The sequence below is a fragment of the Vibrio sp. NH-7 genome, assembly GCF_053643215.1.
The window spans coordinates 1-57,671 of record NZ_CM132188.1 but is presented as its reverse complement, the minus strand read 5'-3'; the positions used below and the strand labels follow the sequence as shown (position 1 = coordinate 57,671).

The 57,671-nt window shown below is 47.6% G+C and carries 54 protein-coding genes and 1 pseudogene; 15 read left to right on the top strand and 40 right to left on the bottom strand.

Features of this window, described 5'->3' with window-relative positions; all coding sequences use genetic code 11:
• Window positions 1–6: 6 nt before the first annotated feature.
• Together ACUALS_RS14625 and ACUALS_RS14620 are read right to left on the bottom strand one after the other, a co-directional pair.
• Window positions 7–504 (bottom strand): GNAT family N-acetyltransferase, encoded by a 498-nt coding sequence (locus ACUALS_RS14625; RefSeq protein WP_454449689.1) that lies wholly within the window; start codon window positions 502–504, stop codon window positions 7–9.
• Between the two features lie 5 nt (window positions 505–509).
• Window positions 510–1,277, bottom strand: a complete 768-nt coding sequence (locus ACUALS_RS14620; protein ID WP_454449688.1) for a GNAT family N-acetyltransferase — start codon at window positions 1,275–1,277, stop codon at window positions 510–512.
• Between the two features lie 177 nt (window positions 1,278–1,454).
• On the opposite strand from ACUALS_RS14620, the gene yegD reads away from it, so the two are divergent.
• A complete protein-coding gene (gene yegD / locus ACUALS_RS14615; protein WP_454449687.1) occupies window positions 1,455–2,807 on the top strand; it encodes a molecular chaperone in 1,353 nt (450 codons plus the stop codon).
• Between the two features lie 105 nt (window positions 2,808–2,912).
• On the opposite strand, the gene ACUALS_RS14610 is transcribed toward yegD, so the two are convergent.
• Window positions 2,913–5,063: a TonB-dependent siderophore receptor gene (locus tag ACUALS_RS14610; RefSeq protein WP_454450026.1), complete on the bottom strand. Its 2,151-nt coding sequence runs from the start codon at window positions 5,061–5,063 to the stop codon at window positions 2,913–2,915.
• Window positions 5,064–5,189: 126 nt separating this feature from the next.
• Window positions 5,190–6,110 carry a helix-turn-helix domain-containing protein gene (locus tag ACUALS_RS14605; protein ID WP_454449686.1) on the bottom strand — a complete coding sequence of 307 codons (921 nt, stop codon included), beginning with the start codon at window positions 6,108–6,110 and terminating at the stop codon, window positions 5,190–5,192.
• Between the two features lie 222 nt (window positions 6,111–6,332).
• Between ACUALS_RS14605 and ACUALS_RS14600 the strand changes: the two genes are divergently transcribed.
• A complete protein-coding gene (locus tag ACUALS_RS14600; RefSeq protein WP_454449685.1) occupies window positions 6,333–6,506 on the top strand; it encodes a hypothetical protein in 174 nt (57 codons plus the stop codon).
• Between the two features lie 129 nt (window positions 6,507–6,635).
• Here ACUALS_RS14600 and ACUALS_RS14595 read toward each other — a convergent pair whose 3' ends face one another.
• Both ACUALS_RS14595 and ACUALS_RS14590 read right to left on the bottom strand, forming a co-directional pair.
• Window positions 6,636–6,806: a hypothetical protein gene (locus ACUALS_RS14595; protein ID WP_454449684.1), complete on the bottom strand. Its 171-nt coding sequence runs from the start codon at window positions 6,804–6,806 to the stop codon at window positions 6,636–6,638.
• Window positions 6,807–6,904: 98 nt separating this feature from the next.
• A complete protein-coding gene (locus ACUALS_RS14590; protein ID WP_454449683.1) occupies window positions 6,905–8,101 on the bottom strand; it encodes an MFS transporter in 1,197 nt (398 codons plus the stop codon).
• 167 nt (window positions 8,102–8,268) lie between these two features.
• Between ACUALS_RS14590 and ACUALS_RS14585 the strand changes: the two genes are divergently transcribed.
• Window positions 8,269–9,150: a LysR family transcriptional regulator gene (locus ACUALS_RS14585; protein WP_038135505.1), complete on the top strand. Its 882-nt coding sequence runs from the start codon at window positions 8,269–8,271 to the stop codon at window positions 9,148–9,150.
• A gap of 75 nt (window positions 9,151–9,225) precedes the next feature.
• Here the strand turns inward: ACUALS_RS14585 and ACUALS_RS14580 are convergent, their stop codons facing one another.
• Window positions 9,226–9,471, bottom strand: coding sequence for a hypothetical protein (locus tag ACUALS_RS14580; protein ID WP_005469318.1), 246 nt, complete (start codon window positions 9,469–9,471; stop codon window positions 9,226–9,228).
• 237 nt (window positions 9,472–9,708) lie between these two features.
• Between ACUALS_RS14580 and ACUALS_RS14575 the strand changes: the two genes are divergently transcribed.
• On the top strand, window positions 9,709–11,238 hold the full coding sequence (locus tag ACUALS_RS14575; RefSeq protein ID WP_454449682.1) for a phospholipase D family protein: 1,530 nt from the start codon (window positions 9,709–9,711) through the stop codon (window positions 11,236–11,238).
• Window positions 11,239–11,335: 97 nt separating this feature from the next.
• Here the strand turns inward: ACUALS_RS14575 and ACUALS_RS14570 are convergent, their stop codons facing one another.
• Both ACUALS_RS14570 and ACUALS_RS14565 read right to left on the bottom strand, forming a co-directional pair.
• Window positions 11,336–12,547, bottom strand: coding sequence for a glycerophosphodiester phosphodiesterase family protein (locus ACUALS_RS14570; protein WP_334474435.1), 1,212 nt, complete (start codon window positions 12,545–12,547; stop codon window positions 11,336–11,338).
• Between the two features lie 161 nt (window positions 12,548–12,708).
• Window positions 12,709–13,971, bottom strand: coding sequence for an MFS transporter (locus tag ACUALS_RS14565; RefSeq protein WP_454449681.1), 1,263 nt, complete (start codon window positions 13,969–13,971; stop codon window positions 12,709–12,711).
• A gap of 120 nt (window positions 13,972–14,091) precedes the next feature.
• On the opposite strand from ACUALS_RS14565, the gene ACUALS_RS14560 reads away from it, so the two are divergent.
• Window positions 14,092–14,865, top strand: a complete 774-nt coding sequence (locus ACUALS_RS14560) for a helix-turn-helix domain-containing protein (protein WP_454449680.1) — start codon at window positions 14,092–14,094, stop codon at window positions 14,863–14,865.
• 7 nt (window positions 14,866–14,872) lie between these two features.
• On the opposite strand, the gene ACUALS_RS14555 is transcribed toward ACUALS_RS14560, so the two are convergent.
• From ACUALS_RS14555 to ACUALS_RS14525, 7 genes and pseudogenes are all read right to left on the bottom strand, one after another.
• A complete protein-coding gene (locus tag ACUALS_RS14555; protein ID WP_454450025.1) occupies window positions 14,873–15,901 on the bottom strand; it encodes a lactonase family protein in 1,029 nt (342 codons plus the stop codon).
• A gap of 72 nt (window positions 15,902–15,973) precedes the next feature.
• Window positions 15,974–18,424 (bottom strand): annotated as a pseudogene (locus ACUALS_RS14550) (beta-N-acetylhexosaminidase).
• 35 nt (window positions 18,425–18,459) lie between these two features.
• Window positions 18,460–19,089, bottom strand: a complete 630-nt coding sequence (locus ACUALS_RS14545; RefSeq protein WP_454449679.1) for a bifunctional 4-hydroxy-2-oxoglutarate aldolase/2-dehydro-3-deoxy-phosphogluconate aldolase — start codon at window positions 19,087–19,089, stop codon at window positions 18,460–18,462.
• Window positions 19,090–19,108: 19 nt separating this feature from the next.
• Window positions 19,109–20,050 (bottom strand): sugar kinase, encoded by a 942-nt coding sequence (locus ACUALS_RS14540; protein ID WP_454449678.1) that lies wholly within the window; start codon window positions 20,048–20,050, stop codon window positions 19,109–19,111.
• Window positions 20,051–20,113: 63 nt separating this feature from the next.
• Entirely contained in the window at window positions 20,114–21,634 is a 1,521-nt protein-coding gene (locus ACUALS_RS14535; protein ID WP_039475417.1) for a sodium:solute symporter family protein, read from the bottom strand.
• Window positions 21,635–21,845: 211 nt separating this feature from the next.
• Entirely contained in the window at window positions 21,846–22,238 is a 393-nt protein-coding gene (locus ACUALS_RS14530) for a RidA family protein (protein WP_038187972.1), read from the bottom strand.
• A gap of 59 nt (window positions 22,239–22,297) precedes the next feature.
• On the bottom strand, window positions 22,298–23,740 hold the full coding sequence (locus tag ACUALS_RS14525) for an N-acyl-D-amino-acid deacylase family protein (protein WP_454449677.1): 1,443 nt from the start codon (window positions 23,738–23,740) through the stop codon (window positions 22,298–22,300).
• 179 nt (window positions 23,741–23,919) lie between these two features.
• Between ACUALS_RS14525 and ACUALS_RS14520 the strand changes: the two genes are divergently transcribed.
• The 3 genes from ACUALS_RS14520 (at window position 23,920) to ACUALS_RS14510 (ending at window position 26,762) form a co-directional block, all read left to right on the top strand.
• The gene (locus ACUALS_RS14520; RefSeq protein WP_454449676.1) at window positions 23,920–25,191 is read left to right on the top strand and encodes an amino acid deaminase; all 1,272 of its coding nucleotides are present in this window, start codon (window positions 23,920–23,922) and stop codon (window positions 25,189–25,191) included.
• A 95-nt stretch (window positions 25,192–25,286) separates the two neighbouring features.
• Window positions 25,287–26,150 (top strand): MurR/RpiR family transcriptional regulator, encoded by an 864-nt coding sequence (locus ACUALS_RS14515; protein ID WP_005469232.1) that lies wholly within the window; start codon window positions 25,287–25,289, stop codon window positions 26,148–26,150.
• A gap of 117 nt (window positions 26,151–26,267) precedes the next feature.
• A complete protein-coding gene (locus ACUALS_RS14510; protein ID WP_005469010.1) occupies window positions 26,268–26,762 on the top strand; it encodes a peptidylprolyl isomerase in 495 nt (164 codons plus the stop codon).
• Window positions 26,763–26,896: 134 nt separating this feature from the next.
• Here ACUALS_RS14510 and ACUALS_RS14505 read toward each other — a convergent pair whose 3' ends face one another.
• Complete coding sequence (locus ACUALS_RS14505; RefSeq protein ID WP_331399997.1) at window positions 26,897–27,904, bottom strand: porin; 1,008 nt, start codon at window positions 27,902–27,904, stop codon at window positions 26,897–26,899.
• Between the two features lie 1,108 nt (window positions 27,905–29,012).
• Here ACUALS_RS14505 and ACUALS_RS14500 point away from each other — a divergent pair.
• The 3 genes from ACUALS_RS14500 to ACUALS_RS14490 are packed head-to-tail and all read left to right on the top strand — an operon-like array spanning window position 29,013 to window position 29,912.
• A complete protein-coding gene (locus tag ACUALS_RS14500; protein WP_454449675.1) occupies window positions 29,013–29,237 on the top strand; it encodes a prepilin-type N-terminal cleavage/methylation domain-containing protein in 225 nt (74 codons plus the stop codon).
• Window positions 29,238–29,248: 11 nt separating this feature from the next.
• Complete coding sequence (locus ACUALS_RS14495) at window positions 29,249–29,677, top strand: hypothetical protein (protein WP_454449674.1); 429 nt, start codon at window positions 29,249–29,251, stop codon at window positions 29,675–29,677.
• Window positions 29,678–29,717: 40 nt separating this feature from the next.
• A complete protein-coding gene (locus ACUALS_RS14490; RefSeq protein WP_005469148.1) occupies window positions 29,718–29,912 on the top strand; it encodes a hypothetical protein in 195 nt (64 codons plus the stop codon).
• 14 nt (window positions 29,913–29,926) lie between these two features.
• Here the strand turns inward: ACUALS_RS14490 and ACUALS_RS14485 are convergent, their stop codons facing one another.
• From ACUALS_RS14485 to ACUALS_RS14455, 7 genes are all read right to left on the bottom strand, one after another.
• Complete coding sequence (locus ACUALS_RS14485; RefSeq protein WP_454449673.1) at window positions 29,927–30,769, bottom strand: DMT family transporter; 843 nt, start codon at window positions 30,767–30,769, stop codon at window positions 29,927–29,929.
• Between the two features lie 147 nt (window positions 30,770–30,916).
• Window positions 30,917–32,680 carry a lysophospholipid acyltransferase family protein gene (locus tag ACUALS_RS14480; RefSeq protein ID WP_454450024.1) on the bottom strand — a complete coding sequence of 588 codons (1,764 nt, stop codon included), beginning with the start codon at window positions 32,678–32,680 and terminating at the stop codon, window positions 30,917–30,919.
• A gap of 42 nt (window positions 32,681–32,722) precedes the next feature.
• Window positions 32,723–33,160 (bottom strand): YHS domain-containing (seleno)protein, encoded by a 438-nt coding sequence (locus ACUALS_RS14475; protein ID WP_005469226.1) that lies wholly within the window; start codon window positions 33,158–33,160, stop codon window positions 32,723–32,725.
• Window positions 33,157–33,903, bottom strand: coding sequence for an NRDE family protein (locus tag ACUALS_RS14470; RefSeq protein ID WP_454449672.1), 747 nt, complete (start codon window positions 33,901–33,903; stop codon window positions 33,157–33,159). Before ACUALS_RS14470 ends, ACUALS_RS14475 begins: the two co-directional genes overlap by 4 nt.
• A gap of 3 nt (window positions 33,904–33,906) precedes the next feature.
• Window positions 33,907–34,455, bottom strand: coding sequence for a hypothetical protein (locus tag ACUALS_RS14465; RefSeq protein ID WP_038135559.1), 549 nt, complete (start codon window positions 34,453–34,455; stop codon window positions 33,907–33,909).
• A gap of 20 nt (window positions 34,456–34,475) precedes the next feature.
• Window positions 34,476–35,606: a D-alanine--D-alanine ligase gene (locus tag ACUALS_RS14460; protein ID WP_454449671.1), complete on the bottom strand. Its 1,131-nt coding sequence runs from the start codon at window positions 35,604–35,606 to the stop codon at window positions 34,476–34,478.
• Window positions 35,590–36,192, bottom strand: a complete 603-nt coding sequence (locus tag ACUALS_RS14455; protein WP_454449670.1) for a DedA family protein — start codon at window positions 36,190–36,192, stop codon at window positions 35,590–35,592. Before ACUALS_RS14455 ends, ACUALS_RS14460 begins: the two co-directional genes overlap by 17 nt.
• A 258-nt stretch (window positions 36,193–36,450) precedes the next feature.
• On the opposite strand from ACUALS_RS14455, the gene ACUALS_RS14450 reads away from it, so the two are divergent.
• From ACUALS_RS14450 to ACUALS_RS14435, 4 genes are all read left to right on the top strand, one after another.
• On the top strand, window positions 36,451–37,608 hold the full coding sequence (locus tag ACUALS_RS14450; RefSeq protein WP_454449669.1) for a winged helix-turn-helix domain-containing protein: 1,158 nt from the start codon (window positions 36,451–36,453) through the stop codon (window positions 37,606–37,608).
• 100 nt (window positions 37,609–37,708) lie between these two features.
• Entirely contained in the window at window positions 37,709–38,323 is a 615-nt protein-coding gene (locus tag ACUALS_RS14445) for a 3'-5' exonuclease (RefSeq protein WP_334474421.1), read from the top strand.
• Between the two features lies 1 nt (window position 38,324).
• Window positions 38,325–38,771, top strand: coding sequence for a GNAT family N-acetyltransferase (locus ACUALS_RS14440; protein WP_454449668.1), 447 nt, complete (start codon window positions 38,325–38,327; stop codon window positions 38,769–38,771).
• The gene (locus tag ACUALS_RS14435) at window positions 38,768–39,043 is read left to right on the top strand and encodes a nitrogenase-stabilizing/protective protein NifW (protein WP_038212230.1); all 276 of its coding nucleotides are present in this window, start codon (window positions 38,768–38,770) and stop codon (window positions 39,041–39,043) included. The genes ACUALS_RS14440 and ACUALS_RS14435 overlap by 4 nt, the downstream gene beginning before the upstream one ends.
• A 67-nt stretch (window positions 39,044–39,110) precedes the next feature.
• On the opposite strand, the gene ACUALS_RS14430 is transcribed toward ACUALS_RS14435, so the two are convergent.
• The 16 genes from ACUALS_RS14430 to ACUALS_RS14355 form a co-directional block, all read right to left on the bottom strand.
• On the bottom strand, window positions 39,111–40,787 hold the full coding sequence (locus tag ACUALS_RS14430; protein WP_005469220.1) for a DUF342 domain-containing protein: 1,677 nt from the start codon (window positions 40,785–40,787) through the stop codon (window positions 39,111–39,113).
• Window positions 40,788–40,915: 128 nt separating this feature from the next.
• Complete coding sequence (locus ACUALS_RS14425) at window positions 40,916–42,607, bottom strand: ATP-binding SpoIIE family protein phosphatase (RefSeq protein ID WP_454449667.1); 1,692 nt, start codon at window positions 42,605–42,607, stop codon at window positions 40,916–40,918.
• 15 nt (window positions 42,608–42,622) lie between these two features.
• On the bottom strand, window positions 42,623–42,922 hold the full coding sequence (locus ACUALS_RS14420; RefSeq protein WP_005469115.1) for an STAS domain-containing protein: 300 nt from the start codon (window positions 42,920–42,922) through the stop codon (window positions 42,623–42,625).
• A gap of 38 nt (window positions 42,923–42,960) precedes the next feature.
• The gene (locus ACUALS_RS14415; RefSeq protein ID WP_331399191.1) at window positions 42,961–44,121 is read right to left on the bottom strand and encodes a methyl-accepting chemotaxis protein; all 1,161 of its coding nucleotides are present in this window, start codon (window positions 44,119–44,121) and stop codon (window positions 42,961–42,963) included.
• A gap of 13 nt (window positions 44,122–44,134) precedes the next feature.
• Entirely contained in the window at window positions 44,135–45,184 is a 1,050-nt protein-coding gene (locus tag ACUALS_RS14410; RefSeq protein ID WP_038187936.1) for a protein-glutamate methylesterase/protein-glutamine glutaminase, read from the bottom strand.
• Window positions 45,184–45,831 (bottom strand): chemotaxis protein CheD, encoded by a 648-nt coding sequence (locus tag ACUALS_RS14405; RefSeq protein ID WP_038135580.1) that lies wholly within the window; start codon window positions 45,829–45,831, stop codon window positions 45,184–45,186. Before ACUALS_RS14405 ends, ACUALS_RS14410 begins: the two co-directional genes overlap by 1 nt.
• 9 nt (window positions 45,832–45,840) lie before the next feature.
• On the bottom strand, window positions 45,841–46,698 hold the full coding sequence (locus ACUALS_RS14400) for a CheR family methyltransferase (RefSeq protein WP_334474417.1): 858 nt from the start codon (window positions 46,696–46,698) through the stop codon (window positions 45,841–45,843).
• A complete protein-coding gene (locus ACUALS_RS14395) occupies window positions 46,683–48,695 on the bottom strand; it encodes a methyl-accepting chemotaxis protein (protein ID WP_334474416.1) in 2,013 nt (670 codons plus the stop codon). Before ACUALS_RS14395 ends, ACUALS_RS14400 begins: the two co-directional genes overlap by 16 nt.
• Before the next feature lie 61 nt (window positions 48,696–48,756).
• Window positions 48,757–49,227, bottom strand: coding sequence for a chemotaxis protein CheW (locus ACUALS_RS14390; RefSeq protein WP_038135587.1), 471 nt, complete (start codon window positions 49,225–49,227; stop codon window positions 48,757–48,759).
• Entirely contained in the window at window positions 49,224–49,724 is a 501-nt protein-coding gene (locus ACUALS_RS14385) for a chemotaxis protein CheW (protein WP_454450023.1), read from the bottom strand. The genes ACUALS_RS14390 and ACUALS_RS14385 overlap by 4 nt, the downstream gene beginning before the upstream one ends.
• A gap of 65 nt (window positions 49,725–49,789) precedes the next feature.
• Window positions 49,790–51,847 carry a chemotaxis protein CheA gene (locus ACUALS_RS14380; protein ID WP_454449666.1) on the bottom strand — a complete coding sequence of 686 codons (2,058 nt, stop codon included), beginning with the start codon at window positions 51,845–51,847 and terminating at the stop codon, window positions 49,790–49,792.
• A gap of 107 nt (window positions 51,848–51,954) precedes the next feature.
• Complete coding sequence (locus ACUALS_RS14375) at window positions 51,955–52,314, bottom strand: response regulator (RefSeq protein ID WP_038135593.1); 360 nt, start codon at window positions 52,312–52,314, stop codon at window positions 51,955–51,957.
• Window positions 52,289–52,600 (bottom strand): STAS domain-containing protein, encoded by a 312-nt coding sequence (locus ACUALS_RS14370; protein ID WP_005469178.1) that lies wholly within the window; start codon window positions 52,598–52,600, stop codon window positions 52,289–52,291. Before ACUALS_RS14370 ends, ACUALS_RS14375 begins: the two co-directional genes overlap by 26 nt.
• 336 nt (window positions 52,601–52,936) lie before the next feature.
• Window positions 52,937–54,958: a GNAT family N-acetyltransferase gene (locus tag ACUALS_RS14365; RefSeq protein ID WP_454449665.1), complete on the bottom strand. Its 2,022-nt coding sequence runs from the start codon at window positions 54,956–54,958 to the stop codon at window positions 52,937–52,939.
• 88 nt (window positions 54,959–55,046) lie between these two features.
• Window positions 55,047–56,018: a ParB/RepB/Spo0J family partition protein gene (locus tag ACUALS_RS14360; protein WP_038187921.1), complete on the bottom strand. Its 972-nt coding sequence runs from the start codon at window positions 56,016–56,018 to the stop codon at window positions 55,047–55,049.
• 6 nt (window positions 56,019–56,024) lie between these two features.
• Window positions 56,025–57,242, bottom strand: coding sequence for a ParA family protein (locus ACUALS_RS14355; protein WP_005469364.1), 1,218 nt, complete (start codon window positions 57,240–57,242; stop codon window positions 56,025–56,027).
• Window positions 57,243–57,671: the final 429 nt, after the last annotated feature.

Below are 57,671 nucleotides of genomic sequence, written 5' to 3'. Positions count from 1 at the left end.
ACTGTCTCAGTTTCGATAAAACGCATAACGACGCACGTGTCCTTCACTGCCGCCATCAAACTCCCCCAAGAACTCTCCACCACAAGATTCAATCACGCGGCGAGAAGCAAGATTCGCCACGTTACAAGTCACGATGGCTCGGCTTTCAATCGCATTTTTCACCACCCAAGCGAGAAGAAATCTTGCTACCCCTATCCCACGTGCGGATGGCCGTGTTTCATAGCCGATATGGCCAATAACATTTTCGACCCAGTCATTCGTACCGGCGCGTACACGAATGGCTCCCAATACTCGACCATGTTCAACGCAATAATAAGTGGTGCTAGGGAGCCAACCCTCTGGGAGTTCGGCGCAATCTGCACTTTTTCGCGCGATAAGACTGGCTAAATACCCCTTTGGATCAGCGATTGCCCGTTGGTACATCTCAATGCCGGAATCACAACATTCGGTCGCATAATCAAGGAGCGCCGCTTCCAGTCCGACATTGGCTTCAATAACGTCCATACCCACTACTCCACATTAAACTCGTAGCCTATTGTGCTCGTCACAAATTGAAAACCATATTTTTCGACAATCGGTTTGCTCATATCTGACGCATCAATGGTGAGGTACTGTTTGCCACGTGATTTGGCTTCGGCAATGCGCTTATTGAGCAAAAGCGAGTAAAACCCTTTGCCACGTTCAGATTCAATGGTGCTCCCGCCCCAAATTCCCGCGAATGGGCTTTCTCCATTAAAGGTTAGCCATGCAGAAGTGACAGGTTGACCTTGGTGGTAGACCACATAAATGGAAATCGCGTCGGGCGTTTGTTGCTTCAAGCTGAGTAGATGTTGAAATTGCCAATCGAAATTGCCACCCCAGACTTGCTCTTGGACACGAATCGCATCGCGTATGCCTTGCTCATCGTGCACTTCGGTCAGCAGCGACTCGTCAACGGGTTTTACGGTGATGGTGCTCAGATCAAGCACCATAAACGATTCTTGCTCGGCTTTTTCGAAACCACTATTAAGCAGTCTTTGTGCAATATCATCGGGCTTATCAGTCTGGTAGGTTTTCCACTCGAAGCATTTTCCCTGCCGCTGAAAAAACGCTTTTTCACGGTCGATCACCGCTTGCGCGTTCTCTGCCGTCAAACAAAAATAAGCGATGTAGCTGCCATATCGCTCGGGAGAGACAAAACGGACCAGCTCCGGTGTATCTATCTTCTCTCCACCTAGGGCATTAAATTGCTGCCTTTCGTACTGGTTGTATGCCAGCATGACGTTTTCGGTATCCATACCACCTCTTGCGAAACTATGGTTATTAGTTCAATACAATCAATAAATTAGAAATTCACATATTCACTTAGACTACTATAAGTTGTTCGTAATAGACATGCTTAACAAATCACCAGTGGCATTCATTTTCGCATTGAGGTAGCATTGCCGACCTTTTTTCATTGGTAGGAGGTTCGAATGTTTATTGGCTTTGACTACGGGACGGCAAATTGCTCAGTTGCAAAAATGGAGCAAGGGGAGCCAAAGCTGCTCAAACTAGAAGGCGACAGCGTATACATTCCTTCTACCCTATCCGCACCGAGCCGCGAAGCCGTGGCTGAGTATCTGTTTAAGCACCGTGATATTAAACCCATCGACAGCGTGGGCGAGCAGGTACTTCGACGCGCGATCAACATCAATCGCGAAAAAGGCATCGAGTTTATTGCCGAAGAGGTCGCGTTTGGCCAAGCAGCATTGGATCATTACCTACAAGATCCCAGCGAAAGCTATTACGTTAAGTCGCCAAAGTCGTTCTTAGGCGCTTCTGGACTGCGCGATGTTCAGGTCTGCTTCTTTGAGGATCTCGTTTGCGCCATGATGGATAACATCAAACGCAACGCCGAAGCGGATGCACAGCAAACCATCACCGAAACCGTGATTGGGCGACCTGTAAACTTCCATGGCCGCGACAGCGAAGCCGCAAACCGACAAGCCGAAAGCATCCTGCTTAAGGCAGCAACACGCGCAGGCTTCAAACATGTCGAGTTTCAATTTGAGCCTGTCGCGGCTGGCCTTGAGTACGAAGCCTCGTTAAACGAGAACAAAACTGTACTGGTGGTGGATATTGGCGGCGGTACCACAGACTGCTCACTGATCGAAATGGGACCAAGCTGGCGTGGTAAAGCAGACAGAACACAAAGTTTGTTAGCGCACAGTGGCCAGCGTGTTGGGGGCAACGATCTCGATATCGCCCTCGCCTTTAAACAACTGATGACGCCATTTGGTCTTGGCAGTAAAACCACCGCAAACATCGTGATGCCAACCATCCAGTTTTGGAATCCGATTGCGATCAACAGTGTCGATGCCCAAGCGGATTTCTACTCTCGTTCAAACTTGGCGACGCTAAAGCAGCTCAAGAAAGAAGCACAAGAGCCAGAAAAACTCGCCCGTCTACTGGAAGTATTCCATGAAACACTGGGCTACCGCCTTGTGCGCCAAGCGGAAGAAGCAAAAATTGCGCTTTCCGATCACGCCCACTATCACGGTGTGATTCAACTGCTCTCTGAACAGCTCGAGGTGGACATCCGCTTTGAGGACATGATCGAAGCGATCGAGACGCCAAAACAGAAAATGGCAGAGTTGGTCAAAGAGGCGGTAGAGCAAGGCGGCGTGAAACCCGATGCGATCTTCATGACTGGCGGGTCAGCACGCTCCCCCATCTTACGCGGTGCAGTGCAAGAAACCCTGCCGAGCATTGATGTTGTCAGCGGCAACTACTTTGGCTCGGTCACGGCTGGATTAGCCCGCTGGGCAGACGTGTGTTTTAAATAGTCGACAAACCAGATTGAATCGCCCCAGTTTAATGCTGGGGCGATTTACATTGTAAACCTAGCCTAGCCACGCAAAATGAGCGGCTATGTTAAGTAAGGTTGTCGGTTAAAAATTGTAGTTAACGTTGAGTTCAATGGACTGCTCCGCACCAAACCAGCAGTTGGTTTTGTCGTAGCACGAGTAATACTCTTGGTCAAAAAGGTTGTTGACGACAAGATTTGCTTGCGCGCCAGACAACATTTCACTGACACCACCTAGCTCGTAGCCTAGAGACATGTCCACTACAGTGTAAGCGGGCACCTTGCCTTGTGTATTGGACGCGTCCATCTCCATTTCTCCCACATAGCGGGCGCCAGCGCCAATGCGTGCTCCCTCAAATGCGCCGCTGTAGACGTAGTAATTGGTCCAAGCCATCGCACTGTGTTTTGGCACATAAATAGGCGTCGTGCCTTCTAAGTTCGGGTCGTACGCTTTCTTGATTTCCATATCGATGTAAGCGTAAGAAGCTTGAACATCCCAATTGTCTGTCAGGAAAATCTGACCTTCTAGCTCAACACCTTGCGAGGTCACTTCACCCACTTGAATTTTCGCGCGATAGCTAGGGTCAGAGGGGTCCGCGACAATCGTATCGTTCTTGGTGATATGGAAGTACGAAGCGGTCAGTGACTGGGACATGTCAGCAGACATATACTTCATGCCGATTTCGACCTGCTCACCAATTTGAGGTTTAAACGACTGACCGTTGACATCCGTGCCTGCCGCCGGCTCAAAGCTGGTCGCGTAACTCAAGAAGGGGGAAATACCATTGTCGAGTTCATACAAAGCACCAACACGATACGAAAACTGCTTGTGATCAGAGCTATCTTTGCCGTCATAAGTCGGGCTGGTACTGACTTTGTCATCACTCGAGGTAAACAAATCATAGCGACCACCCGCCAATAGCACTAAGCGCCCTGTTCTGACTTGGTCTTGGAGATAAAAGCCCAGTTGTTTGTAGTTAATGTCGTGAGACTCTCGATAAACTTCGTTGATTTCGCTGCGATCGAGCAGGCTATTGTCGGGGTTGTAAGCATTGAAGCCATAGAACTCAGCATTCGCCGTATACTCTTTGTATAACGAATCTCCTGTGAGATTTTGGTAGTCCGCGCCAAGTAGCAAGTTGTGCTGCCAATCGCCCGCGGTCATTTGGCCGGAGACTTGGTTATCAATTACAAAACTCTTCGAGCTTTCATCGGTCGTATAGATATTTCTCGCCAGGCTACCTGTCACGGGATTGAAGCTGGTTCCTCTGTGATAGGTATTTTCTTGGTACAGCGATGCATCCATATAACGCGCATTTTGCAGCAGCGACCAGGTATCATTGAACTCATGGTTGATTTTGTAACCGATCATCAACACATCACGTTCAAACTTACTCCAGTTTTCATCCCCCAGCGACGTCGATGGTGATTGGTTCTTGATCACTTCAAGTGGTGCCGATGAGTTGATCCCCATCGCAGGATCTTTCTGATAATAGAGGTTAACGTTGATAAGCGTACGATCGCTCGCTTGCCAATCTAAAGAGGGCGCTATGACATATCGCTCCTCTTGTGCGCCATCCACTTGGCTATCTTGTTTACGTGCCAAAGCAATCAAACGATACGAAAAGTCACTCTGAGCGATTTGCCCCGTTGTATCGATAGAGACTTCCATTAGGTTTCTTGAGCCCGTCGCTAAGCCCACTGATGTCTGCTCTTTTTGTTGAGGGCTCTTGGCGATAATGTTCACCATCCCGCCCGGAGGCATTGAGCCATACAGGACAGACGTTGGCCCCTTGAACACTTCGATTTGTTGAATCGCAATAGGATCAATCTGAGGCTGCAAGTTCCAACCTACGAGGAAAGGCAGCACCAAACCATCGTAATAGTTAACGTTGTTGGTATCGAAACCTCGAATAGAGAAGTTGTCGTACATGGTGACCGCCGCGCCTTTCTGCTCTGTCACGACACCCGGCGCATAACGAAGCGCTTGCGACACCGATTGAACGGCGCGTTGCTCCAACAACTCACCCTCAATCACCGTAATACCTTGCGGCGTTTCCTCTGGCTCGAGTGCGGTTTTGGTCGCTGTATTGCGATAGGCCTTGCCCAGCACCGTCACCTCTTCCAATTGAGTCGATTCGGAGCTGTGGTGTTCGGAGGCGATAGTGGGAAGCGAGAAGGTCGCAAGCAATGCAAGCGCTAAAGTTGAGCGCGGAAATGTCGTCGAGTTGTCCATGATGTCCTTAATACCCATGCGTTTCTTTTTTTGAGAATAAATATCATTTGCATTTTATTATTCAACAAAAAAGAAAGTTAACAATTTGGTGCAACATGGGAAAAAGAAGCTGGCTATTTGGGACTGTTAAACTCGGACGATCGGCACCCAATACTCCATTTCGGCGTGCGCAGCGTCCGCTTGATAGTTGTCTGGATACACCTCCAGTTCATAGCCATCAACACCACGATATCCAGACGTCGGAAGCCAATGCAAAATGAACCATTCAAGCGTTTGAGGCAGGCGATCAATGGGCCCTTTGTGCTTAACGGCAGCGTAGGTTTGTTTTGGTACATTGAGGATTGCTAGCTGCTCAGAGACCACACTAGGCAATGCGGGCATGGCGATATCTGAGCGCAATTCAATACCCGCCCAATAGAAGAGGTTACTGCCATCGAACGCCGCTTTGGTCACATCAACCACACCTAGGCAGTGACCAAAAGAGAGTGACGTGCTGTTAGCTTCAGCATCGAGGCGCTGCCAAAGCTTTGGTACCACATCAGCAAAATTAGGAGCAAGAGAAAACAGCCCTGTTATCTCACCACGCATGCCTTTAAGAATGAAGGCTGGTTTGGTTTCTACACGAACCTCAACAAACGACTGCGCACGCTCACCGTTGACTTGCACCTCAGAAATTTCAATTGGCTTTTTAAGTCCAGTGCGTTGCCCCGCCTTACGGTAGACGCGCGGACTGCAAGCGAAAAATTGCTTGAAGGCTCGGCTGAACGCGATCTCAGAGTTGAACCCAGCCGCTAATGCAATATCAATCACTCGCTGATCGGTATCAAGAAGCAGTTCTGCCGCCAAACTTAACTTTAACTGCCTAACGTAGTTAGCCACCGTTAAACCCGTTTCAGCTTGAAACACGCGCTGCAATTGCCATCTGGACCAGCAGCTTTGTGCGGCAATCTCGTCAAGTGAAAGTGGCGTATCAAGATGACGATGAATAAACCCCAACACCTTGCTGACCCGATTGAAAGTCGCCGATTTTGTCTTGTCAGATACCATTGACACTTTTTCCTCAGACACCACTCAACTATTGATACATCTGCCACTATTGTAGCGATGATAACAGAATTATTCACAAAAATGATAATCATTCACAACAAAGTAAACCTAGGTTGACACCACCGGAGTCATAATGAGAAGCATTGCTTACCCTTGGTGTGAGCAATTGACCACGACCCACTATACTTAATGTGGGAGTGAAAGATTCCGCAGGAGGCTAATATGGACTTTACGGAAAAACTCAGACTGCGTGGCAAGGCAGAGGAAGATTTGTATTTTGCGCGGCTTGATAGAGAGCTGATTGAAGCGATACACAACAACCCTGACTGGCAAAAGCAACACCCATCCCCGCAGCCAGATGATGACGATAGCTTTGTAGACACTTTACCAAAGTAACCCTTTTAACAGAGTCTCGTTATTCACGGTTGAGCGGCATAAAAAAGCAGGGCGACACCTCACTGGTTAACGCCCCCTTCTCGCTCGCCTGCAATTAAGTAAACATCGCACGTTACTTTTCTAAGAGCGTCATGCGTCGGTCTTCATCATTGAGGTAGAGTGCGCCTGAGCTTGCTCTATCAATACCATAGCAGAGAGCGGGCTAACTAAGTGTACTTCCCCTTTCTGATAAGGCACCGGTATATCCCAAGGGTTGTTTTGGTACATCCCCTTCTCATCGAATTGAATCAGAACATCCATGCTTACCTCCAAACTACTTAAGCACAACTTAAGTTTAGTTTGTAAATGATAATTTTATTAGTAGCAATTGCCCTCGTGACCCATATTCCGCAACGGAATCAAGAAGCCACCACGCCTTCACTTGTAGATTCAACAGGTTGACGCCTATCTAAACGACCACTCCAACGCGTCAACAACAGTGCTAACACCACGATCAAAGCCCCAACCCAAGGGGTATGCATTAACCCAGCGTTAGACACAATCTGTCCACCGCCCCATGAACCAAGCGCGATACCTACATTAAACGCCGCAATATTTAGCCCTGACGCGACATCAACGGCATCGGGCGTATATTGCTCTGCGAGTTTAACCACGTACACCTGTAACCCCGGCACATTACCAAATGCAAATGCGCCCCAAACCAAAATGGTCACCACAGCAGTAATCGGATTGAACGCCGCAACATTAAAGACCAATAGCACAATCGCAAGGCCCGAAAAAATAATTGTCAGCGCTTTGATCGGGCCAAAATTGTCGGCCATTTTTCCGCCCCAAATATTGCCCACGGCAACCGAGACGCCATAAACCAGCATAATCAAACCAATAGACTGAGAGCTGAAACCACTTTGCTGCTCTAAGATGGGAGCGAGGAACGTAAACGCGGTAAACGTACCGCCATAGCCAAGCGCCGTAATGGCATACACCAGTAGTAACCTTGGCTGAGTCAACACTTTAAGCTGCGCTGACAACTTAGTGGCCGGAGGCTGCTTTAAGTTACTAGGCACTAGCCAGGCGCTACCGATCCACGCGATCACTCCAAGAATCGCGACGATCAGAAATGTCGCTTGCCAACCAAATGTTTGACCAATGTATGTACCCAGTGGCACACCTGTCACCAATGCCACTGTGAGTCCGGTAAACATAATGGCAATGGCACTCGCGGCTTTATCTTTATCCACCAATCCAGTCGCAATGGTCGAACCGATAGAGAAAAACACACCGTGTGCCAGTCCAGTAAGAATGCGCGCAACAATAAGGGTGTTGTAACCAGGGGCTTGCCACGCTAACACGTTTCCTAATACGAACAAGGCCATGACAGCCAACAGAACATACTTTCGGTTCCACTTTCCGGTTAGTGCAGTCAACACTGGCGCACCAATGGCAACACCAAGCGCATACAAGCTAACCAGTAGACCAGCAGAAGGCAAAGAAACACCAAGGTCGCTGGCCATCGTCGGGATCAACCCAACAATGACAAATTCCGTGGTACCAATGGCAAAGGCGCTAAGCGTCAATGCAAAAAGAGCTAAAGGCATGATAAATACTCACTATCACGTTAATAGCCTCACCTGAAATCGGCGATGACTGGGAATAGCGGCATTATGCCTCTCTATTTCATTGTAAAAATCAGCAGTTTTAGCAAATGATTTTTGCTATAAATGAAGGTAATAACCCATTCATCAGTTGACCTAGAGGAAACCGTATGCTTACCCGCTCAGATGATCTTGAAATATTGTTAGCCGTGGTGGACAGCGGTGGGTTTTCTGCGGCGGCAGACACGCTTGATATTCAAGTGGCTCGCGTCTCACGCGCCGTTGGCAAAGTAGAGAAACAACTTGGGGTATCGATCCTCAATCGAACTACGCGCCGAATCGAGTTAACCGATGAAGGACGGCAGTTTATCGACTCAATCCGCCTAGGATTAACCCAGATCCAACGTGCAGAAGAGGAGCTGATATCACGCGGTGAACTTCCCAAAGGTCGATTGCGCGTTGATGCCGCCAGTCCATTTGTTCTTCACCAATTGGTGCCTTTAATTGGTGATTTCCAAGCGCAATATCCCGACATCGAACTTGAACTCTCATCCAACGAAGGATTTGTTGATCTGCTTGAAAAGAAAACCGATGTCGCGATTCGAATCGGCCAGTTGAGCGACTCCACTCTGCACGCAAGACCGCTCGGACGCAGTCAACTCCATTTAGTGGCTTCTCCTCACTACTTAGCAAAACGGGGACAGCCACACACGACCGCTGATTTAATCCACCATGCCACAATCGGGTTCAGTGGACCAAAAGCACTCAATCAATGGCCGTTAAAAGGGTTCCAAAGTTTGCAGCCAACACTCACATCAAGCAATGGTGAGGCGGTGCGACAACTTGCTCTGGCAGGCAATGGCATTGCTTGTTTGTCAGGTTTTATGGTGAATAGCGACATTGAGGAAGGTCGGTTGATACCAGTGCTTGAACACGAAAAGATCAGCCGCACCGGCCGCGAGTTAGTCAATGCGGTGTACTATAAGTCCTCCAATGTGGCGAGAAGGATTTCAGCGTTCATTGATTTCATTCAACCCAAGTTAACGCTCTAAAGTAAATAGCGCGCACTAAACACCACTCTAGCAATTGCACTAGAGTGGCGACGTAATTCAACTGAGAGTGAGGCCCTAAAGAAGCACAGAGGCTTCGAGCAAGTAGTTGACTTGGTGGCTCAGATTAGGAAAGCCTTCGCTCAAAATCTTGAAACGTGCGTCAATGGAATCCTGATGACCAATACGACCAAAGGTCTTTAGTGTATCCACTGGCATGTTGGAAATAGACGTTTTCAACGGACATAAATCGACATTGTTTGCTCTTTCTACTTTCGACAGAGCATCGACTATGGTTTGTAAATCGAGTGCAGATTGCTTCATGGGACTCATTGCTTTCATTTGATAATGACTATTATTTTGCGCCGATAGTACTGGATTTACTTGACCGCTGATGTGATTTTAATCAATGAAGCACGTACTATTGCCTAGCAAAATAACAACCTGATTGCATAGCCATTCATTTTCCTCAACAGCGCCAAACCTACGCCTATTCGGTTTTTGTTATACTGGAGTCAAGACTCACGCGATTGCTCTAACTATCCCCAAGGACGCGCATTCATGATTAAGCTTAGGCGCTTAGCTTCTCAACTTTTTATTATCAGCCTTTTAGCTGGCTGTGGCACGCTTCCCGATGACATCGTCCACACTCCGTCCACGGCCCCATTACCATCCGACACCCAGTTATCAAGGCTCAATGACCAGTATTGGAAAGATCGGCCCGAGGTTTCGAGCGCGGTTTTGTTGCAAGAATCAGGGTGGGATGCCCTTGCTCAGCGATTGGCGTTAGTTGAAACGGCAGAGCGCACCATAGACATTCAATACTACATCTGGAACTCCGATGTTTCAGGCGCGTACCTTGCCAGCCGTTTACTGGCTGCCGCTGACCGTGGCGTGAACGTGCGTGTCATGCTCGATGACATTAACCTCAATGAGCGTGAGTCGCTTTTGATCGAGCTCAACGCCCATCCCAACGTTGAAATACGCGTTTTTAACCCAATCCCAACCCGCCGCGGTGTGGCGAAATGGCTCAATGTATTGGGAGACTTTTCACGCTTAAACCGCCGTATGCACAACAAATCCTTCACCGTTGATGGCGCGTTCTCTGTAGTCGGCGGTCGCAATATTGGTGACGAGTACTTCGATTTATCCAATGACATCAACTTTCGCGATCGAGACGCACTGGTGATGGGTGATGTGGTTGAAGAGGTTCAAACAAGCTTCAACCAATATTGGGATAGTCGTTGGTCTTACCCAGTTGATTTACTTGGTGAAGATCAAGACGTCAGCCTTTCTGTACTCAAATCGGTGACCGTTCCTAAGTATCTCGCGTACCCTCCGCTGCCCTCAGAGCCAATGGCAGCGAAGCAGTTGTTAGCCGAGCTCACTGGCTCTATGACCCCAGTACAAGCCCATTACATTGCCGACAGACCTGTACCGAGCGATGAAAGCAACACCTCAGAGCCCAAAAGGACAGCGAAATACCTAAGCCAGCTTGCCGAACAATCCCATAAGGAAGTGCTCCTTGAATCGGCTTACTTGGTGTTTGACGACCGCCAACTGGACAATTGGCAAACACTCAACGAGCGTGGCGTTGATGTTAAGGCGTTAACCAACTCGATGGCATCAAACGATCTGGTCACCAACCATTCCGCTTATGCTGGTCGCCGAGAAGATATGTTGCAACATGGCGTGCAGCTTTTTGAGCTCCAACCCGATAGCTCGCTTTGTTTCGCATCAACCAAAGATAACCGCAAGTGTTCGCCAGAGGCGAGCTACGGTCTTCATTCAAAATCCGCCGTCTTCGACAAGCAGGTTGCTGTGATTGGTTCGTTCAATTTCAATCTTCGCTCTACCTACTTAAACAGCGAGTCGATCCTAGTCATCGACAGCCCAGCGGTTGCCAAAGAACTGGCAGAAACGATTGGTGATGCGATGGATGAAACGCACAGCTGGTCGTTGCACTTGCAAGAAGGTGATGTGTATTGGCAATCGGGAGAACGACGCCTAAATCGCGAGCCAGACACGGGAAAATGGCCTCGATTCCAATCTTACTTCCTGCAATTACTGCCGATAGAGAAATACCTTTAAGTAAGGCTGACAAACTAAACCAACAAATTGGTTCATCTCAGCTCTAAACCAAAAAACCCGAACACATGGTTCGGGCTTTTCTCATCTATGGCCGTGGTTAGATGTCCATACAGTTAGCGTAGTAAGTGACTGTTGAAGGCCAATCACTGAAAACCCCCAGTACGCCGACATCTTTCGCCAACACATCCAACACTTTCATCATGTCGCCATCTTGCTTGATCTGCTCGGTAACACTTTGATAGTACCAACCACCACCTTGCGCAAGTGGCCCTGAGCGCTCTAGCGTCCACGCGATGATGTCCAAATCCGCTTGTTTTGCCAGCTTGGCATACTCAGAGGCAACAATGCTGTTTTTCTCATCTAAATCAATCAGTGCATAAAGAGGAGGCGCAATAATGTTGACGCCTTGATCAGAGAGCGCTTTCATGTTTTCCAGCGTCGCCGTGAAGTCTTTTAGGCTATAGACGCGATCATCAAGATAGACCGCTTGCTGACCAAACTCAGGCTCGTTGTTAATCCAGTACTTCACGTCATCAAGATTGAATGACTGCACGTAAGCCTCTTTTGCAGAGAAGCCGGCTGCTTTGAGTTCATCAATCAACTTTTGAGCATAATCTTGCTGGCTAAAGCCTTGATATGGCATTTCTACCGCCGCTGATTTCAGCTCAGGTGTGACTTTTACACCATGCTTTTTAAACAACGCCGCGCTTTCCGCATGCGTCATCAAAGTCCCCGTTTGCGAATACAAGTCGGTGCGCCAGCCCGGAGTGCCATTCATGTACTCTTCAATCGTAGTGGCTTTCGGGTTCGCGCCATCCATTTTACCCTTGAGAGTCTTGAACTCCGCGAGGGTAAAGTCTGACGTACGACACTCTACTTGGGCATCTTCGCCAGTTTCTGGATTGGCAGGTTTGAACGGAACAGAACACTTCTTCGCCAGTTCAGGGTGCGCAAGCACATCCGTTGTTGTGTGCAGATCACTTTGTGAGTGACGACAAACCAATTGTTTATCCTTGGTAAAGGTCACATCACACTCCAGAACCCCCGCTCCCATTGCAATCGCTGCCAGGTAAGACTCTTTAGTATGCTCTGGAAACTGCATTGCCGCGCCGCGGTGACCAATCGAAAAATCGCTGCGATAAAAAGGACCTGTACTGCAACTTTCTAGTTTTGATTTCAGAGGACCATCTTCCATGTCACTGACCAAGTACAAAGGACGCGGACCTACTTGTGCAGGTTCATTCGCCGCCATCGCCATTGAGCTCATACCAAGCAAGAGCGCAATACCACTGGTTAGGATCTGCTTCATCTGTTGTTTCTCCTTGAGGAAACGAGTTATGATTTATTGTTCTGGTTTTGACATGGTGACGCATCGAGTGGCATACAACACAGCAAAACTTTTCGCCTATAACTCAAACAGATAATTGTAAAAAGTTTATGACGTTTCAATGATAAAGCCGTGAACCAAACCTATCGACCCGATTCCACCACGCCGTTAGTTCGAGACATTTGTGCTGGAATTCGTATAAAGCCAAAAGACGATACCACCAGCAGCAACGCCGCAACACTCCAACTGGCTGAAATGCCAAAGTGATCCGATAAATAGCCAAACCCTAACGACGCGATCATTCCACCGCAGGTGACAACAAAGGAACTGATCGAGAGCATAGTCGAACGAAACTCGGCCTTAGTATTGTCATTGACGAGTACCATTTGCGAGTTTTCACCCAAGGTAAAAAGAAAGAAAAACACCAGATAAGCAAGAGAAAAGCTCGCAACTTGCACTGTTGTAGCCATCAACAGCAACACCATTCCAGCAGATAAACGGCTGGCAAGAAGCAACATTCGATGGGAGCCACAAAACCAACGTAATCCCTTAACGGAGCACCAAGAAGCCGCTGCCGCCATTAAAAAGTAGAGTGCCGAGATAACCCCATAAATCAAGGTGCTGGCCTTATCATCGCCCATAATATTGGCAAGATATGACTGCCAGAGGTTTTCGACACTACTCAATACCACGCCAAACACCAAGGTCGTTTGCATCACTCGCTTTAATACATCATGGCGAAATGCCTCGTTTAACGCCTGCACGCAGGTAGAAAGCAGTGAATTTTGCTGCGAGGGTTTCTGTTGAGTCAAGGGAGGTGCTTCGCTCGGAATAAGCGTTAAGGTCACCATGAAAAGGACACCTGTTGCCGCAACAATAAGGAGTAAATTAAGGTCATATTTTGACTCGAACCACTGATGATGCAAGGCAACATCAGGCAACCCGCCCCCGACCAACGAACCTAGCGCCAACCCAACTGTGACCATAAGGTTTATTCTCGCTAGCGCATCGTGATAAGAAAGCGGCCCGGGTGACAGCTGATAAGCATCATAAAACCACGCATCTAACGTACCGGAATAGACCGCCCGAGCCGCACCAAGCAATATCGCGCTGGCGAGCACCGAGGTCATGGTTGATGCAAACAATAGGGCCAAGACCCCCAACATACTCAGCAACAAAGAAAGCAAATAGGTTTTACGTCGGCCAAATCGGTCTGCGGCACTGCCTAGGGGAATCTCCAACAAAGTGGTGGTGCCAATCCATACCGCCATCACCAAACCGATGTCAGTCAAACTCAGCTCACGAGATTGAAATATCAATATTAAAACCGGAATGAGCATCCCAGTAATAAACCAGTGAAATGCTTGCTGGGTGGCATAGCATCGAATCAGTTGTTGTTGAGACATGGCGCTTTCCTGAGCGAAATAGTGAGAAAAGAATCTCATAACGACCTTTAATCTCAATCAAAATACCAAAAGATCACTATTATGATACCCAAGGTATCGAATGGCAGATTAGGAGCCAATATGGATCAGCAGCTCGCTCAAGAAGTATGTAATTTGGTGAAGCAGAAACTAAAGAGTCGAGGCGCGTCGTATCAAGATTTAGCCGCTGAATTAGACATCTCGGAAGTCAGTGTCAAACGGCTACTGAACAATGCTCAACCCATGTCGATGCAGCGCTTGATCGCGATCAGTCAGTGGCTTGAATTTCCTCTCTCGAAACTGCTTGAACAAGCGGAAAAAAACTTACATGCCATTCCTCTTTTTACGCCAGAGCAAGATGCCGCTTTTTACGCTTGCCCAGCGCTGTTTACCTTTTGGAGTGAACTGGCAGAGAACAAGACTGTCGATGAAATTGCCGAGCGTTATCAACTCGACGCCGCGTCCATTCACCTTTATTTACGAAAGTTAGAGCAAGCAGGCTTAGTCGCTCTTGGGCCTTTCAATCAATGTAAACTACTCGTTCCCGGCCACACCGCTTTTGAGCAAGGCGCTAAATACCCAGAGTTTTTCAGCGCGAAGGTGCTTTCAGGATTACAAAAGCGGGTCATCAATATTCCCGTAGACGATGACCAAGCGTTTTTAATTAGCTTAAAAGCAGAGTTAACTCACCAAGAGTTCCAAGAGATAAACAAAAAGCTAGAAGACTGGATGTTTAACTTACTTCGAGAAAGCCAAGATATACGAGCAAGAAAAGGGCTAAAAGTGACACCCTATACCTTTGGCTTTATGGGTGCCGAAGGGGCATTTCACGCGGAGCTACCCAATATTGTTAGGCTGACAGAGCCGTCAGCCTAAACAGGCGTTACTGATGTTGTTCGACTAAACAGACAGGGCTGTCGATTTGGCACTCATAGCCTGTTGGAACTAAAGTGCCGTCATTTGGGTTTCGTTGGTAACTGACTAGGTTATGGGAGTGCTGATTGGCCACCACCAACCACTCTCCACATGATGAAAGGGCAAAATCTCGAGGGAAAGCTCCCCCGCACTCTGAGCTGAACAACCACTTGGCTTTTTCACCAGAGACATCAAAACAGCTGATCTGATTTTGGTGACGACAAGAGACATAAACAAAACGCTCATCGGCAGAGAGTTTTATTGCTGACGCAGCTTGCCCTACCTCACTATCGGGCAATAGCGGTAATTGTTGTTCAATCTTCCAACCACTTTCATTCTGCGTTAATACCACCAAGGTTTCACTTAGCTCACACACGACATACGCCGTCTCTTCAGCGTGATTGAACACCAAATGACGTGGCCCTGATCCCGGCGGAAACGCGACCGTCTGAGCGAGTGAAAACTCACCTTGCTCAATGGTATAAAAACGGACGGCATCGCTGCCTAAATCGACGGTCGTCAGTGTGGGTTGATGCTTTAGAAACACGGCTTGATGCGCGTGAGGTGAAAGCTGGCGGTCTTTATTGGGGCCTTGCCCATCTTCAAACAAGTTAGCCACTAAAGTGTTGGCGATACCTTGGCTATCTAGAGAGTAAATACTCACATTGCCTGAGCCATAGTTCGCCACTGCGAGATACTGCCCATCGACTGACACATCCACATGACAAGGATAATCACCTTCAATCGGCACTGAATAGGCGGCTTTTTCTTGCAGACATACGAGCTGGGCTCCATCTTGTTGAGCCACTTCGGAAAAACTATACAAGGCGTGCTTAGTTTGGGTTAGATAAGAGGGATTTCGCAGCGGATAAATGTCCTCTAAGCGGATAAGTTCACCGCTGTTTTGGTTCAGACTGACCATTCCGATCCCTTGGCTTTCACTGGGTGAGTCGGTATAGGTTCCTACATAAAAAAGTACGTGGTTACTTGCTTGCATCATCATGATTCCAATAAGAATGTTATCCAGCACAATGCCGCCAGCGCAGGCTAGCGGCAAATGGTTTCACCACTACTTGGTCAAAATGTGAAGCAAACGCTCAGTTGGTTTAACGATGGCGACAATCGTTTCATCAAGGATGATGGCGTTATCATTAATCACACCTTGGTATTCCGCTGCATCCGCCTTGCGAACGGCGTTGCCTTGTTTGGCAATCTCAACCAGGGTATTTGCCAGCTCTGCAACTTCAACCGTCGCATCTGTTACTTTCACGGTATCAACCGAGGCTACGTTGTTGGCGAAGATGGGTTTCGCTTGCTGTGCCGCCAGCGACACGACTTAGTAATGCATCGCGAGTTTGTCTAGTGCGGCTTTATCGCCATTTGCGAACGCCTCAACAAGATCGTTCATCTCATACACAGCTAAGCTCTCTACTGGCAAGACATCCGCAAAGCGGTTTAGACGTTCATACTGGTTGTAAAGATCGCCTTTATTTGGCGTTGAAATCCACTTTTCCCAGTGACGTGCGTAGTACTGAGCAGGCTCGATGTACTTGGCCAACGTTTGTAGTGGTGTCACATCAGCACCATTAGCCAGACGTTTGAGCATCATAGTCGCGTCGGCGTGATGGCGCAGACCTAAAGAGATTTCAGACCATGTGTCCATCACGCTCATGCGCTGGTACATGCTGCGCTCGTCTGTTAGCTCTTGGCTTGACCATAAACGCTCAGCAATCGCATAGCTGCGCGGCCATAGACGCTGCTCGATGGTCATTGAATCTAGATTCTCACCCCAAATGGTAATTTCACCACCTAAGATTAGATCTTTCTCCTTACCTTTTAACTCTGCTGGATAGCCGCCATTAGGCTCTGGAATGACACTGCCTTTGGTTGCGCTGCTTGCGACCAGTTCACCCGTTGCTGGCCAGCGAACATTACCAATGATCTGGTAGCTGCCCTCTTTCAGCTTGCCGCCTGCAAATTGATAGTTGAATTCTGTGTAGGACATGAAGTTATCGAAATGACCACGGAATTTAACCCCAGGTACGTACTCTAGAATATGCACTTCTTCACGAGATTTGCCGTTATAGTCGGTAAATGCGCGGAAAGTACCATCTTTTGCTTCGATAATGGTGAGATTACCTTTACGCGGGCCGCCCTTGTTACGTGGCTTCACCCAATCGTAAGTTTCGAATTTTTCACCACTGTGTAGCGTGTCATCCACCGTGATGCCTTTTGGCATTGGGTCGTTGCGGTAATGGTAGCTAGTTGGCTGCGGTTGGTCTAAGTAGTAACCGGTAGACAGTACGCCTTGGTAACCCTCTTTGGCTGCACGGCCAATGCTGTCATGCCCGCGCCAGCTTTGGATAACGATCGATTTGGGTAAGTCTTTGTGCCAAATTTCATCCCAGCCCGACATCTTCTTGCCACGCTCTTCGAGCATCTTTTCAACTCTAGTGTTGAGGTAAGATTGCAAGCCGCGTTCACCATCTAAATTGTTGTCCGCAATGAATTGTTGGATCTTCGGGTTCTCTTTCCACTGTTTGTAATTTGGCTCATCACCGCCAATGTGGAAATACTCATCTGGGAACAGCTCGACTACCTCATCAAACACGCTCGCAAGCATGGTGTAAAGCTCTGGATTAGTCGGGTCCATTAACGGCTCAAACACACCCCAACCACGTTGCTGTGGGTAAGACTGCTCGCCCATGCCAGACATGAGTTCAGGGTAAGCGTGTGCAACCGCCGACGCGTGACCTGGCAGTGAAATTTCTGGAATGACACGAATACCAAGGTTGCGTGCGTAATTTACGACGTAGCGGATTTCATCTTTGGTGTAGTAGTCACCGTCAGCGGTTTCAGACCAAAGCTTGGTGTAGTTGTCGAGCTGAATGCGGATGCCTTGATCGTCCCAAATGTGCCAATGGAACACGTTCATTTTCGCCGATGCCATGGCATCCAACTGACGCAGAATCACGTCGAGCTCAATGAAGTGACGAGAAGTATCGTAAGAGACGCCGCGCCATTTAAAGCGAGGTTCATCGTCAATTGACACCACTGGAACCGAATAGCCGTTCGAATCGGTGGTCACAAGCTGGAGGAAGGTTTCAAGGCCGTGGAGTGCACCATACGGACGTTCAGATGAGAGGCGAATTTGACCATCTTTTACCTCAAGTTGGTATGACTCATCGCTATCAATATTTTGCACAGCATCTTTTGGTCCTTTGCGAATGTCGATCACTAAGGTGGCGTCTTTTTCAGACTCCGCCTGCCAGTGGAGCATTGGCAGGCCAGTCTGACGGTATAAACGTTCCATGGTGCGCTTAGCGTTAAACTGAACGCGCTCAGAATCGTAACCTTTGATGAAAATGCTAAACGTTTTGTCGATGCTTACAGAGCCCGAGCCCAGCTCCACTTCTTGTGGGTAAGGCATAAGGTTTAAGTCGGTATTGGGTGCCATTGCCATTGCTGCAGGTCCTGTCATTAAGCCCGAAACGATTAGAGCTAACGTCGCTTTTTTCATTGTCTTTGTCCTGTATTAAAGGCTGTTGTTTTGAGCTACGCCACATGCTCGACCGCTTCGCGGACTAACTTTGCGATCTCATCCCACAGCTCGTTTTCAATCAAGCTTGGCGCTACCATCCACGTGCCGCCGCAACAAACAACGCGCTCAATCGCTAGGTAATCATTGACGTTGCCTTTACTGATGCCGCCTGTTGGCATCAAGCTCACATCCACATACGGTGCAAGCAGTGATTTCACCATAGCGACCCCACCAGACGCTTCCGCTGGGAAGAATTTTAGGAAGTTAAGCCCAAGCTCCAACGCTTGCTCAACTTGGCTTGGGTTGTTGATGCCCGGAACAATTGGCATGCCCACTTCTTGGCAGTAACGGACCGTGTTTGGATTTAATCCGGGAGCAACCACGAACTCCGAACCTGCGGCTTTGGCGAGATCCACTTGCGTAGCGTTAAGAACCGTACCAGCGCCCACACACATTTCTGGGTAGGCTTCGCTCATCGCTTTAATCGCGTCACCTGCAGCTTCTGTGCGAAAGGTCACCTCCGCGACTGGCAAGCCGTTTTCCACTAAGACTTTTGCCAAAGGTACCGCATGCTCCACTTTGTTGATTTGAATAACAGGGATAACTTTGAATTGTTTTAGTTTGTTGATCATTTCGTTGTTCATATTTATTACCCAGAAATTGTTAAGAAAGAGTGAGGTGGGCCATTTCCGATTTCGGGATGATCGCACCTGAAAATTGAATCACAGTTGACGCTAGCTGATGGCCTAACGCCGCCGCAGCTTCTGCACTTTGTCCATTAAGTCTTGCCGCTAAATAGCCTGCGGCAAACGAATCGCCCGCCGCACAAGTATCAACCACATTGGCGACCTGCTCTGCGCTGACATAAGCATGATGTGTTTCGCCACCTTGCTGCCAAATCACTTTGCATGGCTCACAGCCGCGCTTGATCACCGTTTCTTTGCAGCCTAAACGTACACTGCGCTGCTCGACACTTTCGTCCGCTCCCCACACCAAATGATCATCATCTTCTGTGATTAAAGCAATATCGACTAACGGAAGAAGCTGACCATACCAATGTTTGGCTTGTTCGCTTGTCCACAGTTGAGGTCGGAAGTTGTTATCAAACATCACCTGTCCACCCGCATGCGAAAAATCGCTTAACGCATCAATAAGCCGCGTTTTGCACGCATCAGAAAGAATCGCCAAGCTAATACCACTTAAATAAACCGCATCAACGCGGCCTTGCTTCATTGCCTGTTCAAGCTTGCTGAGCTCTGCGTTAAGGAAGTAACTTTTAACCGCGGCGCTGTCTCGCCAATACATAAAGCTGCGCTCACCTTGAGGGTCCGTTTCCACCATGTAAAGCCCAGGTAGTTTGTCGCTGTATTGCTCCACCAACGAGGTATTAATCCCTTCTTGCTGCCAAGCTTCGATGAGCTGCTGTGATAGCGCATCTTTACCTAGCCCAGTGGCGTAACTCACTGAAATAGGGGTACGCTGAGTCAGACGAGAAAGGTAAAGTGCGGTGTTTAGTGTATCGCCACCAAAACCCTTTTTAAGAGGAAGGCCGCTAAGTTCAATCATACATTCACCGAAGAACGCGATATGAATTGGATGTGTCATTTGGGCTCACCTATTTAGTGTGGTGGCCCATTGCTGAACCACCCAATTTAGTATGATGGATGTTTAAGAAGCGCTCTTCACTGCTTGACGATTTTGCAGTGAAACGTCTTCGTCTAGTTGGCCTTTGTCGGACAGTTCCATTTCCATCAGCGCTCGCTCATCATCAAGAATTGCACGTGCCATTTCTGGGCTTACTTGGTTCGCAGGCGTCACTAAGCTCACCACGATACCCGCAGTTAATGCGAACAGGCATGAAGGAATCACTGGGTTGCCCCAGAATGCGGTTAGGTCTGCGCTCATCATGACGGTAATTGACGCGATAGACGCCCCTGCCAGTGTCGCCAGCGCACCTTGCCAGTTGTAGCGTTTCCAGAAGCGACCCAGCATACCGCAGACAAACATGCCTGACATAACCGTTGAAATCATTTTAGTGATGTAGCTAATGATGTCGTTTGAGGTAAGAGCGAACAACAAAGCACAGCCAATCACCACCACAAGAGCAAGACGAGAGTAATTCAGCATAGACTCTTTATTTGGCACGCGGCCTGTGAACATCACATACACGTCACGCAATAAGATAGAGACACCGGCAATCGCATCTGAGCTTGCACTCGACATGGTTGCCGAAAGGCCCGCGATAAGAACAATTAAGCCAACACCCACAGGCAAGACGGTTGCCGCAATGTACGGGAACGAGAAGTTCGGGTTAGTTAGCGTTGGGTCAATGGCATGGGCGGCCATACCGATGATCGCAGGAATGATAGAGAAGAACAGATACAAAATACCCGAGCCAACAAACGAGCGGCGAATCGTAGAAACATCTTTACCCGAGTAGATACGCTGACGAAATGATGGTGTTGCAAGTACACCGACACCAATCACAACCGCAAGAGAAATTGCAGGCAGAAGACCGAGTTTTTCAATCGCTAGGAAGCTTGTCGCTGCGGGATCCATCGCGGCGTATAAGTTATCTAAGCCACCAATGTGCTGCACTGACAGTACCGCCATTAGAATGAAGCCAACAAAGAGAATGATAGCTTGAATCGTATCGGTCCACACAACAGCCGTGTAGCCACCGATAACAACGTAGATGGTAAATGCCGCTGCAATGATCATTTTCGCCGTGCTAAGTTCGATGTCTGCAATCCAAGCGAGGTACATCCCACCACCAAGAATATGTGCACCGAGCCACCCAATTGACGCGATAAAGATAAGCAGACCAACCACGTTCTTAACGATGCGGTTTGCACCCACGTAGTAAGCGAGTTCTTCACTCATTGTCATAAAGTTGAGTTTACGGACTGGGGCAAACCAGAGAGCAAGTAGCAAGATACCTATGGCACCGCCAATGCCATAAAGCGCTCCAGCCCAGCCATTTGCGTAACCAAAGCCAACCGCGCCCATACTAGAGCCCGTGCCAACCATGGTTGCTACTGTGGTACCTAAAACAAGAAACAGTGGCAGACCACGACCACCCAATAGGAAATCTTCTCCTGACTTTTGGTTACGAGAAACAAACCAGCCAAGCCAGATTAAAAATAAGACATATACGCCAAAACCAGTGAGAAACAGTGTACTATTCATCGAACACCTCTTAATTAAAATCCATATTTAATTATTTACAACGAGCAGTTACTTTTTATTCCTAGATACAAATAGCCCTATTATTAATTTGAATTAAGATCACTATTTATATGTGCTGTTGCTTTTAATTTATTTTGTAGGGTAAGAGCGCCGAGAAAATATTAACAGGGATAAACATAAACCCGGCGCTATAGATTCTATCTTTGTGAGGTTATCGGCGATCTTCTCGATAGCAGGTTACGTCCACTTCGACCTTCACATCCACAACTAAGTCACACACCATGCAAATGCGCGCTGGTGGATGCTCGCCAAAGAACTCTTTAAACACTTTGTTGAACGACTGGAAGTAGCGAGAGTCTGTTAGTACCACTTTTACATGCACCACATCCTCAAGCGTGTAGCCGGCTTCTGTCATGATGTCGACGCAGTTTTGAATGGCTAGGCGAGATTGGTCAACAATGCCGCCTTCAACCACTTCTCCATCTGTCATTGGTGTCTGACCCGATACATAAAGGAAGCCCCCCGCTTCAGTTGCACGAGCAAACGGAAGATGCTGACCACCCGTACCTGTACCACCTTCAACACCGTAACGTTTAATAGACATAATATTCTCCAGTAAAATATAAAATAATTTAATTAATGTTCGCTTATTTATTTGGCCATCTATTTTCTATAAATAAATACACCACTTCGTTTATTAGTCACGCTGCCCTCAAAATAAGACAACTCACCATTTACAAATACACATTCAACACCTCTTGCCACGGAAACTGGGTTCTCGAATGTAGCGGTATCTTTAATCGTGTTTGGATTAAATAAAACTAAGTCGGCATAGGCTCCGACGCGAATTTCGCCTCGGCCATGCAAGTTGTAGCGCTTGGCTGACATACCCGTCATTTTGTGAATCGCTTCCGCCAGTGGAAAAAGCTTCTCGTCACGACTGTAATAGCCAAGCACTTTAGGAAATGTGCCCCACAAACGCGGATGAGGATGTGGGTCGTTCGGAAGCCCATCTGAGCCCACTATGGTCAACTTGTACTTAAGTACCCGCTTCACATCGTTTTCATCCATGCAGTGATAAACCGCGCCTGCTGGTTGCAACGCTTTCGCCGCCTCCATTAATGGGCGATCCATTTCGTCTGCGATCTGCTTAAGCATCTTGCCTGCGTGTTGCGGGTGAGACTCCGACCAAGTGATAAAGATATCGAAGTCGTCTGTCACTTGCTTAAGGTCAAGGGTTGATGAGCTCGCAGAGTATGGGTAACAATCACACGACACGTCTTGGTGCTTAGAGACCTTGTCCATCAAGTTAAGCACTTCAACGGTTCTGCCCCAGTTACCTGCACCCGCACACTTAAGGTGAGAAATCACCACAGGGACTTTGGCAAATTTCCCCGTCTCGAACGCTTCTTCCATTGCCGCAAGTATTTCTTCAAATTCTGTGCGCATGTGAGTGGTATAGATGCCACCATGCTCACCCAACACTTGAGCAAGACGCATAACCTCATTGGCTGTTGCTTGCTTGGCACTCGCGTACGCTAAACCAGAGCTCAGCCCCAATGCGCCTTCTTCCATCGCTTGATCGAGGGTTGCTCGCATTTGGGTAATTTCTTCTTCCGTCGCCGTACGTTGCAGATCGTCCATCACGTTATTGCGTAACGCAGTATGACCGACCAATGCCGCGACGTTGACGGCAGGCTGCGCTTGCTCTACCGCTTTGGCATAGCGGGCAAACGTTGGGTATTTAAAATCTTCTTGCTTTCCCAGTAGGTTCATTGGGTCTGGTGGATCGCCTGCCAGTACGACTGGGCTAGCACTAATGCCACAGTTACCAACAATCACCGTGGTTACCCCTTGGCTTATCTTTGGTAAGCACTCTGGGTAACGAATAACGTTGGTATCATCGTGGGTATGCACATCGATAAAACCAGGAGCAATCGCCAAACCTTGACCATCAATCACCTGTTTCGCTTGTGCAGATTCAAGTTGCCCAATACGTTCAAGTTTTTCAATTCGTGTGCCGCAAATCGCAACATCCGCCATAAATGGCTTAGCGCCGGTACCGTCAAAGACCTCTACACTTTTGATAATGGTATCGAACACCATGGCTCACCTTTTCGTCCGTCGTTTATAGGCTTCCTATACTAATAATCTCCTTACTTAAATCAGTGATAAAACACACAAAAGTTCCCACAATGTTTGATAGTTTCTAACATTACAATTAATATAAAAACCAACAAACAATATAAGTCAACAACTTAAAACGTGTTAGAAGTGAGCTTGCGATGAAAGACTTTAATTCAAACTGTGATATTAACTACCAAATCGAGCCCATCACACCACCGAGCTGTGGCGAAAAAAGCCAACCTTATTCAACCTCTAGTCAAGAAAAGTTCAGCTTAATCAATGAAGAAGTGAGCCTGCCAGCGGCGGTCATTCAGCACTCAAAACTAAATAACAACCTAGATTGGATGCAGCGCTTTGCCCAGCAACACAAGGTTAAACTTTGCCCGCACGGGAAAACCACCATGACGCCGGACTTTTTCCGCCAGCAGCTAGAGCATGGTGCTTGGGGAATCACCGTTGCGACGCCCGCTCAAGCAGAAATTGCCGCATTAGCAGGGGCGAAACATATCATCATCGCCAATCAGGTTGTGGGTAAAGCCAATATGGCGATCATGGCAAACTTAATTGAACGCCAAGATGTAGAACTGTATGTGTGTGTTGATTCAGCCCTTAATATCCAAGCCTTAGGTCACTTCTTTGCCAAGCGCCAAGTTCACCTGAATCTACTCATAGAGTTTGGGGTCGAGGGCGGTCGCTGTGGTTGTCGAACCGAATCGCAAGTGATGGAGCTGGCTCAGTTGATCCAACAATATTCACCACTTTGTCTGCGCGGAATTGAGGTGTATGAGGGGGTGATTCATGGTGACAACGCCGAGCAACTAGTGCGTGACTTCCTGACTCGTAGCCTTTCTTTAGCTCGCACATTGAAGCAAGAACAGCTCATCAGTACTCAGCCAATCGTTACAGGTGCAGGATCAGCATGGTATGACGTGGTCTCGGAATGCTTGGCCAACTTAGACGATGTAGACGCGATCATTCGCCCTGGTTGCTACGCCATTCATGACACTGGCATCTACCTAGAAGCGCAAAACAAGGTGATGGCGCGCGCAGAGAAAAACCAAGGCGCAGCCTGCGATCTCGGGGGTGACTTGCAATCGTCACTCGAAGTATGGGCGCACATCATTTCCAGACCGGAGCCAAACCGATTGGTAGCAGGATTAGGCAAACGTGACGTCGCGTTTGACGCGGGCCTGCCGATCCCAGAACGCGCTTACCGCCAAGGTCAACAGATTGAAGTAGGCAGTGCCACCACTACCGCGGTCATGGATCAGCACGCTTTTATTGAAATCGATCCTAGCTCAGATCTGAATGTCGGTGACATCGTCGCTTTTTCAACCTCTCACCCATGTTTAACCCTTGATAAGTGGCGCTCGATAGCAATTTGTGACGATGATTACCATGTCACCCATTGGGTAGAGACTCGTTTCTAGACATGGATTTTTAAGTATACTGAATGGCAAATTTTGGAGGCTCAAGTGTCTGGTATGGCGCGTCGCCTCCAACAAAAAAATAGTAGGACAACACCTTGAGTTTAGAAGTCGATATTATCTCGCGCATTACCGAGCGATTCAGTGCCCTGCGTGACGCTGAAAAGAAAGTCGCCAAACTGATCATGGACGATATTGAAAGTGCGGCCAACGCAAGCATTACTGAGTTGGCAGAAAGTGCCGAAGTAAGTGAAGCGACGATTACGCGCTTTGCGAAAGCCGTTGGTTGCAAGAACGTTCGTGATATGAAGATTAAGCTGGCTCAAACGCTCACCGTCGGTCAACGCTTTATTCTTGAGCCGCCCGATCAAACTGGTTATCAGGGCATTTACGAATCCATTAAGCAGTCGTTAGACATCAACCGTAACCTCATCAACGAACAAGACATCGATACCGCCGTCGAGTGGCTACATGGCGCAAGACAAGTCATTTCAATTGGTATGGGTGGCGGCTCGACCATTGCCTCTCAAGAGATGCAGCACCGTCTTTTTCGCTTAGGTTACGCGGTTGTCGCCTATAACGATGGGCTTATGTCGCGCATGATTGCCTCTACGGCCGACAGCAATGACGTGATTGTGATGCTCTCTGCAACGGGCTATACCCCAGCGATTGTCGAAACCGCTGAACTTGCTAAAGAGTACGGAGTAAAAGTGATTGCGATTACCCCGAAATCGACGCCGCTAGATAGTATCGCGGATTTAACGCTACCTATCGAGCACCAAGAGACAGACTTTATCTATAAACCGTCTGCATCGCGCTATGCCATGCTAGCGCTTGTCGATGTGCTTTCCATGGCACTGGCGGTCAACCATAAACGCCGCTCACGCGATAAACTGCGCCGCTTGAAGCTGGCCCTTGACTCCTACCGAGGCGGGTTAGATCGACAACCACTAGGTGACTAACTCACTTAAGGCTTAGCCCAAATAAATCAGGCTAAGCCTTTGCTACATACGCGCTGCAATTCCACCACACTGAATGCTATACTCTGGCCAAATCAAACCTATCGAGTATTCATCACTATGATTATCTTATCGACCACCTATGGCGACATCGAAATTGAACTCAACATGGAAAAAGCGCCAGTGAGCTCAAAGAACTTTCTACGCTACTGCCAAGAAGGTTTCTACGAAGGGACCATTTTCCACCGAGTTATCGATGGCTTTATGATCCAAGGTGGCGGCCACACGGAAGATATGACAGAGAAAGAGACACACGCACCGATTGCGAACGAAGCAAACCGAGGGCTAAAAAACCTAACAGGTACTATTGCCTTCGCTCGAACCGATGCACCGCACTCAGCAACGGCTCAATTCTTTATCAACCTTGATGACAACAATTTCTTAGATCATACCGCTAAAACCAATAACGGTTGGGGTTACGCCGTCTTTGGCAAAGTGACCGCAGGTATGGAGGTGGTGAACAACATTGGTAAAGCAATGACTGGCTCTAAAAAAGGCCATGATGACGTGCCATTAGACACCATTAAAATTGAGAAAGTAATCATCAAAGACTAACAATCAAAAAAGCCCCAATGCGAGGCATTGGGGCTATAAACTTAATCCATTAATTGCAATTTAGATGGCTAAGTTTTATCGGGTGAAGAAAAGGAGAACACGCCCGATGATTCTAAATCCTTGGCAGTGGATGATTAGAATTTAACTTCTAGGCCAACAACGTAGCCTAGTTTTAGTTTCGCGCCTTCAGCTTTAAGTGCTTTTTCTAGCTTGTCTGAGTTTAGGTAACCCACTTCAGAGTACGCTTTTACGTTATCTGTAAACTTGTATGTTACGTTCGCGTAGTAGTTGTTTAGCTTAACTTTTTGACCGTTTGCTTTAACGTGACCTTGATCTGCACCTAGCGCGAAAGTCGTTTTCTCAATCGTGTACGCTGCAGTTAGTTTAGCAACATCTAGGCTAGCTTTAGTTGAACCGATTTTTAGGTCAGAATCTGCGTAAGAGGCGCCAACAGTAAGTGCATCCAACTTGTAAGATGCGTCTAGTTGGTAAGCTTTCTGAGAACCTTTACCGTCTTTATCTTTAGCAGAGACATTTTGGTAGTAAGCCGCAACTGTTAGGTCAGCAAATGTTGCACCCGCACCAAGATCGTATGCAGAGTTCTTTTGTTTAACTGATGCGTCATTTTCTTGAGCGTAAGAAACACCTACCCAGTAGCCGTCTTTTTCGAACTTGTACTTCAGTACTTCGTCTGCAGATGTCACGCCAAATACAGATTGCTTATCACCGTTTGAATCGTAAAGACCTAGACCAAACTCGATGTCGTTAGAGATACCAGAACCATCAACGATGGTTGCTTGACGACCCGCAGTCAAAGTACCGAAAGACGCCGATTGTAGACCAACAAACAACAGGTCGTTTTCTACTGCGTTGCTTTCGTATTTCCAACCTGTAGATGCGATACCTTTAAGGTCATCGTTAATTGGCGCAGTGATGTCGATTTGTAGGTCACCGTCATCTAGACGACCTTTTACATCTTCGTTGTACGCTTTATCGTTTTTTACGTTAAAACGGCTTTGGAAAGCTTGTACTTCAACCGCACCAGAAACGTCCACAGAAACGTTTTCAGATGTGTGAACATTAATTGCTGCTGATGCTGTACCGCTAGCTAGAATAGCGATTGCTAATAGAGTCTTTTTCATAATATATAATCCACTGCTTTGATTCTTAAAATTAGTTATTCGTTTGATAACTGAAATTAGGTTAGCAAAATAAAAAACATAATCAGCAAATGCTTACATATCTTAACTTTGCATTTATTTTAATCAAAGCCCTGACAAATCATTACAAATCTTGTTTTAGAAAAGAGAAACCCTGCATTTATTAAAATAACTTACAATCATCAACTTCAAGAACATTCATATATCACCTAAGAAAATAAATCTTTCAATTATAAAGTCATAAAAATGTATTTATTCTTGCACACCGACAACATGGTCGCTTAACGATATCTTTTATCCCCATCAATAGCGTTAAAATTTACAGTATGGGGACGCTATTACTCTATGGGATACGTTCTGATTTAAAATAGATGAGGGGAAATAAGGGACTAACGTAAGCAATCGTAAGTTTAAACAGAGAGCTGTTTGCCTATAAAACCACCAAAGGATGACTTACTCACAAAGCAGAAAACTCGCTGAAAGTCTGATGTAGTCAGAGATCACATTTATTAAATTCAAGCCTTTCTCTATAACCCAACCCCACAAAAACCATCGAAGCCCAGGCGCTCTGGCTTTGTAAGTAATGTAAGCCCCTCTAGATTCTCCAAAAACATGGGTTAAAATCCATTCGCCATTTAAATGACGGTTTACCATGAATAGTAGAAAAATTGACGCCAGAAAGAGACTTGAGAAAGCGGTGATTGAAAAGGGTTGGAGCATGCCCTCCATCTCTAGGTTCATTGGTTACGATGTAAAGATAACGCTAATATGCAACAACGGACACTCTGTAAAAATCTCACCGAGGAAGTTTTACAGTTCGTCAGATAAAAACAAGTGTCTGATGTGTAAATCAAAAAAGAACAAGGTTGTTCAAAGAAAAGATTTAAAAGTGAAAACCTTGCATGATCTATTGAGTCCACGAGGATTTGAAATTCTCTGCTCAATGTATAAATAGAAAAGTATTTAATTGTCTCGCCATGTTATTTAGGAGTAAACACTATGAATATTATTCTAAGAGTGACCGCAGCCTTTTTCGCAATCTTTATTTATACCCACCCTGTTGATAATGCAACATTAACAAGCAACTCAAATGTTAGGGTTAGCGATGAAAGGATATTCTCTCACTGAGTTTGTCGTCGTTATTATTATTTTATCCGTTATCACGGTAATTGGTATGCCAAAGTTTTATTCACTTAATAGTCAGTCGACAATTAGTGTACTAAGCCAAATAAAAGCAAATACCTATAACTCCGTTGCGGATAAATATACCAAACCTACCTTGCGTGAAGATAATTTATCCTCAGTATTTCAATAATTAGGCTTAATATGAAAAAACAACTGTTAGTAACCATGTTCATCAGTTCCAGTGTATTCACAGCAAGCTCGCTCGCAGACAGTGGCTACCTTGGTGTCGATTCTTTTCTTGATGGTTCTCAAGGCTCTATCCAATACGGCTTCGACTTTACCGCAGACAAAACGCTCAGATTTGGTTATGAATTAGCCTACACACAACACACAGAAGACGTCCGATCATTTGGTCTCAATATGAAGCCCACTTTCCCGATTGGTACTATCTACTTAACACCAATCCTTGGCTACCATAAGTTTAATGATGATTTAGGTGCACACCTCGTTTACGGTTTTGAAATTGGCCAAAACTTAGGTCTATTCGATGTTCGAGCGGGATACAAACAAGCCAACACCGAATTCGATGGCAATGGCAATGTTTACCTTGGTGCCGCGCTGAGGTTCTAATGACCGACAAAGAGATGAACTACATGGAGAGCAATAACTCATGAACAAGTTCCTACTAAGCACCTTGGTCGTTTCTCTTTTGTTGCTCGGCTGTACTTCTGGAAAGCGCAGCGAGCCAAGAGATATCCCAGACCCAGACACGACCAGCGCAACTGACGACGTGGGCGGTGTTATTGGCTGTGGAGTATTGATTGTCGTTGACTCGGAGCACAAATGCCCTCCACCAAAGCCATAATATACTCATTGCATTTATCGCCCCTTAGCCACAAATATCACCCCAATTCCCCCCAATACCAGCAGTGATGACACCACTGCGGTTAGGGTAATTGGCTCCCCTAGCCCAATACTGCCGGCGGCGAACGCAATTACAGGGACCGCCAGTTGAGCCACAGAGGCTTGCAGAACGGAAATGTGCTTCATCACCTGATACCAGAGTACATAACCAAACCCCGAAGCAAAAATACCGGATAACAGCGCCCAAGCAGCTCCTTGGAATGTAATACTGTGGGTACTCATCAACCATGGGCTTACCGCTAAAGCCAATACGCTAGCCAGGACAAAACCGTGAGTAATCGCGACAGAAGCCACGCCACTTTTTCTGCCGAGTAAGGTAAATACCGCCCAAAACACCCCAGAAATCATCATCAATACAGCAGAGTTTAGGCTTGGCGTTTGCGCTGATGGCAGCATCAAAATCACAAAGCCCGATATCGCAATCGCAATACCAAACCACTCTGCCGATTTAAGGCGGTTACCTGACCAAACATGGAATGCAACTAGAGTGAGCTGAACCATACCAAACAAGATCAGCGCCCCTGTTCCGGTGCTGAGTTGGGTATAAGCGAATGAAAAACTCACCGCATAGCCAAACAACGCCATTCCCGACCACCAGCTCAAACGGCTTTTAAAAAAAGAGGACTCCAGCTGACATCGAAACAATAAAATGATCGACAGAGTAAGCGCCCCTGACACAAGTCTAATCAAGGTAAACGAACCAGGGTCAATCGAGCCTTCCGCTAAAGCAAAACGGCAAAAAAACGAGTTGGCAGCAAATGCAATAAGTGCAATGGGTAGAGTCAGTGAGGTCGGCATAACAATCCTTGTAATCTAATCGAAGAGTATCGCAAGCCCGACCGATACGACTAGCTCGAAACCTTCTGACTGATTCGAAATCAATCTATGTAAAAGCGCCGTGAAGCCGCTGAAATCAACGGCTTTATTAGGCGTTAAGTGAAATAGTTAGAGGTGAGAGTCTAAATAGCGCTGCGCTTCTTCACGACCCATGTATTTACCCAGCGTTCGCGCAGACACAGAGGTGAGATCCACGACGATCAACCCATCTAGCGCGAAGTTAAACGCAGGATCAACGTTAAAACAGACCAACTTTCCATTCATACCTAGGTATTGTCTTAGCAAAACAGGCAATCCCATCCCTTGTTCTAGGCGACTAAGCACTTTGGACAGCAGCGGCAACTTGGACAAGGAACTGAGCATATCCGGTCGCCAAAACTCTTGACCGCTTTTCTCAAGTGGCGTGGTGGGTGACACCAGTTTGGCTTTTTCATCATCGTAATAATGCACCGTCATCACCGACGCAATCAGCTGCCGAGCGACTGGGCTGTAGTCGTTACTGATGCTAACAGGGCCAAATAGATGGGTGTACTTCGGGTTGCGCTGTACAAAGCCGGCAATTCCCTTCCAGAGCAACAGCAGCGAATGCATATTGCGCTGGTAACGTTTCGCCACAACCGAGCGACCAAGCTCAATAGACTGGCCCAAGGTGTCAATAAAGGCCTCATCATACTTAAATAGACTTGTAGAATAGAGCGCGTCGATTCCCCCCTGCGCCATAAGCTCATCGACCAGCCCTAAACGATAGGCACCAACCAAATCACGATGGGTGTTATGCCAGACAAACAGCTGATGATAATGAGCATCGAAACGGTCAAGGTCGCAACTTAAACCGCTGCCCTCTCCCACTTCACGAAAGCTCTCCTCACGGACGCGACCAATTTCTCGCATCATGTTTGGCATCACCTCACTGGGCGCACAGTAAACCGAAAACTCGCCTTGTTCGAGCAGTTTAAAATCGGTCATACGCTCCAGCTCTTGCTCAAGCAACTCGGGCGCAATGGGATCGATGATCGGCGCTTCGAGACTATTCGAATGGGCGCCGTTCAACGGCTGTTGCGTGACTTGATGGCGCTTTTGGCTGCCCATCAAATAAGTATTGAGGCGAAAGTACTGCGTGATGTCATCATCACTGTCGAAGTCTTTCACTTCATTGTATGGGATTGGATTTCCCACTGATACAGAGATAGTTTGACCGGATTTGTTGAGGAGTTCACGACCCAACAACGCCGTCCTAAGCAGTGGATGAATCCTTCCCGCTTGGTAAAACAGTGGACTGTTCATACCGTTAATAAAGATCGGAACCGTCGTGGCTTCGGCATGTTTCACAAACTTCGCCACCGACTGACTCCACGCTTTGTCCGTGATTTTGTTTTCGCTCGCTTGCCAAGCGGAAACTTCGCCAGCAGGGAAGAGAATCAACACTCCACCTTGCTTTAAATGTTGATTGGCTTCTTTGATTGCAAGACGATTGGTCCGCCTTGCCTGCTCTCCACCAAAGACATTCACCCCAATAAACAGATCGTCGAGCTCAGGGATGCGTTTAAGTAGCTCATTGGCGAGCACTTTCACATCTTTGCGCACCCGAGAAATCAACGAAGCGAGGATCACCCCTTCAATGCCACCAAAAGGGTGATTGGCAACAATTAATACCGAGCCTTCAGTGGGCACACTCTCTAAGCTCCCATGATCGACTTGATACTGAGTACCAATTCGCGCGAGCGTCTCTTGCATGAACTCAAAGCTGTCTTCAGGCAGAGATTCTTGTCGATATAAACGGTCAAGGGTAGATAAACCGGTTGCCCATTCAACTATCGACTCTCCGATACCAAAAGGGGTTTTACGTGGTAATCGAAACGGACTGGTGATCATCATAAGCTCCTTAACCATTCCTCAGAAATAGATGCAACACCGCTACTTAATCAGCGCTGGCCAATTCTTATCAGCCGCCAAAATATGACCTGCGCGGTCATCATCCCACCAACTCTTCACTTCTGCGTTGTAGTTGAGGTAAAGCTTGCCGTCGACAATCGCCCACTCTTTTGGATCGGCGGCCGCAAAATCATTTTTCTCTGAGATCGCCCAAGCGCAATAACCGCCATATTGGGGAGCATAAGCGTTGGGATCCGCTTTAAACTTGTCGAGGTGCTCTTGTGAAGAAAAATACCAATCGGCGCCTTTGTATTCGGTTTGCCACTGGCTATTCCCTTTCACAGGTTTGCCTTGCGTGAAGTACGCCACCGTATCGTAGCCATCAAGCGCTTTATTACTAAAAAAGCCGGTGTAGATTTCATCAGCAGCGACAGTAGAAAAACTGACCAACATCGTCAGTAGGGCAAATAGTTTTTTCATTTGAAAACTCCTTGTTGAATAGCATCATGGTTGCGGCACTGCAAAGAAGACTGAAAATCAATCTTGTGGTCATCGTCAAACGATCGATAAATCATGGTCTGTTGATTAGGCGAAACAACAACAGACGTAAAGCTCACCGTCCGTGCATCATCTCGCTTCATCAAAGGGGATAAGTGAGGCGCGGCATCGTCATGCGTGTGATGGAACTGACAACCCAACTTATCGCGCTCAATGCTGCCTGTCAGGGCATCAAACAGCGTCACTCTAAACTCTCTTGCCTGTTCAAAATGCATCGCCGCAGAGACAATCGGTGCCGTTGCATGACTACGCACCAGTGTCGAACCATTCCAAGTCCAGACAACGCTCTCGTTTGCGCTGCGACGCGTGTCAAAAGGCACCAAAGTAAAGGGGGCAAAACACGACAGATCCATCTCTAGCAATCGACGCTCTACCATTTGGCTAGAGCCACTGCTTGCGAGTCGCTTAATGATCATGCCTCGACTTACCAACTCCCCTTTTGGGGTGTCACCTTGGTAGAAGTTCAGTAAACAGATGGTCACACCGTGCTCATTGGTCGCGATCCAACTACCGCCGCCGACTGGATCGATTGGCATAACGCAGTTCACACCATCAATGATGAGGTTTTGCGGCTCAATCGCAGGCAACCTCGCGCGTTGTTCATCGCGATTGAAGTAAACCTCATAATGGGTATTCCCATGGTAGACCCAAGATAATGTACACATAGGCTATTGCGCTCTTTGATACGTCGCCGTGGCAGGGGCAACCCCAAAACGGCAATCAGAGGTCACACCGCGAATCGAGGCGACCACTTTAGCCATCGCGAAGTGGTGCGTTGCATGTAGCGCAGCAAAGGTTAGCTCACGCACCAAGGTAGAAGAGACTTCCTCCACTTGCGTTTGTGATAGCAGCACCTCGGTCTCAACGGCAACGCCTTGATGAAGCTCTCCAGTTGGTAGCTCAAACAGCCACTCGATCAGTTCGCTGATCTCTTGCTTGGCGACGTTGATGTCTCGCTCTACCTGATGGCCGCGCCGGCGAACGTTGTAGTCAATCCGTCGTGGTTCAAGGCGAATGGCATGAAACAGATCAAGCCAATGACGAAAGTGCTCGCCAATGGAGCTGCTTACATGTGGCTGAGCAAGGTAGACATAATCGTCGGCACTCAGAGTTTCGAGAAACTCGTAACCTTGGTTCAATGTTTCAATGCAACCAACCACCGCTTGCGAAGCGTGAGTTTGGTTAAGCGATAGCGTGTCAACTTGGGTGTTTTTCATTATTGCGCTTCCTAAACAAATTAATCCGTCATGGGGTATTGCTGAGTCAGTAGTTTTTCCTCTCGCCATGCGCTAAGAAGCGCACCCAATGACGGAGAACCAATGCCTTGTTTCTTGTGTTTTGAGCCAATCTGGTACAGCAATCGATACTGCTTGAGCAAGGTGGCAAAAATGTGGCTCAGCGGCGTGTCGCTGTCCCAAATATGTGCCGCTTCACTGCTCGCGCCGTTAATTTCAAGGATATCGAAATGCTCCCCTTGCATGAGCGCATGGATATCTCGGAACTTAATGTCCAAGCGACCGTAGTGAAACCCGTCAAAATCACCGAGTACGAGATCGAGTTTGCGCTCTAACTGCTCGGTGATAAATCGGTTACCGTCGCGAAAGATCGCACCCCGTGAATGACTGCCTGCAAATGCCAATTGAAATTCGTCCTTACTTTCAATCACCTGCTCCAATTGGTGAGAATGACGAGGGAGATAAAGGTGCTGAAGTTTTCCAGCGCGAGGGCATTGCTCTATTAACTGTTTGAGTGTCGACTTACCATCTCCGACCACATAAGGTGAATACTTCAGCGTGATGGAGATAATTTTTCCGCGGGTTTCTCCCGGCTGCCTGACATAAAACACGCCCGCTTCCGCTTGATGAGAAGACTTTTGTTGCAATAAAAAACGCCCATCTTGAGGGAAGGTTTCAATGTAATCGTGAAGCTGCTTATCACTACGAATCAGCTTTACCCCCACGCCACGACAGCCCAAATCCGGTTTTGCCACCAAGGGATAACCAAGCCCTAAGCCTGCGAGTTGATGCTTTGCCTCTTCGACCAATTTGGCACAAGGCAATGAGGTTTTGGTTAACGTAACAAACGGCAGAATCCAGCGCTTGGTATGCTCTCCAGCAGAGGCGAAGATGTCATGTTTGGACTCACCCACCATGCCGCTTAACTTAATCGCGGGATTAGCAATCAACGGCAGCGCCCAATCACGATGTGCCAAACTCAGCGCCGCACTTTGAATGACGACAGGCGTATAAAAAAACCAGGTCGGTAAAAACTCGAATGGCGAAATGACCCGCTTAGGTTGATGCAAAACCGGCATTCCGGCATTGACTCGTCCTGAAGGAATCACCTCTATGTTAGCGTGCTGTGTCATACGCATCCCTTAAGAAGGTTCTAGTAATCAGTTTATTGATGAGCAACATCAGGCACAGCCCTGCGGGAATCAGCAGCCATGCTCCTTGGCTCTCTTGCAACCAAGCGGCATTCCCCAACTGGAAAAAAGAGCCAAACACCAGCAATGTCCACAGCCCTGTCGCCGTGATCACCGCAAGCAAAAACGTCACTTTCGGCACATCTAAAAAGCCACTTAGGGTAAAGCCCACGGTTCTAAGCCCCGGAACAAAGCGAACGATAAACAGCGTCTTAAATGCTTGCTGATGCAAAGTTCGACGCAGTTTTCTCGCCCTGTGATAGCGCAGTAGACGATAACGAAACCATGCCACTTTTTTCGCCAGCTTACCCAACAGGTACAAGCCCATATCGCCAGAGCTAATACCGACAAAGATTGCTGCTAGGGCCAAACTTGGCGGCATAATATGCTCAACCGACAGGGTCGCAGCGGTGATGATCGCCAAGTCTTCTAACAGGTACGACAGCAAAACAACGCCAACAAAAAGCATCGATAATGAGAGATTGTCCTGAAACAACCACGCTTCCATCGTCGTCGAAAAATCGATCATGCTTTCGCCCCTATTTCAGCTACTCAGCGCCCATCTCTGAGCAGCAATACCCATTGTGCGACTGCGGATAATTTGCTCATCGCAGAAATAGAGAGCGGATCTTCTCCGCAAAAATTTCAATAACAGATAATTTTCTTATTAGTGAGGTGAATTATTGTGAGGAAAACATACAGCAGCCGCTTGCTGGCCCAATAACAGCATGCAACCATACAGAGCCAAATTGTAGACGCATACATGTGCAAGGAACGCTCAACTTCAATGCAATCACTCACCCTAGCGCAAGCGCAAAAACTGGCATTGCTGTCCCAAGGACTACCGACAGCGGGCGTAAAAGGCAGCAGCTACGCCAAAACTCTAAACACCTTTGAACAACTGGGTTATATCCAGATCGATACCATTTCTGTTGTCCAGCGAGCCCACCACCACACCTTATGGAGTCGAAACCCCAGCTATCAACCCAAACACCTTGATCAACTGGTCGCCGATCGCCAAGTCTTCGAGTATTGGTCTCATGCCGCTGCGTATTTGCCGATGAGCAATTACCGCTACAGTTTGCCGCGAAAAGTCGCGATCAAGTCTGGTCAGCAGCGCCACTGGTACTGTAAAGATCGAGATCTCATGAAGAATGTGTTGGCAAGAATTGAAGCAGAAGGGCCATTAATGGCAAAAGACTTTGAGTCTAAAGCACATAAAACTGATGGATGGCATACCAAGCCAACCAAGCAAGCGTTAGAAAACCTCTACATGCAAGGTGACTTAATGATTGCTGAGCGGCGCGGCTTTCATAAAGTCTACGATCTCACGCAGCGAGTCTTGCCCCAGAATATCGACACCTCTATACCAACCCCGCAAGAACATGGTCGATTTTTGGTACTCAGTTACTTAAAAGCGCACGGTTTTGGCACGATTCAAGAGATGGTGTATCAACTCAAGGATGTAAAAACGAGCGTGACCCAAGCCATTAGAGAGTTGGTGGAAATGGGCGAGATTGAACCCATCACTGTTAATCATCAGCCTTACTACGCCTGTGTGAAATCGTTGAATTTGCTTGGCAAACGCTTGAATCGAAAACAAGCACGAATCCTTTCACCGTTCGATAATTTGCTCATCCAACGTAAACGCGCCAGCGCCATTTTCAACTTTGATTACCTGATTGAGTGCTATGTGCCAGAAGCCAAGCGCCAATTTGGTTATTTCTCTCTACCGATTTTGTGGGATGGCAAACTCGTTGCTAGGGCTGACTGCAAAGTGGATAAGAAAAGCGCTACGCTCAACGTTTTGCATCTGAGCCTTGAGCCTGGATTAACCAATACTGATGACTTTATGCCTGCGCTGAAAAAAGAGTTACAGGCATTTGCGCGGTTCAATCAATGTGAACAGTTCCACATTGTCAAACAGTCAATAAACGTGGGTTAATCACTCGCGTTTCCTTGGCTGGGCGCGCGGAATAACTCCTTTACCCTATGGCACTGCAAACCTATAATTCACAGCCAAATCACTAGGCTTAGGAAGAAGTATGTCTCTTGCGAACTCTGTCGTTGTTCTCGACTTTGAAACCACGGGTTTGTCACCCAACATGGGCGACCGCGCGATAGAAATCGGCGCCGTGAAGTTGGTCAATGGTGAAGTCGTCGACACCTTCCAACAGTTGATGAATCCTGGCTTTCGCGTTAGCTCCTTCATTGAAGGATACACAGGCATTACCAATATCATGCTTCGCGATGCGCCAAGCTGCGATGAAGTGATGGCTCAATTTGCGCAATTCATCGCAGGTGAAAACCTCGTTGCCCACAACGCCTCATTTGACAAACGCTTCCTTGATGATGAGCTGGAACGAGTGAACGCCGCTTACTCGGGAGAGTTTGCTTGCTCTTTGCTGGTATCTCGTCGCCTTAACCAAGATGCCCCAAGCCACAAGTTAGGCGATCTTGTCCGTTTTAAGCAAATAGACAATGACGGTGTTTTTCACCGAGCGTTGGCGGATGCCGAAATGACGGCGAAACTGTGGATGCTAATGGTCAACGATTTGCAGTCTCGCGGTATTTCAGAGCCCAGTTTTGCTTTGATGCAAAAGATAGGCAAAACCAGCAAAAGTGCCATTGATAAACTGCTTAGCTCACAAGGCGCTTAACATGTCGCTCGACTACACTACCCGCCCTGCGAATGCGCGAGATTATGAGTTCTTATTCGAGCTCAAAAAAGCCGCAGAATATGATGCGATCAAAGCCGTGTTTGGCTGGGATGAACAGATTCAAAGAGCGCTCCACCAGCAAGAGTGGCATCAAGCTAAACCGACGGTCATCGAGCGAGAAGGTCGACCCGTCGGCAGTTATCTCCTTGAACACCACAGCGATCATCTCTATTTTGGACGCTTTTTTCTGTTACCAGAGTGGCATGGCAAAGGCATTGGCAGCCAAGTCCTGAATCAAGTGATCACCCAAGCGGATCAGCTACGCCTGCCAATCAAGCTCTGCTACCTGCAAGGCAATCGCGTCGGTAGCTTGTATCAGCGCTTAGGCTTTAAGTGCGTTTCACACAATGAACAATTCGTCTTTATGCAAAGAGATGTCGGTGTATGAGCCAAGTCGACATCCAGCAAAAAATTGCCAGTTTCACCTCGATTGAACAAGCGCTCGACTACTTTGACATCGGCTTCGATAGCCGTTTTATCGACAAACATCGCGTGGAACTGGTCAAACGCTTTAACGGCTATCTAATTTTAGAAAAACCTGACGATTGGTTTTCTGCCCGACGCGCTTTAAAAAACGCCTACTGCAAAATTCAGCGCAGCCAACTCGACAAGCATACACGGTCTGCGTGTCGCGGCTGCACAACCTGTCAGCGCCGTTAGCCCAAATAAAAAATCACCCTACCTCAACGAATCAAGATAGGGTGACAGGTGTGATAATTGACTGCGCTTAAACCTCTTCGAATGCCTCTTCATCCAGCATTGAACGACATTTAATCTCATACTGGTTGAAAGAGAAAATGCTCGGACCATGAGAGCGCTTGGTGATGATCTTCTCTTCCCCGAACTGAACCGTCACATGAGAGAACACCTTGCTTTTCACCTCAATGACATTCTCTTCCAAAGCCACTTCGAGCTCCTGCTCATTGTTGTCTCGCGCGTGTTTAACTTTTTCTAAGTGAGCGTTCGCTTCTTGCTTAAAGGTTTCTAGTTCTTGTTCTTGCTCTGGCGTACGTTGTGATTTGGGGATTTTTTTAAACTCTAGCTCTTTTCGAATGACACTCATGGTGCCTTCTTGCGCTTGAGTGTATTGCTCTTTCAGCTTCGCTTGGCGATCTTTAAACATCTGGAAGCGAGCAAATGCCTCAACATAAGTGGCGGTATCTCCCTCAACACCAAGCTCGACACAAACAACTTTGCCACCAATTTTGGCGTGGCCGCCACTCAATGTGCCATGCTTTTCAGAAGCATCGACCACAACCAAATCTTTACCACAACGCACTTCGCTGTTCATACAGTGGACGTTGAGATGAATGTCTTCGCCCGCTTGAAGTTCACAAAACTGAGCATAATTGGCGCTGATCGTGCCACCAGATTTCACAATACAGCTGCGCTTTTCACCTTCAGACACATTGTGACCAATGATGCCTTTCGCTACTTGAATATCGCCTTGAACTTGCACATCGGCCGATTCAATAAAGCCGCCGACAGTTAAGGTGCCCGTTGCCCGCACCACCATGTCGGATTCAATGTCACCCAGAACAACTACGTTGCCTTTGAACTTTACATGGCCCGTCGCCACACCAATGGTCGGTAAACAGAGGGCGTCTTCAACCTCAACACCTTTCTCTTTGATCATCGGCATACCGGATACGGTAGCAATCAATACGTTGGGGTTTTGCGGCGAGATTGCAGAACCTTTGCCCTCTTTAAGAACACTGTCATTGCCGGGTTTAGGAGGAATCACTTTGCCTTGCACGGTAAGACCTGGCTCCCCTTTGGTTGCAGGAATGCGTTTCATCAAAGGATCATTTTCAGATACCGTAATCGTCTCGCCCAAATTGAGCATATCGACTTTGCCATCTTGCTGATCTTCTTTCGGTGCTAAGACTTGTTTGGTGGGATCTTTAACCAGAGGGATGAATTTGGCGTCTTGGCCTTGTACCGGATTTTTGCCTTTGGCGACCGGCTGTGTGTAGGTTTCGCCAGGTTTGAGTTGATGGCTCATGATGAGCACTTTTTTAAGCGCCAGTTTATTGATGCCCTTAGTTACATGGGCTTGTGCGAGCGCGTGGACGATTTGTGGTCCTTTAAGAGGCTCACCTTTGTACGCTCCGGTGACCACCATGCTCGCCAACATATCGTGTTCAGAGAGTACAACCTCAACCGTGGCATCCCTGACTTCGGCGATGGTCACCCCTGAGTAGGCTTCCCCCGCGCTCTCTTTGGCTAGATTGATAAAGCGGGTAACCGATTCATCAATCACAAAAAACTCACTCGCTCCTATCGCAGCTAATGCTTCCTCTAACCCTCGCGTATCAAAATTTCCATCCACCGAAATGCTAGGCGACAAGGTCGCGACGACAGCTCGGTGATCTTCTGACAAGGCAACAAATTTATCCCACATGTACAATCAGCCCGTTTTACGTCCTCACTTGAGTGTATGCAATTTGCTCGCCTAGCTGTATCACAAGTGTGACAAATTAGAGCGTAGGTCACTTTAATTAATTTTTTACACTGTAAATCTGAACTCCGCTACGTGGGAAAATGATGCTCCTCTTTCAACGAGTAAACAGCCGTCACACAGCGTCCATTACTGGAATAGTCTAGTGAGGAACAAAGCGCTTTGGCCAGCATGATACCGCGACCATAACTGCGCGGCGGCCCATCGCCTTGTTGCGACAGTTTGTATTCGAACCCCTCGCCATTGTGTTCGAGCACCATCATCAACTGGGCTTCATTTGGCTCATAAGTGAGACGCAGCTTTAGCCAAGCATCATCATCAAGGGTTTTTAAACGTTCTTCACGCATCTGATAAAACAAGAAGAAGCCATCCGGTTGCTCTTTGATCGACGAATCTAATTTGAGTAAACCATGTTCAATCGCATTGGCAAACAGTTCAGAAAGCACCGAGCAAACCAAATCGAGATGCGCTCCCATGTACAAGATACCGCTGAGATACTGCCTGACTTCGGTCATCACATTCACACTTCTTAACACTGGAGCAGGGAAATCAAGCGTTGAGTTTATCGGTACTTTGTTGATGTTGAGTTTAACGCTTTTTAAGTCTGGCTCTTGCGTACTGGAGATGGGGAACTTCATAGCCAATATCGACAAGTCATCATCGACTTTTTTGTGGGCAAATTGACGTACAGAATCATATAAAACAGGAATCACTGGGCGTGGGCTAGCAAGCGCTTTTTCTAGACGTTCAAGGCCAAATTGCTCTCCTTCTCGGTTGCACGCTTCAATCACCCCATCGGTATAGCAAATGATCTGCTGGTCTGGCTCAAGTTTCATATGGACAAGATCGGTTTCAAACTCCCTTGGCTTGAGCACGCCAAGCGGCATATGTCTTGAAACCAGTCGACGATCGATTGAACCATCTGAGTTAATCACATAACCATCCGGCAAGCCGCCTCCCCACCAAGAGACTTCAAACCCGTTGGCCCGAATTTCAAAGACACTGGCGGCGAGCATCATGCCCATCGGCAAGAAGCGAACTAGGGCATCATTAATTTCGCTGACAATTTCTCCAAGCGACATACCTTTCGCCGCCATAGAGAAGAAGGCGCGAGTTGCAGGAATAGCTGAAATAGCCGCAGGCAGCCCATGGCCTGTAGCGTCTGCAATCATTACGTAGACCCCACCATGAGGACGGTGGGCGACAACAATCAAGTCGCCATTAAACACCGTTGAAGGCGTGGAAATGTAGTTAATCCCATAAATATTGTTGACCTGAGAGCTCATCTCTTCCATCAGATTGGAGAAAATGCTCTCTGCAATGGCGTAGTCGTAACGAACCTGCTCATGGAAATGACGCAGCTCATCACGCTGCTCCGTGACCTCATTGTGCATTCGGACAATGCGATAGTGCGCCTGTACTTTTGCCAGCAAAACACTGCGCTCGACAGGTTTAAGAATAAAATCATCCCCATAATGCAGGCAATTTTCGAACGACGCGTGATCATCAAGCACGGTAAGAAAGATAATCGGAATGTGAATATTCGGAAATGCTTTACGAATCTCCTTCGCCGTGGTGAATCCATCTTTTATCGGCATCATCACATCAAGGAGGATAACATCCGGCAAGGTGTCCATCTGTTCCATTGCACTAACGACACCCTGTCCGTTTTCAAACAAAGTCGTCTTTTCTGCGATATGACCGAGCATAAACCGACACAGCTCGCGGTTTGTTGCATGGTCATCAACAATCATGACATGCATAGCTTCTCCTTGAGTTTACTCAATTGAGAACTTCTTATCGAAGCGAGAAATGATCAAAATTTTACGCACTTGAGGCAAGGTGTTGGTAATGCGGATCATGCCGTCATCTTGCTCTAAATAGCTGTGCATATTGAGAAGCATTCCAAGCCCAGCACTATCGATGTAATCCACTTTACGTAAGTCGATGGTAAAGCGGTAATCTCGTCGGTCGGTGTAGCAACGACGAAAATCTTGCACTAAGTTAAAGCCAAACGCCCCTTCAATTAAGATGGTGACGTGCCTTGAGCCTGAGTCTACCTGAGCTTCTACTGACATATAGGGTTCCTCCATTGGAGTACAAAGCATAAACAGCGTTAGAAGAGCTCGACCTCTCCCTCTTCGATACTAGACTGAGAGGCCGCGGGGGCATCTCGATGTTGCACTTGCGAATACAGCTCTTGCGTGGCTTGGATAAACTGCTCCGCGTCGATGCGTTGCTGATTCCACTCATCACACAGTTGAGAAAACGCCAGCAAATAGTCGACGGTCTGTTTGGCATAATCCCCTTGCTGGACAACGATATCAGCGAACTGCAATGCTCGTACGCCGTTGTCCACCTGAACATGTAACCGCTCACCGCTGTCACTGATTTTTTGTATTTCATGCTCGATTGAGACATTGACCTGTTGCACGCCTCTGAGCATTTCGTCCACTTTGTCTTTTGACTCTATCGCTTCAGTCATATCAATCGAGGCCATTTCTCCCACGGTTTGGTTCGCCTCTTTGACCGTACGCTGTGCAATGTTGATCTCTTGTTCAATCTGGTTGTTGAGCTCTTCCGCTTTATGGGACAAGTTACGCACTTCCTGAGCCACAACGGCAAACCCTCGCCCAGCATCTCCAGCGCGCGCAGCCTCAATTGCTGCATTAAGCGCCAGAAGGTTGGTTTGCTCTGACAAGCCGCGAACTTGCTCCAATAGCTTAAACACCGCATCGAGCTTCTCGGACATATCGTGAATGCTGTGCACCGCGGAAATACTCTTTTCAGAAACTTGCACCAACGTATCGACGAAGTTTCGGATGATGGATTCGGTTTTCGGCAGTACCTGACTGATGTCATGATCGCTCCCTGACTGGCCCAATAAATTCTCTACCAGCTCAGCGGTGATTTGGTTTTGCTCTTGCGCCAGTTTTTGCAGTTCAAAGTAACTTTCGTTAAGTGTTTCAACGGATTCATCAATCACCCCTTTTTGATGATTGAGAGGCTCTTGAAGCTGGGAGGCAAGCAATGAAAGTAAGGGTGCAATGTCGGCCGTTTTCTGCTCGCAGCTCTCAGTGCTTACAGGTGGCTTCACATCCAGTTCCACAGGGACCGTTCCCCGAGGAAACACAAACCACGGAATCGCGGCGACGGCAATCATGGCCGAGACAACCAGCAAGGTGGAGGCTTGTGTCACAGCAAACGTCAGCAATAGTACTTGCGTCGTGACGGCAAGGAAGTATCGAGGCTTAATCGATAATAGTGGTGTTTTCATAACGCTCTCCTTGCTAATGGTTATCACTCGATAAGTAGTGGCAAATTTGCTCAGACACTTTACCCAGTGGCACCACCGATTCCGCAGCCTCGAGTTCAACCGCTACTCGAGGCATTCCCCACACCACAGAAGTGGCTTGATCTTGGGCGATGGTTCGCGCACCTGCGTTTCTCATGCCCAGCATGCCTCTTGCGCCATCTTGCCCCATGCCCGTTAATATCACCCCAATTGACTGTTTGCCTACGGTCTCTGCAACCGTGTCAAACATCACATCCACTGAGGGTTTATGACGATTCACCGCAGGGCGATCATCAAGCTGGCAGTACAGATGTGTGCCTCTTCGTACGACAACCAAGTGTTTGTCACCCGGAGCAACATAGGCACAGCCATTAACCAATGGAGCGCGATTAGCCGCGAGTTCCTTAACGTTAAGGGCGCAGCTCTCATCCAGTCGCTGGGCGAAGGAGCCAGAAAACATCGCACTGATGTGCTGAGTAATGATGACAGGAGGCAGCCCCGCGGGCAGTGATGACAGCACCTGCTTGACCGCTTCTGTTCCTCCTGTTGAGGCTCCGATAGCAATCAACTCAATGCTTGTGCGGCTTGGCGCAGAAACTTTAGCCACCTGTGCGCCATGCTCAAGGTGGGTTTCCTGAGCAACGTTCGCCCCAGCGGCGACCTTAATTTTCTCGTTGATTTCGCGCTTGTAGTTGACCATTTCTGCCGTGCTATCAACCGAGGGTTTGGGGAAATAGTCGACCGCTCCATATTCCAATGCCGCTAAGGTGGCTTGTGCGCCATGCTGGGTTAAGGTCGAAATCATCACTACAGGCATAGGACGCAAACGCATGAGATTTTTCAGAAACTGGACACCATTCATTTTGGGCATTTCAATATCTAAAGTCAGTACATCTGGGTTGTGACGTTTGATCATCTCTCGCGCTTCATAAGGATCGGCAGCCATGGCGATCACCTCAAGATCGGGATCGGCGTTGATCAACTCTGCCAGTAGTGCGCGAAACACGGGCGAGTCATCAACCACTAGTACTTTGATCTTTTTCATTAAAATAACTCCACGTCATCGTCATGCTTGCGATGACTTTCTCTATCCAACTGATGTGCGTATTTTTCTTCTTGATGTTGTAACCGGTGGACTTCAGTAAATGGAATGCGTTTTAGCCACGCCTTACCACTAATAGGGTCAAACATCACTTTTCTTGGCTCTAGCCCGCCAAGATCTTGTGCGATAACCTTGAGTTGCTCTTGCTCCACATATTTAAGAATAAAGGCGACGTTTTTCGCCCCGATCATCGAATGTCTGCCGAGCATCTGAGCGCCACCAAACAGCTTAAACTGTAAATTGTCTCGCTCTGCCCCTCGTTCAATTAATGCGTTCAGCAACATCTCCATGGCGTGAATACCATAACGAGAGGCGGTAGAAACCAATGACTCCGGCTGCCAACTTTTGATCTGACTGTAGTTGTCAAACGGCAGTAGGAAATGGTTCATTCCTCCAACGTTAGCCGTTTCGTCCCAGACACACGCAGCGATACATGAACCAAGCCCCGTTGCGATTAACTCATCAGAGCGCTGGGTACAATAGACACCACCGGGCGTCACCTTAACGATGTGCTTCTCTCTCTGTGGATGGTAGAAGCGATTAAAATGCGCGGTGGGCGCTTGGGTTTTCTCCTGTCGTATGCCTATCATCCTTGTCCCTTATTTCTTTACGTAAATGGTGTGGCCAAGATGATGGAAGCCGTCAAAATCGGCAGGCATACTTTCTGAGTGACCAATAAACAGCACGCCGTTGGGGCTTAACTGTTGATGAAACCGTGTAATCAGCTCCTCTTGTGTTTTCTTATCGAAGTAAATCATCACATTTCGACAAGAAATCACGTCAAATCGCTGCTCAAACGACCAATTTTCCAGCAAATTCAGTCTTTGAAATTGAATCATTTTTTGCAGCCCTAGACGCACTTTAATTTTGCCACTATGGCGACCAATCCCTTTTACAAAGCAGGGCTTGAGGTACTTAATCGGAATCGCTTTTAACGCCTCTTCATCGTAAATACCTTGCTCGGCAACCTCGAGGACACGGGTATCCAGATCCGTTGCCGTTATCTCTATTGAGTCAAACTGCTCTAGCGCATTGGCCGTGTGGAGTGACGCAATGAAACTGTAAGGCTCTTCACCGGTTGAACACCCCGCAGACCAGATTCGAATGTTCCGCTTACCTTGCTGTGCCCACTCTGAAAGCAATACTTTCTCCATAAAATCAAAATGGTGGTATTCACGGAAAAACTGGGTTTTATTCGTGGTTAAGCAGTTGATAAAACAAATACGCTCTTCACTGTCTTGCTCAATCAGAGTTCTGTACTCGGCAAAACGCTTTAGCCGTAATCGTCGCAGCTGGCGGCTAATACGACCGTAGACCAAGGTTCTCTTTCTGTCTGAGAAGTAAATGCCCGCATGTTTGTGCATAAACCATTGAATGAACTTAAAATCTTGATCTGTAAGCTCAAATTCTGGTTTTTCGGGCATCCTTGACTCAGTTTGAACTAGAACTCTTCCCATTCATCTCCGTCCTCTTCTAGCTTTAAGCGTGAGTTAGCGACCTTTGGCGCTCTTATTTCCCTGACGTTGCCTTTGCGCCCAGACTCTTTCGTCCGGCTTTCAAATGTGGTCACGTTGCTGTCTGTGGCAAAAAAGTTCATCAAGTTGAGGAGTTGCTTACCTTCATCTTTAAGCGATTGGCTTGCCGCAGATGTCTCTTCGACAAGGGAGGCATTTTGTTGAGTCATTTCATCCATGGTCGCCACCGCACGGTTGATCTCATCAATGCCGGTTGATTGCTCTAGGCTTGATGAGGCGATTTGCGCGATCAACTCGCTCACCTTCGCAACCGCATCAACGATCTCACTGAGCGTTTCACCTGACTCATCCACTAATCGGGAGCCTTCATCCACCTTCTCGACGCTGTCTTTGATCAGCCCCTTAATTTCTTTAGCCGCAGCGGCACTGCGTTGGGCAAGGTTACGTACTTCCCCCGCAACAACGGCAAAGCCGCGACCTTGCTCGCCTGCTCTGGCGGCTTCCACCGCAGCGTTCAGCGCTAGAAGGTTGGTTTGGAAGGCGATTTCATCAATCACGCCAATAATGTCGGCGATTTTCTTGCTCGCAGAGTTTATTTCCGCCATGGCAGAGACCACCTGACCGACCACTTCGCCGCCTTTGCTGGCTTTTTTACTGGCGTCATCGGCGAGGTCGTTGGCACCTTTGGCGTTGTCTGCATTGAGCCTTACTGTGGCTGTCATCTGCTCCATGCTCGCCGCGGTCTCTTCCAAGTTAGACGCTTGCGCTTCGACGCGCTGACTGAGATCATTGTTGCCTTCCGCAATCTCGGTGGAGGCGGTCGCAACACGGGCTGATGAATGGGTAATTTTCTCGACCATGTTGCGTAAGTTGATGATGGAGGTGTTTACCGCGTCAGACAGTCGTCCAAATTCACCTTTGTTGTCGTCAGACATGGTGCTATTGAGATCCCCATCCGCCACTTGGCTCATAACATCGATACATTGGCCAAGCGGCGCAACCATGGTGTCGAGCAAGTTATTGATTCCATCACCCAGCTCTTTCATAAAACCGCTGTACACGCTGGTATCAATGCGCTCGCTTAGCTCGCCATCAATCGCTTTTTGGATCAGAGCTTCGACTTGTCGTTGCCCATCTTGCTGCTCTGTAATGTCGACCCATTGCAGCGCAGGACCAATATAGTTTCCTTGCCCATCACGCATCGCGATACAGGTGAGATTAAACTCAAGTGAACCTACCGCAATGTTGGAAGAGAATGGCAAGCGATCAGGATTGGCAATGATGTTTCTCTGATGGCTAGGATTTTTATGAAAGACATCAATATTTTTTCCGACAAGATTACTGGCATCAAACCCTGGCAACACACTTTGCAGATCCCGTTCTCGGCTACTCAACAGCGCTTTTAGCGACGGGTTAAGGTAAGTAATGATGCCATCTTTATCCGCCATCATTAGGTTGGTGGTCATCCCTTCCACCGCAGAGACCAATCGACCAATCTCACGCTCTTTCGCCAGCTCTTCCGTCACATCTTTCCACTCGAGCGTATTACCTACGTACTGGCCGTGCGCATCTATGATGGCACCGACATTGAGCTCGATTTGGACATCTTTCACTTTGATGTTGGTGGTGTATGGCAGGTTTGAAGGATTCGACAACAGTTGTCGCTGGTGGCTAGGGTTAACGTGGAAAGCATCAATACAGTAACCGAGCAAAAACTCTTCGGTCGCTTGGAAGTTGGGCCACACCGAACGAAACAAAGCCTCATGCACTTTAAGCAACTCAATCGATTTTTTATTGATGTAGGTGATATTGAAATCCCGGTCTATCATCATCAACGCCGTTTGGGCAGCATTTAACGCACACAGCAACTGCTCTTTTGATATTCCTTGCTCCTCAACCTCAAAATCTTGAGTTAAGGTATCTTGTGTCGGCGCTTTAAACGCTGTATCTACCTCGGATTTCCTGTTCCAAAATGCCATGAGTTACCTCTCAATGATTGCTTTGACCAGTGTTACAACACGCTGATAAAACGGGTTGAAGTCATGCCCCACTGTGTACTTCATGATGGGGTTCAACGAGCTCTGCTGCATCAAACAGAGCGTCCAAATGTATTAAAATTAAGTGCCCAGAATCGACCGACGCGATCCCCCTGACGTAACTGTGGTCAACCTCAGGAGCGACGTGCGGTGCCGGTTTTATCTGCTCATCCTTCAGCGGATACACTTCAGAGACACCATCGACAATAATGCCAAGTGGGTGGTGTTGTGCGTCATTCAGCACGATCACCACCGTTGTCGGACCTAATGTTGCCGCGTGCAAACCAAACCGTAGCCTCAAGTCAACTATAGGCACGTACTCGCCGCGAATTTCTAAAACGCCCTTCATATAGGAGGGGGAATTGGGAATCTCTCGGACAGGGCTCCAACCGCGTACTTCACGAACATCTAAGATAGGGACACCGTATTCATCGCCATCGAGGACAAAGCTCAAAAACTCTTGCGTCAAACTCATGCGTTCTCCCTTAAGATTCGCTCAATGCTCAGCAACTCATTGGTATCAAGCAGCGACATCACCTGTTCATCCACGTTGAGTAAACCTTGTAAGTAGGGGGTGACTAACGAATCCCCAACCGCAGGATACAGCGCATTGTTTCCTTGGCTTATCACATCGCTCACGGCATCAACCACCAATCCCATCAAACGTTGTTCCTGTCCGTTTGAGCTGCGCAATACAATCACGACGGTGGTCGGCAAGTAATCTGCTTGTCCAAGGTTAAAGCGAAGTCTCAGGTCTACGACCGGAACAATCATTCCGCGCAAGTTGATCACCCCCAATACAAACTGAGGTGCACGCGGTATAGGGGTCGGCTTTTCCCACACTCGAATCTCTTCCACATCGTTGATGTTCACGCCATAGAGTTCCGCCGCAAGTTGAAAACTAAGAAAGTCCGCGCTTTCATTGACCTCTTCGTTTACTTCGCTGAGCCAAGTTTCAGCGTGGGCAGTCATAGACTGTTTCGACGCTTGAGAAAGCTCGTTACTCAGCAATGCTTCTGTTTGATTCATCTTGCCTCCTACGCCGCGATCCCTTTGTGTGTCCCCTCTGAGGCTCGGTTCAAGAAGCTGGTGATCAGCCCTTGAATATCGAGTATCAGAGAGACCGAACCGTCTCCAAGAATGGTCGCCCCAGAAATACCACTCACTTTGCTGTAGTTAGACTCTAAACTCTTAATCACCACCTGCTGCTGGTCGAGCAACTCATCGAGCAGCAAACCCACACGATTGCCTGCCGCCTCCACAAAGCAAAGAATACGTTTATCGAGTGCCCCGCTCTCGCCCATTTGCAGCTCTTCTTGCAAGCGTAAAATCGGTATGTTTTCGTCACGCAGTCGATACAGCTCTATGCCACCAGACGCCAGCTTGATGCAGCTCGGATCGATTTGGATAGACTCAATAATGGTCAGCAATGGGATGACATACACCTCTCCGCCAACTTTCACTAATTGACCGTCTAAAATCGCGAGCGTGAGCGGTAAGCTAATGGTGAAACAGCTGCCTTCATCCAAACGTGATTCCACCTCAATGTGGCCACCTAACTCTTCAATGTTGCGGCGAACCACATCCATGCCAACGCCTCGTCCAGAGATGTCCGACACTTCATCCGCGGTGGAAAATCCAGGGGCAAAAATCAAATTCATTATCTGCTTGTCAGAAAATTCTTCTCGACGCACATCGGAATCAAGTACACCTTTTTCGATCGCCTTATTCCACAACTTGTCGCAGTTCAATCCCGCACCGTCATCTGAAATTTCGATGACAATGGAACCGCCTTGGTGGTAGGCATTCAGCTCAATTACCCCCAGTTCAGGCTTGCCTTTTTCAAGCCTCAACGCTGGCTGCTCAATCCCATGATCGATTCCATTCCTAACCAGATGAACCAAGGGATCGACAATCCGTTCAAGTACCGTCTTATCGAGCTCTGTTTGTTCCCCTTTAATCGATAAGTTGACCTGTTTCTCAAGACGACTGGATAAATCTCGAACCAGCCTAGGAAAGCGACTGAACGCAAAACTCATCGGTAACATGCGGATGTTTAGGACGTTTTCTTGTAGGTCTTTGCTGTTTTGCAGCAGCTGATCGAGGCCAGCTTTCAACTTCTCCAACTTATCAATGGAAAAGTCATTGCCAATTTCGGTCAGCATCGATTGGGTGATGACCAGTTCCCCCACCAAGTTGATGAGACTATCAACTTTGTCGATGTCGACACGAATCGAACTGACACTGGCTTCACCCTTTGCCGCTTTAGCCACCGGTTGAGGCGCTGGTTCTTGTTCAACCTCATTCCGCGTGCTCACCTCCTGCGCACCGGGCGCTGGCGCGATATCACCATCCGACTCACAACTCGGCTCTTCATTGGTTCTCTCTACGATCAAGTCACACTCATCTTCTACCCATTCAAAGATTTCTCGAATCAATAGCTCATCGACAGAGGCTGGTAGCGTAGCAATCCAACTCAGATAACAGAGCTCAGCTTCAAGGTCATCAATGCTTGGGATGCTTTCAAGGTTTGCGACGATTTCGCATTGGTCGTCCAGCTCTTTTAGCTCGCGCACAATACGTAAAGGGTCATTACCACTGAAGAATATCTCTGGGTGAGGTTTAAAGGTGACTCGCCAATCCCCGTTTATGGCATCTTTTTTTGCGGAGTTGTCATCGGTTGGCTCAGTGAAATCTGCGTGTGAGTTCTCTCCTAACAGCGAGTCCAGTTGAGCACGCACATCATCAAGCAAGTTGTCATCGGTCTCTGTGCCTGATTCATGTTGCTCTAACATGCTTTGAATGCAGTCACCACTTTTGAGAAGTACATCGACCGAGCTCGCACTTAGCTCGCGCTCACCCGTACGGACAAGGTCAAGATACGCTTCAACCGAGTGAGTAAATTCACTGATATTAAGCAGGTTAAATGTCGCCGCACCGCCTTTTATCGAATGTGCAGCGCGAAAAATGGTATTGATAGACTCAGCTTCGACGTGTTGAAGATCGAGGTTTAGAAGCACGTCTTCTAACACTTCCAGATTCTCTCGACACTCTTCGCAAAACATTTTGCGTAGCTGTTCCATGTCTAAAGCCATATTGTTTCCCTACCAAAGACGATTTCTATTGCTCGCAGTTCAAGTTGCAATGCCTGCTGCTCGCTTTATTAGTTCGATGATTCTGTTTTGTCTCTCAGCGTGACAACCTAAATCACACGTTTTAGAGTTTTGAGTAATGTTTCAGGGTTGAAGGGTTTGACCAACCACCCCGTTGCACCGGCTGACTTGCCTTGCATTTTTTTATCGGTGCTGGTTTCAGTGGTGAGCATTAAAATAGGGATGAACTTGTATTGCGGTTTTGCACGCAGCGCTTTTACTAATTCAAAGCCACCCATATTTGGCATGTTGACGTCTGAAATCACCACATCAAACTTTGTGCTCATCACTTTACTCAACGCATCTTGGCCATCGTTCGCGGTTTCGACCTGATACCCCGCATCTTTTAGGGTGTGACTCACCATTTGGCGGATTGAAACTGAATCATCCACAGCTAGAATTTTCGTCATGCTTGCTCTCTCCACAGTCTTCATTCCATTTGATCTGCTCACTTAGTCCTAAGGTACCAAGCGCTTCAAGCAGTATCTGAGAAGGATGTTTTAGCTGAATGTCAATTTGATGATTGTTGGCAGAAATGAATAGGGAGCAAAGTGCTTGAACACCAGCCGCATCGACACGAGATACTTGCGAAGCATCAATGACGATTTCGGTGTTTTCAGATAGCCACTCTCTGTAACTTGAAGTGGAATCCAGCACGGTTGAGATATCAAGCGATTCAGGTAAAGCACAGTCCATGTATTAACCTTCACTTCTTATTATTTCTAGCCAATATAAATCTTGTTGCCTAAAAATGAGTGTAGGAAGAACTGAGTAATTCGCAAATGGCGGTACTAATAAAAAAGCACCAGAAACATACAAGCCGTTTATCGTTTGAACGAATTATCTTAGAGAAATTAGAGGGTTAGTTAGAAACACTAGTCCCTTACAAAAAAGGCGGTTTTTTTGGTGGGGGCAATCCCAATATCGGTTTGGGTCAAATCAATTTACAGTGTAAATAGAACGTCATTTACACTGTAAACTGGTATTTCATCGCAAGATAACTTGCCGATCGGGAGTGTTTTACAGTGTAAATTAACAGGCTCGGTATTGGTTAATCCAAACATCAAGTTGCTGCTTAAACATGGCTTCAACGTGTTTACGCCCCGCACACTGAGCGAGACGAGCGCACTCACTCCAATCTTGTTGTTGTACTATTTTCGCAACCAAAAGATCACTCATGGATTGAATAACTTGAGGAGAACGCTTCCACAACGCATCAAGCACAGGGGCAATACTGTCATATTGAGCACCTCCGGCTAAGTAGCCCTGAATCAAGGCATCAAAATCTGTAACATCAACGGAAGCATCACTTTCATCGACCAAACTACGGACTAAGTCGCTTTCAAGATGCTGAAATAAATTCGACAAAGAAAACTGAATAAACAAGCGATAGTAATCGCAAGCGGCAGGAATCCAAGAAGCGCGTCCACTTACCATCAGCAAGGAATGTGTGCCGCTGGCATGGTCACGACTGCTTCCCAACTTCACCGGGGAAAAGCCGCAGTGTCGCCAAAAATGGACCAGCTCAGACGTCGCCCCAAAACTGGTTGAGTAAAAGTCTGCGCTCGTTTGTGCTTGAATCTGCGCGACCATCTCTTGACCTATGCCCTTGTCCTGTAACTCAGGGTGAACCGCAATTCTCATGATGCGTAAACTCGATTCGATTGCCGCTTCTGCGATACCCAACTGCGACGCTAAACTTGACGCCACTAACTGCCCCTTGGGTCGACGGCGTCCTTGCTGAATATCTGAAACGGTTGCCGCGTCTAAACCGCCCTCCTCAACCACTAACAGACATCCCACACAAACATCGCTTTCGAATGTCGCATACAGGGACATGGCGTCGTCATTAAGAAGCAGCAAGAGATCATTCGGTGAAGTCTGATAATGAGCGTTCACTAAAAGTGCGAAACATGAGCGCAAGAGATGAGGGCTATCCAGCAACGTCTGTTTATCCAATCGCGACAATTGTGTTCGATGCGATTCACACCCAGCATTTTCGAGTTCCGCGTCCAGTAAGAAGGTCTCAAAAAGCCAACCTTCCAAAGGATCAGATTCATTCCAACGAATCGGTTGTGAGAGTGCATAAGTTTGCGTCCCAGGTCGACACGCCTGTAGCCACGTCTGAAACTTAACCGTGAAGCCGCGACCACAGCCCTCATAGCCATGCACTGTGGTTGAAAATACTGCGCGATGGTAGTGCGCCACCATCTGCTGCAACATCGGAATGGGAATGGCCGACGCTTCATCCACAAACAGACAATCACAGTTGGGTTTTCGTTTTAGCAAATCATCCGGCGCGATAAACTCGATCACAGAATCACCCAACATCAAACGCCCTTTCTGAACTTGCGCGCTGTCGAGCAAGCGTTCTGCGTGCTGGAATATGGGCTGTACCGTCGCCAACGTTGGCGCACAAACCAAAATATGCATAGCACGTGTTTGGATTAATTGCGCCGCAGCGATTCCAAGCGCACTACTCTTTCCGCGACCTCGGTCAGCAACCATCACCAAAGGACGTTTACGATGCCCTTCAACCACCTTACGAATTTTCTCTACCGCTACATTTTGCTGCTGATAAAGCTCTACAGAAGAGGCATGGCGTGAAGGTAATGCAGAGAGATTGGGGATCTGATTTTGATGCAGTTGATACAAGTTCGCCAAAGAACGTTGTAGCCATTGTCCATCAAGAGAGGATTGATTGTGCTCGGGAGGAAAAACCAAAAGTAGACCGCCACCGCGCAAACACCCCAATGCCGCACTAAAACTGTTGGCATCAAACTCGCTGCGCAAGTCACAGATCAATAAGCCACACTCCTGGCCAAGCAACTGTTGTCCCTTATTGTAACCAACGCTGAGGTCAGCATAAGCAATCGCCTCCCCTCCTAACTGAAACACTTTTTCTGACTGCAGCGACTTAGTTACCGATTCAGCCACAGATTCAGCGGTGCTGACTTGCCACTCGTGCTGGCCATTCAGTACTACGCCATAACGATGGAAGTTATGACCAGCGATATCGGTCAAAGTAGATAGAAAATGGTGCGTCGCGTTCATGAGGTCTCTCGTTTGGTCGAAACAACAGGCCGCATTATTGCACAAAAAAAGCCGCACGAGGCGGCTTTTCACTGTGAGTTGTTTTGGACTATTTAAGCTTGTCCGCTACATAATCGAGGATGTCTTGCATCACGGCGTCATCCACTTTCTTTAAGTTAAGCGCCAGATTCTGGCCCTTACGCGTGTAGCTTGCGCGCCCTTTGACCAGCTCTTTCTTAGCCGATACTGCCGCTTTCTTTGGCGCCAACTCTTCAATCCACGCTTCGATGGTTTCCGTCACATCTTTAGTGATACGAGTCACTCCGTGTGCTTGACTGCGCTGCCAAACAAAACCACCTTCAGAGCCACACTTGGCAAGCAACTGGTTACGTTTGTCTTCGTCTAAGCCATTAAATTGTTTATGCAGCTTCACAATCGTAGGACGACCTAAGTCCGCGACATTTGGATAAGCCTGAAGAAGTTCCAAAGGTAAATCGGCAGCCTTCAACGCACCACTGACAAGTGCCTCACTGCATTGGAACATTTTAGCTAACGCTTTCTGATCTTCTGCTTCACCACTTTCTAGCTTCGCGAGCATCTCTTTGCCTTTTTCAAACAATGAAAGCGGCTTGTGCGCATTGGCCACATCAGACAGGAACTTAGCGTGTTCACTACTAATGTTGTCACCAACGTAAACCAAGAACTCTTTGCCTGCCAAAATACATGACATGCGACGACGGCTACCATCGAGAACTTCGATACGCCCATCTTCACGCTTGCGACCCACCGCTGGGTATTGTTGACCACGCTCGCGTAAAGTCACCAGTACGTCAGACAGCGCATGTTCGTTTAAAAATGACTGTTCACGTGCGTTTTCAGCAAAGACAACGGTCTGCTCTTTAACCTGTTCAGCAGGAATACGAACCAACTCAAATTGTACAGTTTGTTCACCAGCGACCGCTAACTCAATCACCTGAGCCTGCTCTTTAGCTGCTTGTTGGGCTTGCTGTGGAGTCGTAACATGACGCTTGTTTGCTTTACCAAAAAGACGCGCGTTAAGATCTGAAGTTTTTATTGCCATGCTCTATTACCCCTGATTCAGTGATGACCAATGACTATGAAGGACACGTTCAAGCTCAAGCGCACTCTTTTGAACGGCGTCTTGCGCTGTCGCCAGTGTTTTCTTGCCACCTTCAAAATCGCCAGTTGTAAGGTCGAAAACGGTGCTGTACGTATCTGCACAAGTTTCAAATGCGCGGCTTCTTGGAATGGTCGCCATCATCACTTGATCCCCTAACAGGTAGTTCATTTCCGTCAGTACCGCGACTTGCTTCTTGTTGTCATCTTCAAACATGGTTGGCATCAAGCGGACAAACTCTAATCCCTGCCAATCTTCTGGGAACATTTCGTACACCGTCGGCAGATGTTGGAAGAAGTTAACCGTCGACGCCCAGTCAAGACGCTTCGCCGCACAAGGGATAAGCAGCGCATTTGATGCGTACATTGCGTTCCAAACAAGCGGGTCCACGTGTGGACCGGTATCAATCATAATGACATCAAAGTCATCGGCAATTTGATCGATAAGTTTCTCTTTAAGCAGCTTAACAATGTCCAACGACTGATTTTGTGACAGGCTTTGCCACGCTTCAGCATTGAACATCGCGTCTTCAGGGAACGCTGATACGGTTTTTAAGTTTGGATACTGAGTAGGCAGCAACACATTCTTGTGCAGAAATTCGTTATCGATTTCCACACCTTCAGGCACGTTGTCGAGCATAACATCGACAGCAGAATAGATGTTGTCGTGATCTGTGATGCTAATTTGCGGGTTTAAGAACAGACGAAGTGAACCTTGTGGATCCAAGTCAATCAGACAGATACGGTAGCGCTTGTCTAAGTTTAGTGCCATACACGCCGCGAGATGAACAGCCGTCATCGATTTCCCCGTACCACCCTTTTGGTTTTGTACGTTGATAATCCAAGGCTTATTGTCACCATTTTTCTTACGCTCATGAAACTTAGGTACGCCAGCCGCGTCCATAAGCATATGCGCTTCTTGAAGAGAAATAGAATAGTGATTGGCGTTGTTCTTAGTGAACTGATGACCCGACTCTTCAAGCTTACTGATGGCATCATCCAATTTACGACGAGTCAGACCTGAGCGGGTTTCCATCAATGCTTTTGACATTGGTGGAAAATGGTCATCACTGCGCTCTTCCAAAACAATCTCAATGCGGTCTGCTTGAACCTGAGCGGTTTGCTCCGCGAGGCGATTGAGATTTTCTATTGTGTTATCTCTCTTCATTGCCAAATTCCGTAATAAATGACTTACCCACGATTGTACAGCATTTAATTAAATTAACAATAAAAAGGTGAACATGCACTTATGGATAAAAATCACATTAAATAGAAAACATTTTGTCATTTTAGTGACAATGGGTAAAAAGCACGCAAAAAATCCGATTTTTAAAGCTTTGGAATAACCCGAAAAGTAAACTAGATTTAAAATGTTACAGTATCACAAATTTACATTGTAAAAATAAAAGGCTACAGATTAAGGACCAAACCTCGGAACGATTAACTTTGCAGCGTATTTTACGGATGGTGTCATTTCAATTTAAAACTCGATAACAAAATCTCTAGAACTCAATCGCAAAGAGCGGAAATAGAGGAGGAGTTCTAAATCTGGCAAACCAACTAGGGATTCGTAATTGCAACAAATCTCTCGAAACGA

Excerpts from the sequence above, each read along its gene's own strand:
- ACUALS_RS14625 (WP_454449689.1), bottom strand. The coding sequence starts at position 504 with ATGGACGTTATTGAAGCCAATGTCGGACTGGAAGCGGCGCTCCTTGAT.
- ACUALS_RS14620 (WP_454449688.1), bottom strand. The coding sequence starts at position 1,277 with ATGGATACCGAAAACGTCATGCTGGCATACAACCAGTACGAAAGGCAG.
- yegD (WP_454449687.1), top strand. The coding sequence starts at position 1,455 with ATGTTTATTGGCTTTGACTACGGGACGGCAAATTGCTCAGTTGCAAAA.
- ACUALS_RS14610 (WP_454450026.1), bottom strand. The coding sequence starts at position 5,063 with ATGGACAACTCGACGACATTTCCGCGCTCAACTTTAGCGCTTGCATTG.
- ACUALS_RS14605 (WP_454449686.1), bottom strand. The coding sequence starts at position 6,110 with ATGGTATCTGACAAGACAAAATCGGCGACTTTCAATCGGGTCAGCAAG.
- ACUALS_RS14600 (WP_454449685.1), top strand. The coding sequence starts at position 6,333 with ATGGACTTTACGGAAAAACTCAGACTGCGTGGCAAGGCAGAGGAAGAT.
- ACUALS_RS14595 (WP_454449684.1), bottom strand. The coding sequence starts at position 6,806 with ATGGATGTTCTGATTCAATTCGATGAGAAGGGGATGTACCAAAACAAC.
- ACUALS_RS14590 (WP_454449683.1), bottom strand. The coding sequence starts at position 8,101 with ATGCCTTTAGCTCTTTTTGCATTGACGCTTAGCGCCTTTGCCATTGGT.
- ACUALS_RS14585 (WP_038135505.1), top strand. The coding sequence starts at position 8,269 with ATGCTTACCCGCTCAGATGATCTTGAAATATTGTTAGCCGTGGTGGAC.
- ACUALS_RS14580 (WP_005469318.1), bottom strand. The coding sequence starts at position 9,471 with ATGAAGCAATCTGCACTCGATTTACAAACCATAGTCGATGCTCTGTCG.
- ACUALS_RS14575 (WP_454449682.1), top strand. The coding sequence starts at position 9,709 with ATGATTAAGCTTAGGCGCTTAGCTTCTCAACTTTTTATTATCAGCCTT.
- ACUALS_RS14570 (WP_334474435.1), bottom strand. The coding sequence starts at position 12,547 with ATGAAGCAGATCCTAACCAGTGGTATTGCGCTCTTGCTTGGTATGAGC.
- ACUALS_RS14565 (WP_454449681.1), bottom strand. The coding sequence starts at position 13,971 with ATGTCTCAACAACAACTGATTCGATGCTATGCCACCCAGCAAGCATTT.
- ACUALS_RS14560 (WP_454449680.1), top strand. The coding sequence starts at position 14,092 with ATGGATCAGCAGCTCGCTCAAGAAGTATGTAATTTGGTGAAGCAGAAA.
- ACUALS_RS14555 (WP_454450025.1), bottom strand. The coding sequence starts at position 15,901 with ATGCAAGCAAGTAACCACGTACTTTTTTATGTAGGAACCTATACCGAC.
- ACUALS_RS14545 (WP_454449679.1), bottom strand. The coding sequence starts at position 19,089 with ATGAACAACGAAATGATCAACAAACTAAAACAATTCAAAGTTATCCCT.
- ACUALS_RS14540 (WP_454449678.1), bottom strand. The coding sequence starts at position 20,050 with ATGACACATCCAATTCATATCGCGTTCTTCGGTGAATGTATGATTGAA.
- ACUALS_RS14535 (WP_039475417.1), bottom strand. The coding sequence starts at position 21,634 with ATGAATAGTACACTGTTTCTCACTGGTTTTGGCGTATATGTCTTATTT.
- ACUALS_RS14530 (WP_038187972.1), bottom strand. The coding sequence starts at position 22,238 with ATGTCTATTAAACGTTACGGTGTTGAAGGTGGTACAGGTACGGGTGGT.
- ACUALS_RS14525 (WP_454449677.1), bottom strand. The coding sequence starts at position 23,740 with ATGGTGTTCGATACCATTATCAAAAGTGTAGAGGTCTTTGACGGTACC.
- ACUALS_RS14520 (WP_454449676.1), top strand. The coding sequence starts at position 23,920 with ATGAAAGACTTTAATTCAAACTGTGATATTAACTACCAAATCGAGCCC.
- ACUALS_RS14510 (WP_005469010.1), top strand. The coding sequence starts at position 26,268 with ATGATTATCTTATCGACCACCTATGGCGACATCGAAATTGAACTCAAC.
- ACUALS_RS14505 (WP_331399997.1), bottom strand. The coding sequence starts at position 27,904 with ATGAAAAAGACTCTATTAGCAATCGCTATTCTAGCTAGCGGTACAGCA.
- ACUALS_RS14500 (WP_454449675.1), top strand. The coding sequence starts at position 29,013 with ATGTTAGGGTTAGCGATGAAAGGATATTCTCTCACTGAGTTTGTCGTC.
- ACUALS_RS14495 (WP_454449674.1), top strand. The coding sequence starts at position 29,249 with ATGAAAAAACAACTGTTAGTAACCATGTTCATCAGTTCCAGTGTATTC.
- ACUALS_RS14490 (WP_005469148.1), top strand. The coding sequence starts at position 29,718 with ATGAACAAGTTCCTACTAAGCACCTTGGTCGTTTCTCTTTTGTTGCTC.
- ACUALS_RS14485 (WP_454449673.1), bottom strand. The coding sequence starts at position 30,769 with ATGCCGACCTCACTGACTCTACCCATTGCACTTATTGCATTTGCTGCC.
- ACUALS_RS14480 (WP_454450024.1), bottom strand. The coding sequence starts at position 32,680 with ATGATCACCAGTCCGTTTCGATTACCACGTAAAACCCCTTTTGGTATC.
- ACUALS_RS14475 (WP_005469226.1), bottom strand. The coding sequence starts at position 33,160 with ATGAAAAAACTATTTGCCCTACTGACGATGTTGGTCAGTTTTTCTACT.
- ACUALS_RS14470 (WP_454449672.1), bottom strand. The coding sequence starts at position 33,903 with ATGTGTACATTATCTTGGGTCTACCATGGGAATACCCATTATGAGGTT.
- ACUALS_RS14465 (WP_038135559.1), bottom strand. The coding sequence starts at position 34,455 with ATGAAAAACACCCAAGTTGACACGCTATCGCTTAACCAAACTCACGCT.
- ACUALS_RS14460 (WP_454449671.1), bottom strand. The coding sequence starts at position 35,606 with ATGACACAGCACGCTAACATAGAGGTGATTCCTTCAGGACGAGTCAAT.
- ACUALS_RS14455 (WP_454449670.1), bottom strand. The coding sequence starts at position 36,192 with ATGATCGATTTTTCGACGACGATGGAAGCGTGGTTGTTTCAGGACAAT.
- ACUALS_RS14450 (WP_454449669.1), top strand. The coding sequence starts at position 36,451 with ATGCAATCACTCACCCTAGCGCAAGCGCAAAAACTGGCATTGCTGTCC.
- ACUALS_RS14445 (WP_334474421.1), top strand. The coding sequence starts at position 37,709 with ATGTCTCTTGCGAACTCTGTCGTTGTTCTCGACTTTGAAACCACGGGT.
- ACUALS_RS14440 (WP_454449668.1), top strand. The coding sequence starts at position 38,325 with ATGTCGCTCGACTACACTACCCGCCCTGCGAATGCGCGAGATTATGAG.
- ACUALS_RS14435 (WP_038212230.1), top strand. The coding sequence starts at position 38,768 with ATGAGCCAAGTCGACATCCAGCAAAAAATTGCCAGTTTCACCTCGATT.
- ACUALS_RS14430 (WP_005469220.1), bottom strand. The coding sequence starts at position 40,787 with ATGTGGGATAAATTTGTTGCCTTGTCAGAAGATCACCGAGCTGTCGTC.
- ACUALS_RS14425 (WP_454449667.1), bottom strand. The coding sequence starts at position 42,607 with ATGCATGTCATGATTGTTGATGACCATGCAACAAACCGCGAGCTGTGT.
- ACUALS_RS14420 (WP_005469115.1), bottom strand. The coding sequence starts at position 42,922 with ATGTCAGTAGAAGCTCAGGTAGACTCAGGCTCAAGGCACGTCACCATC.
- ACUALS_RS14415 (WP_331399191.1), bottom strand. The coding sequence starts at position 44,121 with ATGAAAACACCACTATTATCGATTAAGCCTCGATACTTCCTTGCCGTC.
- ACUALS_RS14410 (WP_038187936.1), bottom strand. The coding sequence starts at position 45,184 with ATGAAAAAGATCAAAGTACTAGTGGTTGATGACTCGCCCGTGTTTCGC.
- ACUALS_RS14405 (WP_038135580.1), bottom strand. The coding sequence starts at position 45,831 with ATGATAGGCATACGACAGGAGAAAACCCAAGCGCCCACCGCGCATTTT.
- ACUALS_RS14400 (WP_334474417.1), bottom strand. The coding sequence starts at position 46,698 with ATGGGAAGAGTTCTAGTTCAAACTGAGTCAAGGATGCCCGAAAAACCA.
- ACUALS_RS14395 (WP_334474416.1), bottom strand. The coding sequence starts at position 48,695 with ATGGCATTTTGGAACAGGAAATCCGAGGTAGATACAGCGTTTAAAGCG.
- ACUALS_RS14390 (WP_038135587.1), bottom strand. The coding sequence starts at position 49,227 with ATGAGTTTGACGCAAGAGTTTTTGAGCTTTGTCCTCGATGGCGATGAA.
- ACUALS_RS14385 (WP_454450023.1), bottom strand. The coding sequence starts at position 49,724 with ATGACTGCCCACGCTGAAACTTGGCTCAGCGAAGTAAACGAAGAGGTC.
- ACUALS_RS14380 (WP_454449666.1), bottom strand. The coding sequence starts at position 51,847 with ATGGCTTTAGACATGGAACAGCTACGCAAAATGTTTTGCGAAGAGTGT.
- ACUALS_RS14375 (WP_038135593.1), bottom strand. The coding sequence starts at position 52,314 with ATGACGAAAATTCTAGCTGTGGATGATTCAGTTTCAATCCGCCAAATG.
- ACUALS_RS14370 (WP_005469178.1), bottom strand. The coding sequence starts at position 52,600 with ATGGACTGTGCTTTACCTGAATCGCTTGATATCTCAACCGTGCTGGAT.
- ACUALS_RS14365 (WP_454449665.1), bottom strand. The coding sequence starts at position 54,958 with ATGAACGCGACGCACCATTTTCTATCTACTTTGACCGATATCGCTGGT.
- ACUALS_RS14360 (WP_038187921.1), bottom strand. The coding sequence starts at position 56,018 with ATGGCAATAAAAACTTCAGATCTTAACGCGCGTCTTTTTGGTAAAGCA.
- ACUALS_RS14355 (WP_005469364.1), bottom strand. The coding sequence starts at position 57,242 with ATGAAGAGAGATAACACAATAGAAAATCTCAATCGCCTCGCGGAGCAA.